This is a genomic window from Pseudomonas sp. 5P_3.1_Bac2 (assembly GCF_025465995.1).
In the GTDB taxonomy this organism is placed as follows: Bacteria; Pseudomonadota; Gammaproteobacteria; order Pseudomonadales; family Pseudomonadaceae; genus Aquipseudomonas.
Genome location: NZ_JANLNY010000027.1, coordinates 57672 through 114634, shown reverse-complemented (window position 1 = coordinate 114634; position 56963 = coordinate 57672). Strand labels below are relative to the sequence as shown.

Here is a 56963-nt window from a genome sequence, read left to right as displayed (position 1 = left end):
GATAATCGCATTCTGGCTTTGCCCCGCGCCGGTGAAGAGGACTTCGGCCTCAACGAGCTGACAGGCTACTCCTACGCTGAAGCGGTGCGCCGGGAAATTCTCAAGCCAGAAGACTTCAAACTGAGCAAACACCGGGAAATGCAGCCCGTGTTGCGTGCCATGGAGGAGGGCCGTGACAATGTGCAGGAAGTGCTGCTCGGTGGCCGTAAACAGCTGGTGGCCTGGAGTGAGATTCCACAAACCGGCTGGAAGCTGCTGCTGGTGGTGGATGAGCAAAACATCTTCCACGAGACCAATCGCCTGGCCAACCATTATCAGAAGATTGGTTACTGGTTGATTGCTGGCTTGCTGCTGTTTTACCTGCTGTTTTTCGCGTGGATGTGGCTGCGCTCAAGGCGCTTGAGCGAACAACTGGTGCAACCCATTGATGGCATCGTGGGCATGATGTGTGGCTTAGGCCGAGGCGAGTTTCAGCCAAATGCACCGGTAACCCCAATCAAAGAATTAGCCCACATGGCCGATGCCGTGCTGCACACCGGCGAGCAGTTGCAGGCCAGTGAGGCACAGCGTCTGGAGGCGCAGCGGATTCTCGATGTGGTGTTGCAAAGCACCACGGAGAGTTTGTGGACCATCGATATCGAGGCTGAGACCATCACCCTCAGTCAGCGCTTTATCGAGCGCTTTGGCCTGGCGGCCAGCACCTTGCCATTGCGTGAATACAACCAGCGCATGCACCCCAACGATCAGCAGCGGATTAGCCAGCTGCGCGGTTTGTTTGCCTACAGTGGCGAGGATCAGTTCGAGGCCGAGTACCGTTTTGCTGATGCCAACGGTGAGTATGTGTGGCTGCTCAGTCGCGGGCGGGTGCTGGAGCGCGACAGCGAAGGGCATCTCGTTAATATCGCTGGTACCTACGTCGATATTTCCCGACTCAAGCGGGTGCAGGACGAACTACGTCGCGCCACCCAGGATGCTCAGGCGGCGAGCCAGGCCAAGAGCCGTTTCCTGTCCAGCATGAGCCATGAACTGCGCACGCCGCTCAATGCTATTTACGGTTTTGGCCAGTTGATCGAGATGGAAGTGCAGGGCCGCCCTGAGGCCAAAGCCGAGGCGGATTACGCGCGGGAAATCATCAATGCCAGTCGCCATCTGACCTCGTTAGTCGACGAGATTCTCGACCTGTCGAGCATTGAAAACAGCCGTCAGCAAATCAACTTGCAACCCGTGGCAGTGGCCGACATGTTGCGCAGTTGCGGCGAATTGATCCAGCCGCAAGTGCAGCAACGCCAGCTGCAGCTTGAGGTGTTAGCTGAGCCCGATGTTGGCCTGTATGTACAGGCTGACTTGCGCCGCTTGCGTCAGGTGCTGCTCAACCTGCTGTCCAATGCGATCAAGTACAACGTCGCCAATGGCATGGTGCGGGTGGGCTACGAGGTGCGTCCTGATTGCGTCAGGCTGTGGGTTGAGGACAGCGGTACGGGCCTGAGCCGCGAGCAGCAGGGCAATCTGTTCCAGCCATTCCAGCGCTTGGGCCGGGAGAATTCGAGTATTCCTGGCACGGGTATCGGCTTGGTGCTCAGTCGTGAGTTAGCCCACTTGATGGGCGGTGAAATCGGCTTCACCAGCACCGTGGGCTTAGGCAGCCGGTTCTGGATCGATCTGCCTAGTGCGGCCGCGCCTGCCGGTGCTGATGAGACGCAGCCCAATGCGCCAGCGCTGCAGCCCAAGGTGTTGGCCAATGTGCTGTGTGTGGAGGATCACCCCGCCAGTCTGAAACTGGTGCAGGAAGCCTTGCGTGATATCGCCAACGTACGTGGCGTTGGCTCCTTACAGCTGGCGCTGGCTGAGCTTGAGCATTACACGCCGACGTTGGTGCTGCTGGATTTGGATTTGCCTGACGGCGACGGTTTGCAGGTACTGGATATGATGCGCAGCACGGCGCGCTTACAGACGGTGCCGGTCTTGGTCATCAGTGCCGCTGCGGATAAAACGCTGTTTGAGCAGGCTTGCGCTCGGGGTGCGCAAGCCTGCTTGGCCAAGCCAATTAACCTGGCACAAATTCGCAGCCAAGCTATTCATTTACTGAGTCATGCGCTATAGCTGCGTGTGCTGGGGCGCTGCTGGCTCAGGGCTAGCAGCGCTACTAGTCGCAAAGCTGATTTATTTATCGCGCCTTAGCCTATGGTTAAGGCTTTACACGCCACGGGCTCGGAGAGCGCTATGTCTACTTTAAATACTGAGCAACAGCTGGCGGCTCGTTTGGCCATTTTGCATAACCCCCAAGCGCAGAACTGCACGGTATATCGCGCCGATGAGCACGACCCCGAGGCAGAGGAACAGGATCTGGGGGATGCCAAAGTGCTGTTTCTTGGCGCCTTTGAGGCGCCGGCCGATTGGGATGCGCTGGAGCGCGAAGAGTACTTTGCCGACAGCGCGCCTGAGCTGTTCGTCAACGCCCGCATCGAGTGCGAGGCCAGCCCTGGCAGCAAGACCTATTTCAGTGCCGATATCGGTGACTATGTCGCCGCGCAGCCAAGCTTGGGTGAGGTGGTGATGTACTACGTGCACGATTATGTCGAAGACGACACGGGCCTGATCTACGTGTTGCAACGCGATGAGGAAGTGCTGGAGTAACCGGCAGGCCCGGCAGTGTCCTCTGTAGTACCGGGTTATTACCCGGTACTGCTGTTTTAGGCCGACACTTCGGGCTGGTTAACTCACTTTAGGGAGCGAGCACATGGCCGCGAAAAAGATTTTGATGCTGGTCGGCGACTACGTCGAAGACTACGAAGTAATGGTGCCTTTCCAGGCCCTGCAGATGGTCGGTCACCAGGTGCATGCCGTGTGCCCGGGCAAGCCCGCCGGCAGCAGCGTGCGCACCGCGATTCATGACTTTGAAGGCGAGCAAACCTACAGCGAGAAGCCGGGGCATAACTTCGCGCTGAACTTCGATTTCAGCCAAGTTAAGGCTGAGGCTTATGACGCTCTGGTGATTCCGGGTGGGCGCGCGCCTGAATACCTGCGCTTGAATGCTGAGGTGATTGCCCTGGTGCAAGCCTTCGATAAAGCCGCTAAGCCGATTGCGGCGGTGTGCCATGGTGCGCAGCTGCTGGCGGCGGCTGATGTGTTGCGTGATCGTGAGTGCAGCGCTTACCCGGCCTGTGCGCCGGAGGTGCGTTTAGCCGGTGGACGGTTTATCGATATCGGCGTCGATCAAGCCCATGTGCAGGGCAATTTGGTCACTGCCCCGGCGTGGCCGGCCCATCCCAACTGGTTGGCGGCCTTCTTGGGCGTGCTGGGTACGCAAATCAGCTTGTAAGGTGTAACCCCGCGCCGGGCTCAGTCTCGGCGCGGGTTATCGATCAGCAGAGGAGTGGCGCCGTGTGTGAGTTGTATGTAAAGGCCGATCCGATTCTCTATGAGTCCCGCGCCCGCTCGCTGCGTATTCGGGGCGTGGTGACCACCTTGCGCCTGGAGAACCAGTTTTGGGACATCCTGCGCGAGATTGCTGAAGTGGATGGCATGACCACCAACCAACTGATCAGCAAGCTCTACGACGAAGTCATGGACTATCGCGGTGAGGTGGTTAACTTTGCCTCTTTCCTGCGCGTCAGTTGTACTCGCTATCTAAGCCAGCGGCGGCCCAGTGTGGAACTGAGCCTGGTCCGCAGCGCCGCTCAGTAACTGTTATAGCTTGCTCGGCGGCGTGACGCGCAGTGCCGGGTTGCCCAGTGGGTGACTCAGGGCATTGTAAAAACGCAGGTTGATCGGTAACTCAGCAAACAAACTGGCGTAGTGCTGTTGCTGCTGAGTGATAAAACCGGCGTTGTGCGGGTAGATCGATATGGCCAGGGTTTGCGGCCGTGCCTGGCGAATCGCCTCGACTAAGTGCTGATCCTGCTGGCCCAAACTGTGGCCAAAAATCGCCATTGCCCTTTTGCTTTGCGCCAGTTGGTTGTAGGCAAACGACAGATAGTCCGAGCTGCGAATGGCGCGCAGTTTATTGGCCGCGCTGTCCTCGTTCACAAACAACGGAATATCGCCTAATTGGTTGATGGCGAAGCTGGCCAGCAGGGTGCTCTCCGAGGAGTGCAGTTGGCGGGCCGAGTTGTCGCTGTTTTTCACCAGGTGCATGCCGCCGTGTACGTACAGCACGCGGGTCAGCGCGGCTTTGCTTGGCGTGTCGGCGCTGCTAAAGCTGCTGTCGGCAGCGTTGAATATCGGATCGAATGCCTCCGGGCTTTGCAGCACGGCCCAGTAGGTGAGCAGGTCATAGTTGCTGCTGTACACCGTCTGGTACTGGCGCAGCTCTTGGTTGATCAATGCCAGGTGACCCTGCGGCATCTGGCTCCAGGGAATATGCACCGAGCGCACGGCGTGGATCAGCGCTTCTTTAATAGCGAAGTAGCGATGGCGCGGTGACGAGGAGTTAATCGTCAGCGCCGCATTGACCCGGATGCTGGCACGCAGGGCGGTTAGTGCCTGCTCGAAAATGCTGCTGTCCAGAGCGCGGAACACACTCAGTTCGGTGGGGCTTAAAGGGCGGTTACGGGTGGTTTGCGCTTCTTCAAACAAGGAAAAATAGGCAAACGGCCGCCACACCGCGAGGCTGGCGCCGTTGCCGATTAACAAGTCGGGAATCTCGATACTGGCGCGAAGGCTGCTCCAGTCTTCGAGTTGATCGGCAAATGCCAAGGTTTGCATGGGTAAAGTTCTTCGCCAGCGCTGAGACAGGTCGCGACTTTATCATGCGCCCGGCGTGTCTCGGCGCCACTTAGCAAGCTTCTTAGCACTTAGGGCGCCGGCCAATAACGACACTGTCTATGCTCTGAATAGCAGGACAAGATCTGTGCCTAGGCGGTGTTGCTGGGATCAACGATGGAGTAAAGACAAGATGAGCGACGAATTACGCATTGAAGATATTCAAGTAGGCGAGGGCAAAGCCGTGGTGAAAGGTGCCCTGATCACCACCCAGTACGATGGTTACTTAGAGGATGGTCGTAAATTTGATTCGTCCTACGAGCGCGGCAAACCCTTCCAATGCGTGATCGGCACGGGCCGCGTGATTAAAGGCTGGGATCAAGGCCTGATGGGGATGCGCGTGGGTGGCAAGCGCAAGTTGTATGTGCCTGCGCATCTGGCTTATGGCGAGCGCCAATTTGGTGCGTTAATTAAGCCACACTCCAATTTGATCTTCGAAGTAGAGCTGCTCGAAGTCCTGACGCGTGATGATTAACCAGTGAATCATGGGGTCAGAGGCTGATCGGCAGCGTAATTGCATGCTTTGCCAAGGTTTGTCATATCAAGAATCAAATTTTTAATTGATCTAAAATCATTCTTTAATATTCACTTACGATATTAATAACAGTGTCATCCTTCTGTTGCAGGCTTATGCCTGCGACAGCAAGGATCATTTAGTTCGGCTCAATGAGTTGGTCGTTGCGGGTTTGCCTTCTAGGTTGTGCACGTCATGTGCCTGCGCTTGCCAATACTTCGTTGAAAACCGATTCGCAGCGCTCATTTACCGTTCGTAAATGGCGTTTGCCCATCGCTTTTCGCCTCGTTTGACCTGCGCTCGCAGACTGTTTGTAACCTACCTGGCACTGCATTAACCCGATTTGCCCCTACCTGCCTGTTTGCCCGCGTATCAGTTAATTGAGGACTTTGGATGGAGCACAACATTTCCCTAATCACTACCCTAGCGGGTGGTTTTGGCTTGGCCTTGATCTTTGGCTTTATTGCCGAGAAGTTGAAGTTGCCAGCCTTAATTGGCTACCTCTGCGCCGGGATTTTGGCCGGGCCAGCCACGCCGGGATTTGTTGCGGATATGCACTTGGCCTCGCAGTTGTCCGAGATCGGCGTAATGCTGCTGATGTTCGGCGTGGGCCTGCATTTCTCGCTGGATGATCTGCTCTCCGTGAAGAAGATCGCCTTGCCTGGCGCGGTGGTGCAAATGGGCTTGGCCACGGCCTTGGGCTTTGGTATCGCGCATTATTGGTGGGAATGGAGCGTCGGCGCGGGCATTGTGTTTGGCTTGTCGCTGTCTTGTGCCAGTACCGTGGTACTGCTTAAAGCCTTGGAGTCGCGGGGCATTCTCGACTCCATGAACGGCCGCATCGCTGTGGGTTGGCTGGTGGTCGAAGACCTGGTTACCGTACTGGTGCTGGTCTTGCTGCCGCCCTTGGCTGGCGTGCTGGGCAGCACCACGGCGGTCGACACCAGCGGCGATCCGCTGTGGTACACCCTGGGCAAAACCCTGCTGCTGGTGGCTGTGTTCCTGGCCGTGATGCTGGTGGCCGGGCGGCGTATTCTGCCGTGGATGTTGATGCATGTGGCCAAGACCGGCTCCCGTGAGCTGTTCACCCTGTCGGTGGTGGCAGCGGCGATTGGGATCGCCTACGGCGCGGCCTATCTGTTCCATGTGTCCTTTGCCTTGGGCGCGTTCTTTGCCGGCATGGTGATGCGTGAGTCGGATCTGAGCCACCGGGCGGCGGAGGAGTCGTTGCCGCTGCGCGATGCCTTTGCGGTGTTGTTCTTCGTATCGGTGGGCATGCTGTTTGACCCCATGGTGCTGATCAACGAGCCGTTGCATGTGCTGTCGGTGGTGGCGGTGATCGTGATCGGTAAAACCCTGGCGGCGGCGGTGCTGGTTTTGGCCTTCCGCTATCCGCTGAACACCGCATTAACCGTGGCGGCCAGCTTGGCGCAGATCGGTGAGTTCTCCTTTATTCTCGCCGGCCTCGGCCTGACCTTAGGCTTGTTGCCGCAAGAGGGCATGAGCTTGGTGCTGGCCGGTGCCCTGATCTCCATTGCGCTTAACCCGGCGGTGTTTGCTTTGGTCAAACCGCTGAAAGAACTGGCTCTGCGTCGTTCGGCCTTTGCCCGTAAGCTCGAGCATCGCGAAGACCCCTTGGCCGTGCTGCCGATGACGACCGAGCGCAAGTACCTCAAAGGCCAGGTGGTGGTGGTCGGTTACGGCCGTGTCGGCCGGCGCATCACCCGTAGCTTGGGCGAGCGCAATATTCCCTTTGTGGTGGTGGAGCAGAAGCGCGAGCGCGTGGAGCAGATCCGTAATCAGGGCTTGGTCGCGGTCAGTGGTGACTCCGCTGAGCCGGGCACGCTGATTCAGGCCCACATCGCCGATGCGGCCATGCTGGTGATCGCCACGCCAGACCCCATGAATGTGCAGCGCATGGTGGAGACCGCGCGCATGCTCAATCCGAAGATCGAGGTGGTGATCCGTACCCATAGCCCGGATGCGGTGGAAATCTTCCGTAAGGACGGTTTGGGGCAGGTGTTCTTCGATGAAGAAGAGCTGGCGCGGGGGATGAAGGCGCATATCCTGGCGACCTTGCTGGATAAGTCGGCAGACGGGCACAAGGCCCACTAAAAGGCTTGAGGCATAAACAACAAACCCGGCACTTGGCCGGGTTTGTTGTAACTGGAGCAAGGCTTACTTAACTTCGACGGCCAGGCTGTCGTGGATCTTCTTGTTCCAGATCGCAGGGCCGGTGATGTGTACCGACTCACCTTTGGTGTCGACGGCCACGGTCACAGGCATGTCCTTAACATCAAACTCGTAGATCGCTTCCATCCCCAGTTCAGGGAAGGCTACTGTCTTCGAGGCTTTGATCGCTTGCGATACCAGGTACGCAGCGCCGCCTACAGCCATCAGGTACACCGCTTTGTTGTCCTTGATCGCTTCGATGGCAATCGGGCCACGCTCGGATTTACCGATCATGCCCAGCAGGCCAGTGCTTTCAAGGATTTGCCGGGTGAACTTGTCCATACGAGTGGCGGTAGTCGGACCCGCAGGGCCAACCACTTCGTCACGCACCGGATCAACCGGGCCGACGTAGTAAATGAAGCGACCTTTGAGGTCTACCGGCAGTTCTTCACCTTTGTTCAGCATGTCGACCATGCGCTTGTGCGCGGCGTCGCGGCCGGTGAGCATCTTGCCGTTGAGCAGGATGGTTTCGCCAGGCCGCCAGCTTTGCACTTCTTCTGGAGTCAGGGTGTCGAGGTTAACGCGACGGGCCGACGGGCCTGCTTCCCAAACGATTTCTGGGTAGGCATCCAGGTCAGGAGCTTCCAGCGCGGCTGGGCCGGAACCGTCGAGCACGAAGTGGGCGTGACGGGTGGCGGCGCAGTTAGGGATCATGCACACCGGCAGCGAGGCGGCGTGGGTTGGGTAATCCATGATCTTGATGTCGAGCACGGTGGTCAGACCGCCCAGGCCCTGGGCGCCGATGCCCAGTTGGTTGACCTTCTCGAACAGCTCCAGGCGCATTTCTTCAATACGGTTCTGTGGGCCGCGCGCTTTCAGCTCGTGAATGTCGATGGACTCCATCAACACTTCTTTGGCCATCACTGCGGCTTTCTCGGCGGTGCCGCCGATACCAATGCCGAGCATGCCCGGTGGGCACCAGCCCGCACCCATGGTGGGCACAGTTTTCAGGACCCAGTCGACGATCGAGTCGGACGGGTTGAGCATGGCCATCTTCGATTTGTTCTCGGAGCCGCCGCCTTTGGCTGCGACGTCCACCTCGACCTTGTCGCCAGGAACGATGGAGTAGTGGATCACCGCCGGGGTGTTGTCTTTGGTGTTCTTCCGCGCGCCGGCTGGGTCGGCGAGGATGGACGCACGCAGGACGTTTTCCGGCAGGTTGTAGGCGCGACGTACGCCCTCGTTGATCATGTCGTCGACGCTCATGGTAGCGCCGTCCCAACTGACGTTCATGCCTACGCGCACAAACACGGTAACGATGCCGGTGTCTTGGCAGATCGGGCGGTGGCCAGTGGCACACATGCGCGAGTTGATCAGGATTTGCGCGATGGAATCACGGGCCGCCGGCGACTCTTCACGCAGGTAGGCTTCGTGCATTGCCTGGATAAAGTCGGTGGGGTGGTAATAAGAAATGAACTGCAGGGCGTCGGCAACGCTCTGGATCAGATCGTCTTGCTTGATCACGGTCATGCTGGGCGCTCCTTTAATAGGGCAGGAACTTCGAAGAGCGCCGGGGCATGCCCGACGCAAACTAATCAGGGCCTAAGCACATGATAAAACGGCGCCGTAGTATACCGCGCAAGGCTCAGGGCGGACACCTGTAAGGGCGGCGGCTGGTCGCTGATCGCGCGCTGGATGAGTTTTTGTCCCTTTTTTGGTCAATCCGACAAGCGGGGAGGAGGCTGCTGTCGTTGCTCCTCAGGCGTCTGGCCGGTGCGCTAACCGCCCTGATGTGGGCCTATATAAGTGGGCTTTAGGGTTGGGGCTAGGTAAATTGGCTTGGTGTTATCGTCATGGGAGGGAGCCCGTGAAGTGATCAAGCCCATTGTTCGTCGTTCCCGTCAACAGTACTTATTGCTGAAGAAATTTGGCATGGCGTTGACGTCTTATTGTTTGCTTGGCGCCGTCACCAGTCTGGCGATTCAACTCAAACTACTCGCGCCGCCCAGTGCCGAATATCGTTGGGTCCTGGCGTTGATTGTGGTGAGCCAGGGGGTATTCGCCGGGCTGTTTTTATCCTCTGCCAATCTGCGTTTTCGCGATCCCAGCTTGCTGCAACCGCAGATGCTGGTGGCCATTATCAGCCTCACCGTGCTGTTGCCGTTTTTCGCCCAGTTGCGTGGCTGTTTGTTGGTGTTTTATGTGCCAATTATGTTGTTTGGTGTGTTCAAACTGTCGCTTAAAGTCCTGATGGGCTATGCCTTACTGGCGTTCGCCGGATACTTGATGGTGATGCTGCACCAGGCTCTAAATCATCGTTTGCACGACCCTGCTCTCGCTTTATTGCAACTCTTCGCGCTGGCCGCACTGCTGTTTTGGTTGTGCCTGTTTGCCAGCCACACACAGAAGATGCGTAAGCGTATGCATCAACGCCGCTATGCGATGCAGGCCCAGCAGCACACCTTGCGCGGCATGATGCGTGAGCTGGAAGACTTAGCCGCCACTGATGAACTCACAGGCCTGTACAATCGCCGGCACTTTTTGCATATCGCCAAGCGTGAACTCCATGGCATGACGGCCAACCAGCAACATGGCCTGGCCTTGCTGGATCTGGATTTGTTCAAAAGGATCAACGATGTGTACGGTCACGCGGCCGGTGATCAGGTCCTGCAAACCTTCGCCAATGTGGCTTTGGCCTGCCTGCGTGACGGCGATGTGGTGGCGCGCTACGGCGGTGAGGAATTTGTGCTGTTATTACCCAATGCCGATGCTGAACAATTGAGTAAGTGCTGTGAGCGTTTGCGTCTGGCGTTCAGTTGCAGTCAACCGTTGGAGTCCCAGGTAGTGAACTTGAGTGTATCGATTGGCATGACCTTGCTTGGCCAAGATGACGACCTTGAAGCGGCGCTGCACCGTGCTGATTTAGCTCTTTATCAGGCTAAGCGGGAAGGGCGTAATCGCTGCATCGCCACCTGGCAAGATGCCGATGCCTGAGGTCAGTGTCGCGCAGCAGCGCATCAGAGTCGCCCCCGCCAGTAACTTGCTCGATAGCCTGTTGGCGGCTGGCGTGCCGGTCGCCCATAGCTGTCGCGCCGGCAGTTGCCATGCGTGCATGGTGCGCTGCGTTGGCGGTGTGCTGGTCGATGCGCAGTCCCAGGCGTTAAGCCTGTCTCAGCGCGAGCAAGGCTGGCGCTTGGCATGCCAGTGTCAGGTGCAGGATGACGTCAGCATCGAACTGTTCGATCCCATTCGCGATGCCCAGTCGGCGCGGGTGCACAGCTGTGATTGGCTGAGTGAACAGGTGCTGCGCCTGCGTTTGCAACTGCAGCGCCCGCTGCGTTACAGCGCTGGGCAGTATGTGCAGTTATGGATTGCCGATGACATTGCCCGGCCGTACTCCTTAGCCAGCCTGGCGGGCGAAGATCCCTGGTTGGAGCTGCATATCGACTGCGCAGCCAATGGCGCTTTCACCAGCAGAGCGCGCCACTTGCAGGCCGGGGACAGTCTGGCGGTTGGTGAACTGCGCGGCGCGGCGCTGCACTACGACCCGCAGTGGCAGGCCTATCCCCTGTGGCTGCTGGCCGCCGGCACCGGCCTTGCGCCCTTGTACGCGGTGCTGCGCGAGGCTTTGCGGCAGGAACACAGCGCTCCCATTCACTTGCTGCATGTGGCGCGCAGTGCGGCTGAGCACTACCTACGTGAGGAGTTGGAGGAGCTGGCGCGGCAATATCCGCAGCTGCAACTGCAATATTGCCAAGCGACCGAGTTAGCGCCTGCTTTGGCGCAACTGCGGCTTGTCTCCAGACAAACCCGCGCCTTACTCTGCGGCGCACCTGAGCGCGTTGAGGAGTTTTCAAGGCGCCTTTATTTAGCGGGTTTGCCGCGTAACCAGATTTTCGCCGACCTGTATCTGCCCCGCGCCCGCTAGCTGCACATTCGGCGCTGCGCGTTAGCCCCGAGGATTGAGCATGAGTGAGCATATCCATCAGTTGTCTGCGCACGGTGTGCTGACCCTGCGCATGCAGCGTCCGGACAAGAAAAACGCCCTGACCCGGGCCATGTATCAGGCCTTGGCCGAGGCGCTCAAGCAGGCTGATGAAGACCGCGAGGTGCGGGCGATTGTACTCAGTGGCAGCGACGTCTGTTTTACCAGCGGCAACGACCTGAACGATTTTTTGCTGGCGCCACCGAGCGGGCTCAACAGCGAAGTCTTTGCCTTTATGCAGGCGCTGTTCGAGCTGCGCAAACCTGTAGTCGCCGCCGTGTGTGGTGCGGCGGTGGGCATTGGCACCACGCTGTTGCTGCACTGCGATTTGGTCTATGTGAGCCGCGATGCGCAACTGAAGATGCCCTTCGTGAATCTCGGTTTGTGTCCGGAGTACGGCTCCAGCCTGATCCTGCCGCGCTTACTCGGGCACGCTAAGGCCAGTGAGTTGTTGCTGTTGGGGCAGAGCTTTAGCGGTGAACAAGCAGCGGCCTGGGGCATCGCCAATGAGGCGTTGGCCGACGGCGCAGCGACCTTGGCCAAGGCCCATGAAATGGCGCTGCGCTTTACTCGCTTGGCACCCTCGGCGGTTATCGACAGCAAGCGCTTGATGCGCGCACCGGGGCGGGAAGAGCTGCGCCGGGTAATCGAGGAAGAGGGCGCCTTATTCGGCCAGCGCTTACGCTCCCCAGAGGCCATCGAGGCGTTAACCGCCTTTATGCAGCGGCGTGAGCCTGACTTCAGCCGCTTCTGATCCACCGTTTTGCTGGCACCAATAACGGCAAAGGCCGCTCATTTGAGCGGCCTTTGGTTGGGGCTTCGTGCGGGTTAAACCAGCGCTTCGCCGACGTGCAGCAGCTTCATGGTGTTGGTGCCGCCGATGGTGTGGTAGCTGTCGCCCTTGGTCAGGATGACCCAGTCGCCCGCCTGCACCACGCCACGCTTGAGCAGCTCATCCACGGCCGCCTGGCTGACCGCGCTCGGTTGTAGCGCAGCCGGATCAAACGGCACGGTGTACACGCCACGGAACATCGCAGCACGGGCTTGGGTTGCACGGTGCGGAGAGAAGGCGAAGATCGGCACCGAGGAGCGGATACGCGACATGATCAGCGGCGTGTAGCCACTTTCGGTGAGGGCAATGATCGCCTTAACCCCGGGGAAGTGGTTAGCCGTGTACATGGCCGCGAGGGCGATGCTTTCGTCGCAACGATCGAACTCGGTGCTCAGGCGGTGGCTGGATTTCTTGCTGGTCGGGTGTTTCTCCGCGCCCAGGCAAATCCGCGCCATGGCCTGTACCGCTTCCAGTGGATAGGCGCCGGCGGCGCTTTCTGCCGAGAGCATCACCGCATCGGTGTAGTCGAGCACGGCGTTGGCTACGTCAGACACTTCGGCGCGGGTCGGCATCGGGTTCTGGATCATCGACTCCATCATCTGCGTCGCGACGATCACCGCTTTGTTATGGCGACGGGCGTGCAGGATGATTTTCTTCTGGATGCCGACCAGCTCGGCGTCGCCGATTTCTACACCGAGGTCGCCACGGGCCACCATTACCGCGTCACTGGCTTGGATCAAGCCATCCAGCGCTTCGTCGTCGGCCACTGCTTCAGCGCGTTCGATCTTCGCCACCAGCCAGGCGCTGCCGCCGGCCTCGTCGCGCAGTTGACGGGCGTAGTGCATATCCGCTGCATCACGGGGGAAGGACACGGCCAGGTAGTCGAGGTCCATTTCCGCTGCCAGCTTGATGTCGGCTTTGTCTTTCTCGGTCAGCGCCGGCGCCGTCAGGCCACCACCACGGCGGTTGATGCCTTTGTGATCGGACAGTGGGCCGCCGATCAGCACCACGCAGTGCAGCTCGGTCGCGGTGGCGGTTTCCACACGCATCACCACGCGGCCGTCGTCCAGCAGCAATTCGTCACCGACGCCGCAATCTTTGACCAGATCCGGGTAGTCGATGCCAACGATTTGCTGATTGCCTTCGGTCAGCGGGTGGCTGATCGAGAAGGTGAATTTATCGCCGACTTTCAGCTCGATGCGCTTGTTGGCGAACTTGGCGATGCGAATTTTGGGGCCTTGCAGATCACCCAGCAGGGCCACGTGGCGGCCATGCTTGGCGGCCAGATCACGCACCAGTTGGGCGCGAGCTTTGTGCTCATCCGGGGTGCCGTGGGAGAAGTTCAGACGGGCGACATCGAGGCCCGCCAGAATCAGTTGTTCGAGAACTTCCGGCGAGTTACTGGCCGGGCCAAGGGTGGCGACGATTTTGGTGCGACGAACTGACATGCACAGGCTCCTGAGTTCAACTGAGCATGAGGCTACTATGCTGCGCTGCTGTAGTCATTGTTCCTCTGCACTACCTGTCTTAATAGTGGGCGGATTTGCGTCGATGAGGGTGGCGACGCTGGTTAATTGCCAGCGCAAGCGGATAAAGCGCGACGAGCCCTGCAGAATTTCCGCCTCGAGTCGATACACTGCACAGTGGAGGAGAGGCTTATGCGTATCGTGTTGATGGCAGTGTTGGTGGTGGGGCTGGTGGGCTGCAGCCGCTACTCGTTGGATAGCAATTTAAATGACGCCTATAAGGCCTACGACCGCGATGATTGCGCAGCAGCGATCTTGGCGTTGTCCAAGGCTGAGCGCAGCAGTCGCACGCGGCGTTATGTGCAACCGGAAATCTCCATGCTGCGCGGCCAATGTTTGGAGCGTCAGGCGCTGTATGTCGATGCGATCCAAACCTACCAATTTATCCTCAGCCAGTATCCGGCCAGTGAGTACGCCTACCGCGCCCGTGCGCGTATCGATACCTTGAGCCAGCTCGGCCATGCCGGGGCGGCGGTCAAGGTCATGCCGGCTAAGCCTTAATCCCATCGCGCCGCGGAGCGGTGAGCTAAGGAGGTGCTGTGGTAAAGCAAGGCGTGTGGTTGTTGTTGCTGCCCAGCTTGGCCTTTGGCGAAATTTATCGCTGGGTCGACAGCAGTGGCCAAGTGCATTTCGAGCAGCGTCCCAGTGCCGGTGCGCAAAAGGTTGAGGTTAAGCCGCAAGTAGTCGAGCGTGATGAGCTGACCATCGAGCGTGAGGCCCGCACTCAGCGCTTGTACGATGCGCGGCGGCAGGAGCAGGCGCAGGCCAATGCTGAGCTGCAAGCCCAGCAAGCCAAACAGCAGCAGGCGTGTCAGGAGTTGCGCCGGCGCTTGGCTAATCTGCCCGAGGGGGTGAGTTTCTACAAGGAACAAGCCGACGGCCAGCGCAGCTATTACAGTGATCAACAGGTCGACGCTGCGCGCGCGGATCTCAAGCAGCGCATCAGTGAGCAGTGCAGCTGAGCGGTTAAGCCGCGGACGACATAAAAAAACCGCCCCATGGGGCGGTTTTTTATTCAGCCAATTGCACTAAGGCTTAGTGCGTAATCTCAAGGATCGCGTGGCTACGCGCTTGTACTTCCTTGTAGCGCTCGGCGTCTTGCGCCAGCACCGGGCCTAGGGCCGGGAAGATTTCCTTGAGTTTGGTGCTCCACTGTTCAGTTTTCAGCTGTTCGGCGAAGCAGCGGCGGATCAGGTCGAGCATGATCGACACGGTTACCGAAGCGCCTGGGGACGCGCCCAGCAGGGCCGCCATGGAGCCGTCAGCCGCAGCCACCAACTCAGTACCGAACTGCAGCACGCCGCCTTTCTTCGCGTCTTTCTTGATGATCTGCACGCGCTGCCCGGCAATTTCCAGGCGCCAGTCGCTGGCTTTGGCTTCTGGGTAGAAGGCCCGCAGGCTTTCCAGGCGCTGGTCCTGGGACTGCAGCACTTCTTTGACCAGGTAACGGGTCAGGTCGAAGTTGTCGCGAGCCACCGCCAGCATCGGCGCGATGTTGTTGAAACGAATCGACAACGGCAGATCAAGGAACGAGCCACGCTTGAGGAACTTGGTGGTGAAGCCGGCGTAAGGGCCGAACAGCAGCGACTTGTTGCCGTCTACTACGCGGGTATCCAAGTGCGGCACCGACATAGGCGGCGAGCCCACGGCGGCCAGGCTGTAAACCTTGGCTTGGTGCTGTTTCACCACTTCTGGGTTATCGCAGCGCAGCCACTGGCCGCTTACTGGGAAACCGCCGAAGCCTTTGCCTTCCGGGATGCCGGACAGTTGCAGCAGCGGCAGGGCCGCGCCGCCGGCGCCTAAGAAGACGAACTTGGCTTGCAACTGACGGCTATTGCCGTTTTGCTGATCTTTAACCGTAACGCGCCAACCCTGGCCGTTACGCTCCAGGCCAACGACTTTCTGGCTGCAGCTGACTTTGGCGTTTTCTTGCTGGCCAAGGTGTTGCAGCAGGTTTTGCGTGAGGGCGCCGAAGTTGACGTCGGTGCCGCCCAGCACGCGGGTGGCGGCGATCGGCTCGTTAGGATCGCGGCCTGGCATCATCAGTGGCATCCACTGCTGCATGGTGGCGCGGTCCTCGATGTATTCCATCGAGGCGAAGGCGTGGTGCGGAGTCAGCGCGTCAAAGCGCTTTTTCAGGTAGCTGATACCTTTTTGTCCGCGGACAAAGCTCAGGTGTGGCACTGGGTTGATAAAGCTTTTCGGCGAGCCGAAACGGCCTTTCTCAACTAAGTAGGCCCAGAACTGTTTGGACTCTTCGAACTGAGTGTTGATGTGTACGGCTTTTTTGATATCGATAGAGCCGTCAGCCGATTCCGGCGTGTAGTTCAGCTCACACAGACCGGCATGGCCGGTGCCCGCGTTGTTCCACGGGTTAGAGCTTTCCAGTGCACCGGAGGCCATCATCTCGAGCACTTCCAGCTTGATAGCTGGATCGAGCTCTTTGAGCAGAGCGGCCAAAGTTGCACTCATAATGCCGGCACCAACCAGCACCACATCCACTGTTTCGTAATCGTTTTGCGCCATTGCCGCTTCTCCGCAAACCAGTACTCAAAAGGACCTTAACTAGCCTGTGTAAACACTGCCAATCAGCAGGCGCCGAGAGACTCAGGGTTGCAAGAAACAGGCTTCTGGGGGCAGATGCCAACCGTGAGATCGTTCATTTTCGCCACACTCTTGTGAAGTTTTTCCAACCGTTTTTTTCACGCTCTTTTGGAGTCGTGAAGCTCAAGTCGCGGCTATCCAAGGCTCACTACTAACTGTGCGCACGCTTTGATGCAGAACACCAAGGCAGAACAAAGGCAGTGGCGGCCAACGCTGGCAGCGCGAAATGGGTGACTCTCTGGGGGGGTAGTTGATGAAGGTGCATCAGTACTACGACAAGACCCTAACCAGGAGGTGCCCTTATAATTCGGGCGCGATTATAAGGGCAAAGCTAGAAAATTGATCGCCTGTACTGAGTTTTCTTGTCTAGTTGTGCACCTGCTGAGCCCGGCGAAAAGAGCGGGATTAGCGCCTGTTTGTGCTGTGTTTGAGCGCCCTAAAGCCGGTTCTAGAGGCTTCGGTCAATTTCGTCGAGGCCCCGTCAGCGTTGCTCTGGCGGCGAATAGGAGGGCTTGTGATGGCGCGCTAAGGTCTTTGCGGGACTGGCCAATGGCCTGCCAGTACCGGCTTGAGGCTTGGGCGACTAAAGTCTTACGCCTGCGTGGGCATGCGCGGCGGTGGAACCCCGAGGCGCTTCGGGCGTCCTAGCAAGCAGCGCTGTCAGGCAAGAGGTCGGCTGGGTATACTGCGCCACAATTCTGCCCCACCCCGTGTATGTATGGAGAAATGAGCATGCTGCATCGTCTTTTATTTACCGCCTTGGCTGTTGCCAGCCTCACTTTGGTGGGTTGTGCTCACAGTCCTCAGCAGCTTAGCCCAGAGCCAAAATTGACCAGCCAACTGGCGCCAGTCGGTCACGGTCAGCCTGTGGCTGTAAAAGTAGTCGACGGGCGTACCTCGCCAGTGCTGGGCACACGCGGTGGTCTGTACCCGGAAACCAGTTCGATCAGCGTTGCCGCCAACAATGTTCTGCCTAAGCTGCAAGCGCAGGCTGAAACCGCGTTGCGTCTGCTGGGCTTCACCCCAAGCGCCAATGCGTATAACGCGCCGCAACTGACCCTGACCCTGTCGCAGCTGAAGTACCAGTCGCCTAAAGATGACCTGTATGTCACTGAGGCCGACATGACCGCCAGCCTGCGCATTGACGTGCAAAACAGCGGCCGTCGTTACAGCGGCAACTACGGCGCCTCGCTGAGTCAGCGTTTTGGTATGGCGCCGAATCAGGACACCAACACCAAGTTGGTCAGCGATGTGCTCAGCGATGCGCTGACCCGCGCGTTTAAAGATCCGGCGGTGGCGCAACTGCTCGCGCAGTAACTGCCCAGCGCAAAAAAAGCCCGGCCTAGGTCGGGCTTTTTGTTGTCTGGATGATTGCTAGGCGCGCCGGTAAGACAGTGTTACAGGCCGTGCAAGGGGTGCGACGTATCGCCACGGCCCTTGGTCGTAAGGCAGTTCTTGGCCCTTGTCACGCCTCGTAAAATGGCGCCCGTACCGACCTGCTGTAGTACGCCTTGCAGGGCTGGACAGTCATTTTATTGGGTTGAGGTTGTTATGTCCGTTCAAGCGCTGGGTGCGCTCATCGGTGGTCGTTATGCCATTTACGCGGCGTGGATTAACGCACTGGCATTGTTCTTAGCCGTGGCCGGCTCTTGGTTGTTAGTGGCCACACGCATCCGGTATAGCCGCGCCATGGCGCGGGTCGCGGCCAAGGGTAAACAGGCCGGCGGTTATGGCATGGATGCCGCGACTGCGCGGATCAACCGCTTCTTTACCAGCTTCGGCGCCGCTTGCTTGGGTTTGGCCCTGGCCGTTTCTTGGTTCAGCACTCAGCTGTAGAGGTGGCCGGCAGTGGGCTGCCGGCCATGTGCCGGGGGTTATAGCGGCAGGCCGGCTTTGATGCGGTATTGATTACGCACGGGCGTGGCGTACTGCACGATCAGGTAGGGTTGTTGCTCTGCGGGGCAAGCCGCCAAGCGCCGTTGCCACTCGCTTTGCGCTTGGGCCAGTTCGGCGGCAGCGAACAGCTCTGCGGCGTCCGGGACGGCCAGCAACGGATCGCGCTCGCTCCACATGGCGTAGGCCAGATAATGCACTGGGAACAAGCGATAGCCGCTGAGGATCTGCTGGTCCACCTGCGCAGCCAGTTGTTTGCTGTCTTCCAGGCCCTGGCTGACTTGTTCACTGAAGTGGATGTGCACGCGGCCTTTATAGCCGGTGATGCCGAGGGCGATGCTCTTATCGTCCTCACCAGCCACTTTGTTGTAGCTGCCGGTGCTGGCGCGGATAAACATTTCCCGTGCTTTGGCCAGGTCACAGGGATCGTACTCGTAGCTGATCGCTACCGGAATCAGGTGCAGGCTGTTGATCACCTCGGCGAAGGGCTCATCCTTGCGGCTCATATGAAACATCTTGAGGATCGCTGAGTCGGTGCGGTCGTCACCGTCTTTGGCGCGGCCCTCAGCCTGAGCGATCCAGATCGATTCGACGTCATTGCGGATCGAGTGATTGATATAGGCCGACAGCAGTTGGTAGGCCGCCAGCTTTTCCCGGCGCCCGGTCAGGGAGCGGTGCACGATAAAGCTTTTGTTCAGGCGCATCAGGTCGCTGACAAAGGGCTTTTGCAGCAGGTTATCGCCAATGGCGATACGCGGCGTCGGCAGCCCTGCGTGATACACGGCGTAGTTGACGAACGCCGGGTCCATGACGATATCGCGGTGGTTAGCCAGCAGCAGGTAAGCCTTGCCGGCTTGCAGGTGTTCAATCCCGGAGTAGGTGATGCCATCGGTGGCGCGCTCGATGGTGTTATCTACATAGCCTTCGATGTGTTCTTGCAGATCAGCCACCGAGCGGACGTGGCGAAACTTGGCGCGCAGGCGCAATGCGACCAAAGGTTTGAGCAACCAGCCAAAGGGGCCGGCCAAGCGCGGGAAACCGAACTGGGTAATGATCTTGAGAAAGGCGTCGTCAGCCAACAGGCGGGCTAAAACAGCGGGGACCTCGGCGTCGGCGTAAGGTCGGATGGAATCGAATTCGCCCATCATGTTCTCTTGTTAGGGGTGATGGTAAACAGGTGCTTTCAGGCTGGGCCGGAGCCGCTGGCCGTCACGCGCAGTGACTAATAAAGTGGCGATTATACGCGCAACTGGCGTCTGTGCCGTGGCACAGGCCTCGCGCATTATAAGGCGGCCAGGCGCAGCGTGCAGTGTGTGCTGGGTCTAATCATGCACCGATAGGACAAGTTTTATTTAGCGCAGATGCTCCCCGCCCACCGTCTTATCCCAGCTGTGCGGCGGGCTCTGCTAAGGTAGGCGCTGTTTTGAGTTGAGTCATTGAGCCAAGCATGTGTGGACGTTTTGCCCTGTTCCGTTGGACCCCGGCCTTTGCCGCGCTGCCCGGTTTTCCCGCCGATCAGGCGCCGCACTGGAGCATTGCGCCGCACAGTCAGGTGTTGCTGCTGCGTGAGGTGGATGGCCAGCGCCAGTTAGCCCGGGCTCGTTGGGGCCTGACGCCGCCTTGGCTCACCGATATGACGAAAACTCCAGCCCACGCCCGGGCTGAAACCGTGGCTGAGCAGCCGATGTTTCGCGAAGCCTTTCGCCAGCGCCGTGGCTTAGTTGCCGCCAACGGGTTTTATGAGTGGCGCGGCACGGCGCGTAAACGGCCGTTTTGGCTCACCGCAGAGGCCAGCCCGCTGTATTTCGCGGCGATCTGGGAGGCTTACCCGGTGGCAGGGGCGAGCTATTTAAGCGTGGCCTTGGTGACCTTGCCGGTGGCGACCCAGCGCCGACCGCTGTTGCTGGACGAAGCGGGGCAGGCCGCGTGGTTGAATCCCGCCACGGACTTGGCCGATTTGCACGCCTTGCTCGGCAGTCCCCAGCCGCAGTTGCGCGAGCGGGTGCTGGCTAACTTCATCAATGACCCTAAGTTGGACGCACCAGAGTGTCTGACCCCGGGCTAGGCGCGCAGTAACCCAGGCATCAACATAAAAAAGGCGCGATCTGCTAACAGATCGCGCCTTTTGCTTGAGCCCTTGGGCTTAGACGCGGAACTGATTAATCAGCCGTCGTTGCTGCTCGGCCAAGCGGGTCAGCTGCGCGCTGGCCTGGCTGGCTTCGTCGGCGCCGGCGGCCACTTCGTTGGCGACTTGACCGATGTTGGTGACGTTGCGGTTGATGTCCTCCGCCACTGCGCTTTGCTCCTCGGCGGCGCTGGCGATTTGGGTGTTCATGTCGTTGATCACCGACACCGCCTGGGTGATGGCCTCCAGCGAGTTAGCCGCTTCGTTGGCGTGTTGCACGCTGTCGTTGGTTTTCGCTTGGCTCTGCTCCATCACTTGCACCACTTCACGGGTGCCGTTTTGCAGTTGCTGGATCATGCTCTGGATTTCTTCGGTGGCTTGCTGGGTTTTCTGTGCCAGGTTACGCACCTCATCGGCCACCACAGCAAAGCCGCGCCCTTGCTCGCCGGCGCGGGCCGCTTCAATCGCGGCGTTAAGCGCGAGCAGGTTGGTCTGCTCGGCAATGCCACGAATGGCTACCAGGATCGCGTTAATGTTTTCGCTGTCCTTGGCCAAGGTTTGCACCACGCCCACCGCACGGCCCATTTCCTGGGCCAGGGCGCTGATGGCTGAGGCGGTTTGTTGCACGGTGTGCTTGCCTTGGTTGGCGGCCAGGTCGGCATTGTTGGCGGACTCCGCAGCCAGGGTGGCGTTGCGCGCCACATCCTGAGCGGTGGCCGTCATCTCGTGCACGGCGGTGGCGACCAGCTCGATTTCGGCCAGCTGTTTCTGCATGCCTTGGTTGGTGCGGATGGCGATATCGGCAGTGTGCTCGGAGGAGTCGCTGACATGCTGCACCGAGGCCACTACATCGCGAATCATCAATTGCAGCTTACTTAAGAAGGCATTGAAGCCATTGGCGATTTGCCCCAGCTCGTCACTGCGCTGCACCTGCAAGCGGGCCGTGAGATCGCCATCACCTTTGGCGATGTCATCCAGCATGCTGACCATTTGCTTGAGCGGGCGGGCAATGCCGTAGCCGACAAACCAGATCACCAGCAGGCCGATGGCTGCAATCAGCAGACCGACTAAGGTCATGCCCAGGGTGTCGTTGTTGGCGCGCTCGCTGAGTTGTTGTTGCAGCGTTTGCAGTTCAGCAAACACGGCTGAGCTGGGCAGCACTACGGCGAGGGTCCACTGGGTGGCGGTACCTGAGACTTTAAACGGCAGCAGCACCTCGAAAACTTCGCGCTCTGGATTGAGGTTGATCAGCGCTTGATCGGCCTTGGCGCCGCTAATCCGGGCGAGTAGGGCGCTATCGAGGGTTTTGCTTGCGGGCTGGCCAATCAGACTGGCGTCTTTACTGGCGGCGATCAGGGTGCCATTGGCGGCAATCAGCGCCATTTCACCGGCGCCGTCATACAGGTTGCCGTTAGCTTTAACCAGCAGGCCCTGGATAAAGTCCAGGGGCAGGTCATTGCCTACGATGCCTTTGAATTGGCCGTTGACCAACACCGGGGCGTTGAACGATGCCACTAGGATTTGCTTGTCGCCGTACTCATAGGATGCAGGGTCGACCACACAGGGCTGTTTGCTTTGTTTCACGCACAGGTAGTACTCACCCTCACGCACCCCAGTGGGCAGCAGCTTTTCGCTTTCCATGGCTTGTGCTTCTAGGGCGAGCACTTTCAACTCGCTGCCGTCGCGGTACCACCAAGGCATAAAGCGCCCGGTCTGGTCGTAGCCTTGCTCAGTGAGGCCGGCATAGACGCTGTCTTGGTCGTCGAAGGCATTGGCTTCCCAGCCGATGTAGATATCCAGCAGGTGTGGATTATCTTGCAGATAGCGCCGCGCCAGCTGCGACAGCTCCTCGCGCGTCATATTGAGGGCCTTGCCGCTATCGGTTTGCGTCGCCATATGGCTATTGAGGGTGGCGATGGACTTGGCCAAGGTCATAGGCGCATCAAACTGATGCTCCAAACGCGCCACTTCGGCCTGGGCCAGCGAACTAAGACGCTGCTCGATAACCTGCTGGAGCAAGCCCTGAGTACTGTCGTGAACCAATTTCTGCGTGTGCGAGGCGGCAAACAGGGCATACAGCACCAATGCGGCGACCACCGCGAGCACACTGGCTCCGGCGAATACGAGAACAGAAAACTGAATGGACTTAAAGCGCATTTAGAACTCCATCTTGGCGACATCCTGTTCGCCTGTTATCGGCAGGGCGGGCAATGTATTAAGGCCTTTCGAACGACGCTGTGAGCGTGCCACACCCAGCATAGCTGGTTTGTCTGGATGCGCAGGCAAAATGCCATCTAGCGTCAAGTCTCGCCTAGGGATTGTTCCGCGTCGGACGGGCCACTAGGATGAGGCCAGTTTTTTTCAGGAGTTGGACGATGCGACATTTATCTGCGGCGGCTGTGCTGGGTACAGCCCTAACCTTGGCTGCTTGCCAGGCGGTCAACACCACCAGTGGCGGGGCCGTAGGGGTTGAGCGCAAGCAATATATGTTCAGTATGTTGTCGACCGATGAAGTCAATCAGATGTACGCCCAGTCTTACCAAGAGACGGTAAGTACCGCGTCTAATAAAGGTGAGTTGGATAATTCCAGCGCCAATGCCAAGCGTTTACAGGCCATTGCTGATCGCCTGATCAAGCAGGCCACGGTGTTCCGCCCGGATGCTGCGCAGTGGGATTGGCAGGTCAACCTGATTAAGAGCGATGAGCTCAACGCCAACTGTGGCCCCGGCGGCAAGATTATTTTCTATACCGGGATCATCGACAAACTCAACCTTAGCGATGATGAAATTGCGGCGGTGATGGGCCATGAGATCGCCCATGCCTTACGTGAGCATGGGCGTGAGGCGATGTCCAAGGCCTACGGCATTGAGCTGACGAAAAAAGGTGCCGGTGCGTTGCTCGGCTTGGGTGCCGACAGCATGGCCCTGGCTGACGCCGCGGTGCAGTACGGGATGACCTTGCCCAATAGCCGGGCCAATGAAAATGAGGCCGACTTGATCGGTCTGGAGCTGGCCGCGCGGGCGGGCTATGACCCCAATGCCGCGGTAACCCTGTGGCAAAAAATGGCTTCTGCCAGTGCCGGCTCCAGCCCGGAGTTTATGAGCACCCACCCGTCATCGAGCAATCGCATCAGCGCCTTGCAAGCGGCCATCCCCAAAGTCATGCCGTTGTACCAACAGGCGCGCTAAGTCAGGCACGTCGAGACTTAAGGCAGGGCTTTCGCCGCGTAGGTTTGTGCGCTGAGCCCTAGCTGCGCGCGCAGGCTTTCCATATCAAAGATGGTGCAGATTTCTTCGATCTGGTTGCTTGGGTTGAAGGTCCAGAAGGCCATGGCGGCGATACTCAGCACTTTGTCACTGGCCGGCAAGCCGAAAGCGGGCTTGCTGAGGGTGCCGATCATGGTGCTCCACGTCACCACTTTGGAGCCTTCGGCGATGCATTCCTCCACCACCACTTCGATGTCAGGCATGGCGTCACGCACTTCGCTGATTAACTTGGCAAAGCCGGTGCTGTTAAGGGGTTGGCTGACAAAGGCGCTTTTGTAGATGAAGTCCGGGCTGTGCAGATGCTCGGCTAGGGCTGTGCGGCCCTTATTCCAGCTTAGGGCGATGTGCTGCAGCACCAGCTTTTTGCGTTCTTGCAACGGCATGCAGTCTTCCTTGCGACAGATTGGCTGCATTAAGTAATACACCAATCTGCCGTAAGGGCCCGACCAAGGTTGGCAAAATGCCAGTCCCTTGGCATTTTTCGGCGTTTACAGCAGGCCGCTAAATTTTAGTGCTTGGTAGCCGGCGTATACCGCCAGGGCGGCAAAGGCGCAGGCGGCGAGGCGACGAATCAAGGTCAGCGGCAAGCGATCTGCGGCAAAGTTGCCGGCCAGAACCACCGGTACGTTGGCCAGCAACATGCCGAGAGTGGTGCCGATTACCACCAGAATGAAGTGCGGGTACTGCGCGGCCAGCATCACTGTCGCGACTTGGGTTTTGTCGCCCATCTCCGCGAGGAAGAACGCAATCAGGGTCGTGAGGAAGGGGCCATAGCGTTTAAAGCTGGAGCTTTCATCGTCGTCCAGTTTGTCCGGCACTAATGTCCACAGGGCGACGGCCACGAAGCTGGCGGCGAGAATCCAGCTAAGAGTGGCTGGCGAGAAGAAGCTCGCCACCCAGTTGCCTACAGCACCGGCGACAAAGTGGTTGGCAATGGTCGCCACGATGATGCCGAGAATGATCGGCAGGGGTTTGCGAAAACGCGCTGCCAGCAGTAACGCAAGCAGTTGTGTTTTGTCGCCAATCTCAGCGAGGGCGACGATACCTGTGGGTACAAATAGGGATTCAAACATCAAGCTTCCTATAGGGGCGGGTCAACACGGCTATGACACGTACAGCCTCCCCGCCCCGGGTAAGGTGTGCGTGTCATAGGTCTGGTCAAACCGCAGGCCCTTCGGTAAAGGCCTTGGTCGTATGCGCCATGCTCTGCGGAGCAAGTATGTTGACGCGTACCGGGCGAGCGGGCGCTCGCGGGAGACTACTCCCCTAGGACGGGGCCTATTCTGCCCGCGTGCAGGACTTAGGGCAAGCCCTCGGTTAGTTTTTCACCGCACGGTAAATGCTAAAGCCCTTGTCTTGCGCCAGGGTTTGGCAGGGGCCCAGATGCTCTTCGATCAGCGGCGGGTAACGCAGGAAACTGTTGGCCACCAGCCGTAGTTCACCTTTGCTGGCCAAGTGCAGGCGGGCCTGGCGCAGCAGTTGTTCGCAGGCCTGGTAGTGGGTGTGTACACCCTGATGAAAGGGTGGGTTGCTGAGAATCAAGCTAAGGCCGCTGGGGGCCGCGTTGATGCCATCCCCGGCCAGTACTTGCGCCTCTAAACCGTTAGCGGCCAAGGTCAGGCGGCTGCTGGCGATGGCGAAGGCATCGACATCCAGCATGCTGACTTGGCAGTGTGGATAGCGGCGTTTGAGCACCGCGCCGAGCACGCCTGCGCCGCAGCCGAAGTCGAGCAGATGGCCGCTGGGCAGGTTGTCTAAGTGTTGCAGCAGCAGAGCGCTGCCGACATCCAGGCGGCCATGGCTGAATACGCCGGGTAGGCTCATCACTGTTAGCGGGCCATCGGCCAGTGGCAGTTCGTAGCGCTGAGCCAGGCTATTCAGGTCGGGCTTGGCAGGGCAGTGCTCAACCCGTACTTGCCAGAGTTGGCAATGGCGCGCGCTATCAAGCTTGCGGGCACGCCCGTAGCTGCTCAGTTGCTTGGCGGCACGTTCGATGCCCGCACGTTTCTCACCGACTAAATAGAGCAAGCCCCCGGGTAACTGGGCGGCCAGGCAGGCGAGTAAATAGTCGGTGAGCTCGCGGGACTTGGGTAGAAACAACACGGCGCTGGCAAATTCTGCCGGCCCGGCCTCGGTGCCGTAATGGCAGCGCCCGCTAAAGCGCGCATTGAGTTGTGCGTGATCGCCGGCGTGCCAGCTCCAGCCATGGGCTTGCGGCAGTTCGCCGAGCAGATCATCCGCCGCCAGACCCGCGAGCAAGAGCGGGCCCTGGAATAATTCGGCCTGGCGTAGCAAGACTTCGCTGCGCGGGTCCATAAGCGTCCTCGAGAAAATCGCCTAGCTTAGCTGACTACGCGCTGCGGGTCGCCGGCAAAAAAGCTGCGGGCATTTTCAGTGAGTTGAGTGACGATGCGCTGCCGTGCTTCACGGCTGCCCCAGGCGCTGTGCGGAGTGATGATCAGCCGCGGAATATCGGCAGCCAGCAGGGGGTTGCCGTCACGCGGAGGTTCTTGGCTGAGCACGTCGGTGGCGGCGCCGCCGAGCAGGCCGGCGCGCAGGGCGTCGGCCAAGGCTTGCTCGTTGATTAGGCCGCCCCGGGCGGTGTTGATCAGCAGGGCTTGTGGCTTCATCAGGCGCAGTTCGCGGGCGCCGATCAGGTCGCGGGTGTGTTCATTCAACGGGCAGTGCAGGGTGAGGGCGTCAACCTGTGACAGCAACTCATCCAATGGCAAACGGTCAGGCCGCGCCGGCCGTCCTGGCAGTTGGCCGAGTACGACGCGCATACCAAAGGCTTCGGCCAGGCATGCCACCGCGCTGCCCAGCTCACCGTGGCCCAGCAGTCCTAAGGTCTTACCGTGCAGCTCGATGATCGGATGATCAAGCAAGCAGAATTGCTGAGCCTGTTGCCAGGCCCCGGCGCGAATATCGGTTTGGTAGTCGCTTAGACGGGTGGCTAGCGCGAGCAGCAGCATCAAGGTGTGCTGCGCCACCGACGGCGTGCCATAGCCCTGGCAATTGCACACGGTGACGCCGTGGGCACGGGCGGCTGGCAGGTCAATGAGATTGGTGCCTGTTGCAGTAATCAGTACCAGCTTAAGGTCGGGGCAGGCGGCAAACACTTCGGCCGTCATGGGCACCTTATTGGTGATCGCCACCTGAATGTCTTGCAGGCGTTCAATGACTTGTGCCGCGCTGGTTTGCGGGTAGCGTTTGAGCTGGCTAAAGCACTGCTCAAGGGCTTGTAAATCAAGATCGCCGAGGTCCAGCGATGCGTGGTCGAGAAATACGGCTTGAGTGGGCTGAGTCATTGCTGCTGTCTATCCTGCGGGTTGGCGCCTGAGGTATGTTTGTCAGCCTACCAGATTAATTTTGAGGTCGCGCAGAGCATGTACTGGAATGAGTTTTTCGCGGTGGCATTGATTCATCTGTTGGCGGTGGCCAGTCCGGGCCCGGACTTTGCCGTGGTGGTACGCGAAAGTGTTGGCTATGGACGGCGCTGCGGGATGTTCTGCGCTTTAGGGGTGGGCTGCGGCATTAGCATCCATGTTGCTTACTCGCTGCTGGGGATCGGCTTGATCGTGTCGCAGTCGATCGTGCTGTTTAACCTGCTCAAGTGGTTGGCTGCGGCCTACTTGGTTTACATCGGCATCAAGGCGCTGCGGGCTAAGCCGGCGAGCAATGATGGCGAGGAGATTGCCCGTGAAGTCGGTCAGCGCTCGCCCCGGGCGGCGTTTATCGCAGGCTTTGTGACCAACGGCTTGAACCCTAAAGCGACGCTGTTCTTCCTGTCGCTGTTCACTGTGGTGATTGATCCGCACACGCCGCTGCTGGTGCAGGGCGGCTACGGTCTGTATCTGGTTGCCGCCACGGCGCTGTGGTTTTGCATGGTCGCTCAAGTGTTCAGTCAGCAGCGCGTGCGCGCAGGCTTTGCCCGCTTGGGGCACTGGTTCGATCGTTTGATGGGCGTAGTGCTGGTGGGCTTGGGGATCAAGCTGGCGCTGACCAAACTCAACTAGCTCTAACGACAACGCCCCGCATCAGCGGGGCGTTGGGTATGGCGCAAGCGGGCGTTAGTCGTCCTTGCCTTTGTTGCGCATCACGCGCTGCACTTCGCGGTCGGCGTCGCGCTCTTTCAGGGTGTGGCGTTTATCGAAATCTTTTTTACCCTTAGCCAGGGCAATTTCGCATTTGACCAGGTGCGCCTTCCAATACAGCGACAGGGCCACGCAGGTGTAGCCCTTCTGCTGCACGGAGCCAAATAGCTTATTCAGCTCGCGCTTGTTCAGCAGCAGCTTGCGTGTGCGCGTAGGGTCGGCAATCACGTGGGTGCTGGCGGTTTTCAGCGGGGTGATGTGGCAGCCCATCAGCCAAGCTTCGTCGTCTTTGAGCAGCACGTAGCTGTCGACTAACTGAGCTTTGCCAGCGCGCAGACTCTTCACTTCCCAGCCAGACAGGACCAAGCCCGCCTCGAACTTGGATTCGACGAAATAGTCATGCATCGCCTTTTTGTTTTGAGCGATGTTGCCTTGCGGATGTTTCTTTTGTTTAGCCATAGGGCGCGCATTATAGGCAGTCATCGCGCCTAACGCTATGTGTGGCGAGTGGCAATGCACACGCCTAGGGCTTGCGTGAAAATGGTTAAGCGCGCCTTAGCTGGGTATTATTAGCGCCACTGCCGTTCCCTCGGCTGCTACTCGTGTGTAAGGGTGGCATTAAGCTTTGCTCGGCAGTGCCTGATTTCTCGTGGTTGGGCTAAGTGCTTCGACCCTGTCCGCAGTCTCGGCAGCTATGCTGATCTGCACCTGCTTAAGTGAAATGGTTGTTTATGAGTACCCATATCCAGCGTTCTGCGCTGCTGCCATACCCGGCCCAGGCGCTGTTTGATCTGGTCAATGATGTGGCCAGCTACCCGCAATTTCTTCCCTGGTGTTCGGCCAGTAGCGTGCTCGAAGCCAGTGAGACGCATATGCGCGCCAGTTTAGAGGTGGCCAAGGGCGGGCTTAGTTCGCGTTTTGTCACGGCCAATACCTTGGTGCCAGGTACCTCCATCCAGCTCAATCTGGAAGAGGGGCCGTTCACTCAGCTGTTCGGTCAGTGGGAATTTAAAGCGCTGGGCGATAAGGCCTGCAAGATCAGCCTGGATCTGACCTTTGACTATGCCGGGCCGCTGGTGCGCGCCACTCTGGGACCGTTGTTTAACCAGGCGGCCAATACCTTGGTCGATGCCTTTTGCCAGCGGGCTAAGCAGCTGTATGGCTGAGGCAGCTATTGTGATCGAGGTGGTGTATGCCTTGGCGCATAAGCAAAAGCTCGTCAGTCTGACGGTGGCGCCGGGGACTACGGCGCGTCAGGCGGTGTTGCAATCGGGCTTGGCTGCTGAGTTCGCGGGTTTGGATCTGCAGAACAGCCATCTTGGGATTTTCGGCAAGGTTTTGCCTAAGCCTGAGGAGCGGGTGTTGCAGGCGGGGGAGCGGGTGGAGATCTACCGGCCACTGTTGGCTGACCCCAAAGAGGTGCGCAAGCAGCGCGCCGCTAAAGCGGCCTTGGCTAAGGCGCAAGAAGCGGCCTCCTGAGAGAGTGGCATGGTGCATAAAAAAGCCCGGAGTCATCCGGGCTTTTTTTATTGCAGCTGGCGCGCAGCGCTTACTGCGGGCTTGGGTCCAGCGGCTCTGGTGTCGGTACTGGCACCACGTGCACGTCATCGACTTCTTGCTGAATTTGCTCAAGCAGCGAACCGGGTTCTGGGCGCTCTTCAGGCTTGGCGCTCTGGCCTTCACCAAGGATCGATTGATCGCGGCTCACACCTGGCATAAAGTCGCCAGACAGGCTGACCAGTTGGTCGTCTTGGTTGAAGTTGAGACTGACGCGCTCTTGCAGGCGTTGACCGCCGCCAGGCTGAATGCTGTACAGGTAGTCCCAGCGATCAGTGTGGAAGGTGTCAGTCAGTAGCGGGTTACCCATGATAAACCGTACTTGTTTACGGGTCATTCCTGGGCGCAACTGGTCTATCATGTCTTGCGTCACGACATTGCCCTGTTGAATGTCGATTTTATAAACCCCGGGGAATGAACAACCGGCGAGTGCGAAGAGCCCCGTAAGGGTGAGGCTGGTCAGCAGGAGCTTGGTTTTTTGCATCGGAGGGTGACTTCCACTATCTTGGCTGGGCAATTTTATTCCCGGATCATACCCGCAATATGGGAAGCTGCGAAGCCGCTTCCACGAGAAAGCAAACCATGGTTGAAAATAACGAATTACGCAAGGCTGGCCTCAAGGTAACTTTGCCACGGGTCAAGATACTGCAAATGCTTGACTCAGCCGGTCAGCGCCATATGAGCGCTGAGGACGTTTATAAGTCGCTGATGGAAGCAGGTGATGACGTTGGCTTGGCCACTGTTTATCGCGTATTGACCCAGTTTGAAGCGGCCGGCTTAGTTGTGCGGCATAACTTTGACGGCGGTCACGCGGTATTCGAGCTGGCTGATAGCGGCCACCATGACCATATGGTTTGTGTCGAAACCGGCGAAGTTATTGAGTTCTTTGATACCGAGATTGAGAAACGGCAAAAAGAAATTGTGCGCGAGCATGGTTTTGAATTGGTCGATCACAATCTGGTGCTGTACGTGCGCAAGAAGATTTAATTGCGACTCAACAATAAAGGCGACCTCGGTCGCCTTTATTGTTTTAGTGTGCTGGGTTGCCCCAGTTTCAGTCTTTAAGCCTGTGCACTGCTGACCATTTGCCGGGCATGGGCCAGTGATTCTTCGGTCAGGTCGACGCCGCCGAGCATCCGCGCGATTTCTTCGACACGTTGCTGCGCGCTGAGCTTGCTTACGGCTGTGCGGGTGGCGTCGCTGTCGCGCAGTTTGTGCACAAACAGATGCTGATGGCCTTGCGCGGCTACTTGCGGCAAGTGGGTGACCGTCAGCACTTGGCCGCGCTCGCCAAGGCGGCGCAGCAGTTGCCCGACCACTTCTGCGGTGGGCCCGCCAATCCCTACGTCGACTTCATCGAAGACTAAGGTTGGCACTCGCGAGGTCTGTGCGGTGATGACCTGAATCGCCAGGCTGATCCGCGACAGTTCGCCACCGGAGGCTACCTTGGCCAGTGGTTTGAGCGGCTGACCCGGGTTGGCGCTGACCAAAAACTCCAGTTGATCGAGGCCGTGCGGTTGCGGATCGGCCGTGCCGGTTGCTGTCAGGGCGATGGTGAAGCGCCCGCCGGGCATGCCCAGGCTCTGCATCTCGGCTTCCACCGCGCTGGCCAGTTGGCTGGCGGCATTGTGGCGCAGGGCGCTGAGTTCGCTGGCTTTCTCTTGGTAATGACGCTCGAAAGCGGCCAGCTCTTCGCTCAGGCGCTCGGCGGCCTGATCGTCAGCGTTAAGGCCCTCTAATTCCTCAAACAACTGTTGCTGCTTGCTGGCCAGCTCACTGGGGTGAATACGGTGTTTGCGTGCCAAGGTATAGATGGTGTCGAGGCGCTCTTCGAGGCGTTGCAGGCGCTCTGGGTCGGCCTCGAAGTGATCGAGGAAGCGATTCAGCTCGCCGACCGCTTCTTCTACTTGGATCTGCGCGCTCGCCAGTAGATTGGCGGCTTCACTCAGTGCGCCCGGCTGGCCTTGGAAGGCGCTCAGGCGATTGAGACTGCTGGTCAGCGCCGACAGCACATTGCCAGCGTCGCTCTCGCTGCACTGTTCAATCACCACGCGACAAGCAGCAAGCAGGCTTTCGGCGTTAGTCAGGTTTTTATGTTCCTGCTCCAGTTGCTCCAGCTCATCCTCGCCCAGGCCGAGGTTCTCCAATTCTTCGAGTTGATAGCTGAGCAGTTGGTGGCGGGCGCGTTGGTCATCGCCGAGGTTGGCGACGCGTTCCAGCTCATTGCGCGTCTGTTTCCAGCGCTGCGCGGCCAGTTGCACTTGGCGCGCCAGCTCTTGGCTGCCGGCATATTCATCGAGCAGGCGGCGATGGGTGTCGGCCTTGAGCAGGGATTGGTGTTCATGCTGGCTGTGGATATCGATGAGCAGCTCGCCCAAGGCTTTGAGATCGCCTTGAGGGCAGGGGGTGCCGTTGATATAGCCGCGCGAGCGACCTTCGGCGGTGATCACCCGGCGCAGGATGCACGGCCCGTCGTTATCCAGATCGCGCTCGGCCAGCCATTTGCGCGCCTCGGGAATGTCGATGAGGTCGAAGCTGGCGAGGATGTCGGCCTTGTCAGCGCCTGGACGCACCACGCCGCTGTCCGCCCGATCGCCCAAGGTTAGGCCCAGGGCATCAAGCATGATCGACTTGCCGGCGCCGGTCTCGCCGCTAATTACGCTCATGCCAGCGTCCAGCTCAAGATCAAGGTGTTCAACGATGGCGTAATTGTGTACGGACAGGTGCACCAGCATGGCGAGGCCTCCGGAATTTTTGGTCTGGTTATTTATACAGTGTTTTTTCGTTATCTGACAATCCCGTGGTAGGTCCTTGAAACTACAAAACTTGGCCCCATATAACGGTCAGGAACGCAGGTTGAGGCTTGCGTCGAATTATCAGAGGAGAAAGGCATGGCTGACGAACAGACCCTGGATACGCAGAACCCTGAACTGGAAGGCGCTGAGCAAGCGCAGCCTGGGGATGATCTGGCTGCTCGCGTACAGACGCTAGAAGAGCAACTGGCTGCGGCGCAGGATCAGTCGCTGCGCATGGCTGCCGACCTGCAAAACGTGCGCCGTCGCGCCGAGCAGGATGTTGAGAAGGCGCACAAGTTCGCCTTGGAAAAATTTGCCAACGACTTGCTGCCCGTAGTCGACAGCCTGGAGCGCGGCCTGGAACTTTCCAACCCTGATGACGAAGCCATTAAGGCCGTACGCGAGGGCATGGAGCTGACGTTCAAGTTGCTGTTGGACACGCTCAAGCGTTTCAATCTGGATCAAGTCGATCCCCATGGTGCGCCGTTTAACCCAGAGCATCACCAAGCCATGGCGCTGGAAGAAAGCACCAATGTTGAGCCTAACACCGTACTGAAAGTGTTCCAGAAGGGTTACCTGCTTAATGGTCGTTTGCTGCGCCCCGCGATGGTGGTGGTGAGCAAGGCGCCGGCACAAGTTCCACCTTCTATTGATGAGCAGGCTTGAAATATTTCTTGCTGACCCCATTTAACAGTCAAGCGTTTTAGTGCTGCCGTTGCCGCCAAGAGCTAGCGACGGAAATATCCAAGTTTCGGGAGAGTAATAATGGGCAAAATTATCGGTATCGACCTGGGGACTACTAACTCCTGCGTCTCCATTCTGGAAAACGGTACAGTCAAAGTTATTGAAAACGCCGAAGGCGCGCGTACTACCCCTTCGATCATTGCGTATGCCAACGATGGCGAAATTCTGGTGGGGCAGTCGGCTAAGCGCCAGGCTGTGACTAACCCGCACAACACTCTGTACGCCGTTAAGCGTCTGATCGGTCGTCGCTTCGACGAAAACGTTGTGCAAAAAGATATCCAAATGGTGCCGTACAAAATCGCCAAGGCTGACAACGGTGACGCCTGGGTTGAAGTGAACGGCCAGAAAATGGCACCGCCGCAAATCAGCGCCGAAGTGCTGAAAAAAATGAAGAAAACCGCCGAGGATTACCTGGGCGAGCCTGTGACCGAGGCGGTCATCACTGTTCCGGCTTACTTCAACGACAGCCAGCGTCAAGCGACTAAAGACGCCGGCCGTATTGCGGGTCTGGACGTTAAGCGCATCATCAACGAGCCAACTGCTGCGGCACTGGCTTACGGTATGGACAAAGCCAAAGGCGACCACACCGTTATCGTTTATGACCTGGGCGGCGGTACTTTCGACGTCTCCGTCATCGAAATCGCTGAAGTTGACGGTGAGCACCAGTTCGAAGTGTTGGCCACCAACGGTGACACCTTCCTGGGTGGTGAAGACTTCGATATCCGTCTGATCGACTACCTCGTGGACGAGTTCAAGAAAGAAAGCGGCATCAACCTCAAAGGTGATCCGCTGGCCATGCAGCGCCTGAAAGAATCCGCTGAGAAAGCCAAAATTGAGCTGTCCTCCAGCCAGCAGACCGACGTTAACCTGCCGTACATCACTGCCGATGCGTCGGGTCCTAAGCACTTGAACGTGAAGATCTCCCGCGCCAAGCTGGAATCGCTGGTGGAAGACCTGGTGCAACGCACCATCGAGCCTTGCCGTACTGCGTTGAAAGACGCCGGTATCGACGTGGGTGCGATCAACGACGTGATCCTGGTCGGTGGTCAGACTCGTATGCCGCTGGTACAGAAAGCGGTTAGCGATTTCTTCGGCAAAGAAGCCCGTAAAGACGTTAACCCGGACGAAGCTGTGGCCATGGGTGCTGCGATCCAAGGCGCGGTACTGTCGGGCGACGTTAAAGACGTACTGCTGCTGGACGTCAGCCCGCTGACCCTGGGTATCGAAACCATGGGCGGCGTGATGACTGCGCTGATCGAGAAGAACACCACTATCCCGACCAAAAAGTCGCAAGTGTTCTCCACCGCTGACGATAACCAGGGCGCGGTGACCATTCACGTGCTGCAAGGTGAGCGTAAGCAAGCGAGCAGCAACAAGTCGCTGGGTAAATTCGACCTGGCTGAGATTCCGCCAGCGCCACGTGGTGTGCCGCAAATTGAAGTGACTTTCGACATCGACGCTAACGGCATCCTGCATGTAAGCGCCAAAGACAAAGCCACTGGCAAGTCGCAGTCGATCGTGATCAAGGCCAACTCCGGTCTGTCTGAGGAAGAAATCCAACAGATGGTCCGTGATGCCGAGGCTAACGCTGAGGAAGATCGCAAGTTCGAAGAGCTGGCCGGTGCTCGTAACCAGGGCGACCAACTGGTTCACGCCACCCGTAAGATGGTCACCGAAGCAGGCGACAAAGTGACTGCTGACGAGAAAACTGCCATCGAAGCAGCTGTGGCAGCGCTGGAAGTGTCGATCAAAGGCGACGATAAAGCTGACATCGAAGCCAAGATGACCGCTCTGTCGGAAGTGACCGCACCGCTGGCGCAAAAGATGTACGCCGAGCAGCCACAGCCAGGTGCTCAGGCTGAGGCCGGTGAGCAAGCCAAGGACGCTGGCGACGACGTAGTCGACGCTGAGTTCGAAGAAGTCAAAGACAACAAGTAAGCGCAAGCTTATGCCGCTCTGCCCGGGTGCAATGCAGGTTGCATCCGGCGCGATCCGCCACGCGGGAGCTTGCTCCCGCGTTGGCGTGTCTGGAGTAGACGATTTTAAGGTGCTGAAGACTTATGGCTAAACGTGACTATTACGAGGTGCTCGGTGTCGAGCGCGGCGCCGGCGAAGCGGAGCTGAAAAAGGCTTACCGCCGCTTGGCGATGAAGTATCACCCGGACCGCAATCCGGACGATAAAGACGCCGAAGAGAAGTTCAAAGAGGCCAACGAGGCCTACGAAGTGCTGTCTGACGCGAGCAAGCGCTCGGCCTACGACCAATACGGCCACGCCGGCGTTGATCCAAGCGCTGGTGGCGGCGGCTTTGGCGGTGGCGGCGGGGCGAACTTCTCCGATATTTTCGGCGATGTATTCAGTGACTTCTTTGGTGGTGGCGGTGGCCGCGGCGGCCAGCGTGGCGGTCCGCAGCGCGGCAGCGATCTGCGTTACACCCTGGAACTGGATCTGGAAGAAGCGGTACGCGGCACCACGGTCACCATTCGTGTGCCGACTTTGGTCAATTGCAAAACCTGCGATGGCTCGGGCGCGAAAAAGGGCACCAGTCCAGTGACCTGTACCACCTGCGCCGGTATGGGCCAGGTGCGCATGCAGCAAGGCTTCTTCTCGGTACAGCAAACCTGCCCGCGTTGCCACGGCAGCGGCAAGATGATCACCGACCCATGTGGCACGTGCCACGGCCAGGGCCGCGTCGAAGAGCACAAAACCTTGTCGGTGAAAGTCCCGGCTGGGGTGGATACTGGTGACCGTATCCGTCTGTCCGGTGAAGGTGAGGCCGGTGCCCAAGGCGGGCCTTCGGGTGATCTGTACGTGGTGGTGAACGTGCGTGAGCACGCGATCTTCCAGCGCGACGGCAAGCACCTGTACTGTGAAGTGCCGATCAGCTTCGCTGACGCTGCCCTGGGTGGTGAGCTGGAAGTGCCAACCCTGGATGGGCGGGTTAAGCTGAAGATTCCGGAAGGCACCCAGACTGGCAAAATGTTCCGCCTGCGTGGCAAGGGCGTAGCGCCAGTGCGTGGGGGTGGTGCTGGCGATCTGATGTGCCGCGTGGCGGTAGAAACGCCGGTGAATCTGGATCGTCGTCAGCGTGAGCTGCTGGAAGAGTTCCGCAACTCGCTGGACAGCGACAGTTCCCACTCGCCGAAGGCTAATGGTTGGTTTGAAGGCGTTAAGCGCTTCTTCGGCGACCTGTAAGTCAGAGGCCCACGCCGCGTGAGCGTTGGTTCACGGCGGCGTGCCTGGGTCATGTGAATTTAACCGCGTGGATCAAAGAGTTATGCAACGTATTGCTGTGATGGGCGCCGCTGGGCGTATGGGCAAAACCCTGATCGAGGCTGTGCAGGTGGTTGATGGTGCGCGCTTAAGTGCGGCCATTGATCGGGCAGACAGCAGCTTGGTGGGCGTCGATGTCGGCGAGCTGGTTGCCCAAGGTAAGGCGGGCGTGAGCCTGGTCGGCGATCTGGCGGCGGTGCTCGATCAGTTCGATGTATTGATCGACTTTACCCATCCCTCGGTGACGCTGAAAAACCTGCAGATCTGCCGTGATGCCGGCAAGGCCATGGTGATCGGCACGACAGGTTTCTCGGCAGAGGAAAAGCAGCAACTGGCGGACGCGGCTAAGCACATCCCGATTGTCTTTGCGGCCAACTTCAGTGTCGGCGTTAACCTCTGCCTCAAACTGCTGGATACCGCCGCGCGAGTGCTGGGTGATGACGTGGATATCGAGATTATCGAGGCCCACCACCGGCATAAAGTCGATGCACCGTCTGGCACGGCGCTGCGTATGGGCGAAGTGGTGGCTAATGCCTTGGGACGCGATCTGCAGAAAGTCGCGGTCTATGGCCGTGAAGGCCAAACCGGCGCCCGTGAGCGCGAAACCATCGGTTTTGCCACCGTGCGTGCGGGTGATGTGGTCGGTGATCACACCGTATTGTTCGCTGCTGAGGGCGAGCGCGTGGAGATCACGCATAAGGCTTCGAGCCGTATGACCTTCGCTAAAGGTGCGGTGCGCGCGGCCCTGTGGCTGCAAGAGCGCCCGGCAGGCTTGTACGACATGCAGGACGTTCTCGGTCTTAACTGAGGCATTGTGTCGCACTTTGCGGGTTTGTTGCTGACTTTGTCCCATCAGGCGGTGGACCAAAATGGCACTTTCCTGTAAGCTTTCTGCTTTAGTGTGTCCACTAAAGTTGCGCAGAATGAATCAGATAAAAGAGCGGGGTGACGGTTGTAACGTCATCCCGCTTTTTTACAATCTGCGTTTGCTTCACGATTTGATCTTCGGAGGTTTTCTTGAGTAAGCCAGCCCTAAAACCTGCCATATTGGCTCTTGCTGATGGCAGTATTTTTCGCGGCGAGGCCATCGGTGCTGATGGCCAAACTATTGGAGAGGTGGTTTTTAACACCGCCATGACCGGCTATCAGGAAATCCTCACCGATCCTTCCTATGCCCAGCAAATCGTAACCCTGACCTATCCGCACATCGGCAACACGGGCACCACACCGGAAGACGCCGAGTCCAACCAAGTGTGGGCCGCCGGCCTGATCATTCGTGACCTGCCGCTGCTGTCGAGCAACTGGCGTAACAAGCAGCCACTGGATGAGTACCTTAAAGAAAACGGTACTGTGGCCATCGCCGGGATCGATACCCGCCGCCTGACCCGCATCCTGCGCGAAAAAGGCTCGCAAAACGGCTGCATCCTGGTCGGCGACGACGCCACCGATGCTAAAGCGCTTGAGCTGGCGCGCAGTTTCCCAGGCCTCAAAGGCATGGATCTGGCCAAAGAAGTGACCTGCAGCGAGCGTTACGAGTGGCGCTCCAGTGTGTGGAACCTGAAAAACGACAGCCATCCAGAGATCTCCGCTGCCGAGCTGCCTTACCACGTCGTGGCCTACGACTACGGGGTGAAGCTGAACATCCTGCGTATGCTGGTTGAACGCGGCTGCAAGCTGACCGTAGTGCCGGCGCAAACACCAGCCAGTGAAGTGCTGGCGCTGAATCCCGATGGCGTGTTCCTGTCCAACGGCCCTGGCGACCCCGAGCCTTGCGATTACGCGATCACGGCGATCAAGGAAATTCTGCAAACCGAGATTCCCGTCTTCGGTATCTGCCTGGGTCACCAGCTGTTGGCCCTGGCTTCTGGTGCTAAAACCGTGAAAATGGCCACCGGCCATCATGGTGCTAACCACCCGGTACAAGATTTGGACACGGGTGTGGTGATGATCACCAGCCAGAACCACGGTTTCGCCGTGGATGAGCCAAGCCTGCCGGCCAACCTGCGCGCCACTCACAAGTCGCTGTTCGACGGTACTCTGCAAGGCATCGAGCGCACCGACAAGGCTGCGTTCAGCTTCCAGGGTCACCCAGAAGCGAGCCCCGGCCCGCACGATGTTGCGCCACTGTTTGATCGTTTTATCGAAGCCATGGCCAAGCGCCGTTAAGCCCGCCGACTGACCCAAGGATTCGAGAGAGAGAAAATGCCAAAACGTACAGACATAAAAAGCGTCCTGATCCTCGGTGCCGGCCCGATCGTTATCGGCCAGGCTTGCGAGTTCGACTACTCCGGTGCCCAGGCCTGTAAAGCCCTGAAAGAAGAGGGCTACCGCGTCATTCTGGTGAACTCCAACCCCGCCACCATCATGACCGACCCGGCCATGGCTGATGCCACTTACATCGAACCGATCAAGTGGGCCACCGTGGCCAAGATCATCGAGAAGGAGCGTCCGGATGCGCTGCTGCCGACCATGGGCGGCCAGACTGCACTGAACTGCGCCCTGGACTTGGAAAAACACGGCGTCCTGGAGAAGTTCGGCGTCGAGATGATCGGGGCTAACGCCGACACCATCGACAAGGCTGAAGACCGCTCACGTTTCGACAAGGCGATGAAGGACATTGGCCTCGCGTGCCCGGTTTCCGGCATCGCGCACAACATGGAAGAAGCCTACGGCGTATTGGACAAGGTGGGTTTCCCTTGCATCATTCGTCCGTCCTTCACCATGGGCGGCACCGGTGGTGGTATCGCTTACAACCGCGAAGAGTTCGAAGAAATCTGTGCCCGCGGTCTGGACCTGTCGCCGACCAGCGAACTGCTGATCGACGAATCCCTGATCGGCTGGAAAGAGTACGAGATGGAAGTGGTCCGCGACAAAAAGGACAACTGCATCATCGTCTGCTCGATCGAAAACTTCGATCCGATGGGTGTGCACACCGGCGACTCGATCACCGTAGCGCCTGCACAGACCCTGACCGACAAGGAATATCAGATCCTGCGAAACGCCTCCTTGGCGGTACTGCGTGAGATCGGCGTGGAAACTGGCGGCTCCAACGTGCAGTTCGGTATCTGCCCGAACACTGGCCGTATGGTCGTGATCGAGATGAACCCGCGCGTATCCCGCTCCTCGGCGTTGGCCTCGAAAGCCACTGGCTTCCCGATTGCCAAGATCGCCGCCAAGCTGGCCATCGGTTACACCCTTGATGAGCTGCAGAACGACATCACCGGCGGTCGTACCCCGGCGTCCTTCGAGCCAGCCATCGACTACGTCGTCACCAAGATCCCGCGTTTTGCTTTCGAGAAATTCCCGAAAGCCGATGCTCGTCTGACTACTCAGATGAAGTCGGTGGGTGAAGTCATGGCCATCGGCCGGACCTTCCAAGAGTCGCTGCAAAAAGCTTTGCGTGGCCTGGAAGTGGGCGTGGCAGGCTTTGATCCGAAGCTCGACCTGAACGATCCGGAAGCTGAAAGCACTCTGCGCCGTGAACTGACGGTACCGAGCGCCGACCGTATCTGGTACGTGGCTGACGCCTTCCGCGCCGGCAAGAGCGTGGCTGAAGTCTTCGACCTGACGCGCATTGACGAGTGGTTCCTGGTGCAGATCGAAGATCTGATCAAGGACGAAGAGCGCGTTAAGACTCTGGGTCTGTCGAGCATTGACCGCGACCTGATGTACAAGCTCAAGCGCAAAGGGTTCTCCGACTCGCGTCTGGCTAAGCTGCTGGGTGTGACCGAGAAGAACCTGCGTAGCCATCGGCACAAGCTGAAAGTCCTGCCGGTGTACAAGCGCGTTGACACCTGCGCTGCTGAGTTCGCTACCGATACCGCCTACATGTACTCCACCTATGAGGAAGAGTGCGAGGCCAATCCATCGAGCCGCGACAAGATCATGATCTTGGGTGGTGGCCCGAACCGTATTGGCCAAGGTATCGAGTTTGACTACTGCTGCGTACACGCGGCGCTGGCGATGCGTGAAGACGGTTACGAGACCATCATGGTCAACTGCAACCCGGAAACCGTATCCACCGACTACGACACCTCGGATCGTCTGTACTTTGAGCCAGTCACCCTGGAAGACGTGCTGGAAATCGTCCGTGTCGAGCAGCCGAAGGGCGTCATCGTCCAGTACGGCGGCCAGACTCCGCTGAAGATCTGCCGTGCGCTGGAAGAAGCCGGTGTGCCGATTATCGGTACTTCGCCTGATGCCATCGACCGCGCCGAAGACCGTGAGCGCTTCCAGCAGATGGTGCAGCGTCTGGGCTTGCGTCAGCCAGCCAACGCCACTGCGCGCAGCGAAGACGAAGCCCTGGCGCACTCGAAAACCATCGGTTACCCGCTGGTGGTGCGTCCGTCCTACGTACTTGGCGGCCGCGCCATGGAGATCGTCTACCAAGAAGACGAGCTCAAGCGTTATATGCGCGAAGCGGTAAAAGTTTCCAACGACAGCCCGGTGCTGCTCGACCACTTCCTGAACTGCGCCATCGAAGTCGACGTGGACGCGGTGTGTGACGGTGAGTCTGTGGTGATCGGGGCGATCATGCAGCACATCGAGCAAGCCGGTGTGCACTCCGGCGACTCGGCGTGCTCGCTGCCGCCGTACTCGCTGCCAATGCATATCCAGGATGAGATCCGCGACCAGGTCAAGAAAATGGCCCTGGAGCTGGGTGTGGTCGGTCTGATGAACGTGCAGATGGCCGTGCAGGGCGAGGATATCTTCGTAATCGAAGTGAACCCGCGTGCCTCGCGTACCGTGCCGTTCGTGTCCAAGTGCGTGGGCGTGTCCCTGGCCAAAGTGGCTGCGCGCGTCATGGCTGGCAAGTCGCTGGCTGAGGCCGGCTACAACAAGGAAATCATCCCGCCGTACTTCAGTGTTAAAGAGGCCGTGTTCCCCTTCGCTAAGTTCCCAGGCGTTGACCCCATCCTCGGCCCAGAGATGAAGTCCACGGGTGAGGTGATGGGCGTGGGCGACACCTTCGGTGAAGCCTTCGCTAAAGCTCAAGTCGGTGCCAGTGAAATTCTGCCGAACAGCGGTTGTGCCTTTATCAGTGTGCGTGAAGATGACAAGCCGTTGGTGGCGCAAGTCGCTCGTGACCTGATTGGTCTGGGTTTTGAAGTCGTGGCCACCGCCGGTACTGCACGGGTCATCGAAGAAGCTGGCTTGCCCGTGCGCCGGGTGAACAAGGTGACTGAAGGCCGTCCGCACGTGGTTGATATGATCAAGAATGACGAAGTCACCCTGATCATCAACACCACCGAGGGCCGTCAGTCGATTGCTGACTCGTACTCCATTCGTCGAAACGCTCTGCAGCACAAGATCTACTGCACCACCACCATCGCGGCGGGGCAGGCAATCTGTGAGGCGCTCAAGTTTGGTCCTGAGAAAACTGTGCGCCGGCTGCAGGATCTGCATGCAGGAATTAAGGCATGAATAAATACCCTATGACTGTCCAGGGCGCCCGCGCCCTGGAGGAAGAGTTGGCGCACCTGACCAAAGTGGTGCGTCCTAAACTCAGTCAAGACATCGGTGAAGCCCGCGAGCTGGGCGACCTCAAGGAAAACGCCGAATACCATGCTGCTCGTGAGCAGCAAGGTATGGTGGAAGCGCGTATCCGCGACATTGAAGGGCGTCTGCAAAATGCCGTGGTCATTGATGTGACTAGCATCGAGCACACCGGCAAAGTGATCTTTGGCAGTACCGTTGAAATCGCTAACTGCGAGACCGACGAAAGCGTGACCTACCAGATCGTTGGTGAAGATGAAGCCGATATCAAGCAGCGCAAGCTGTCGGTGGGCTCGCCCATCGCCCGTGCGCTGATTGGTAAGAACGAAGGCGACGTCGTGTTGGTGCAAACGCCTAGCGGCGCGATTGAGTACGAGATCGTCGAGGTTCGTCATCTCTAAGCCTGCACACTTAGATGCTGGTGCAATCAGTTGGCTGCTGGCCCAGGCGCTCTGGGTGGGTGGCCTCTTGTTGTTGCACTTTTTGCTGCTACCAGCCATCAGTCACAGCGGTTTGGCGTCACTGCTGGTTGAGGACTTAGGCAATAGTCTGCGGCCATTAGTGGTTGGGCTGGCAGCAGTGTGTGCGGCCTTGCAAGTGTGTGTGTTGCTGCGCGCCGAGGGCTTGCGCGGCTTGTGGCGCGACACGCGAGGCCAGCTATTGTTAGTGGTATTGCTGATGGCGGGAGGTTTTCTGCTGCTGCATCGGTGGTTGCCTGATGCTATGCAGTTGCGCTTATTCAGCTATTTGATCATGGCCTTTGCCGGCATGCTGTTGTTGCTGCAGCCAGTGCCTAAGCGGCAAGTGCGTTAGACGTGACCAAGGTTTGCTTAGGCGCTGATGCGCCTAGCAAGCTCGGCGGGATCAACCCTGGAAGCGGTGAACGTTGGACAGGTTCTTGTTCACTTTCGGGTTTTTGCGGTAAATCAGCGCCATTTTGCCGATGACCTGAACCAGGTCAGCGCTGCCGGCTTTGCACAGCTCGTTGATCGTGCTGAGACGGTCTTCGCGTTCAATGATGCGCAGTTGAACTTTAATCAGTTCGTGATCGCCTAAGGCGCGTTCCAGCTCAGCCAGGACGCCTTCGGTCAAACCATTGTCCGCCACGATCAATACAGGTTTTAGGTGGTGGCCGATAGATTTGAATTGTTTCTTCTGCTCTTGAGTGAGCGGCATAATCTGTTTCCTGCGTTTAATCTGTAAAAACGGCGGCTAGTTTACCCGAGCACCTTCGGAGTCGCCCAGCTATTCATGCGTTACATAGTCCGAGGTATTGCGTGGCCCGTTCCAAGACCAGCCAGCGTTGGCTAAAAGAGCACTTCGATGATCCTTACGTCAAAATGGCGCAAAAGGATGGTTATCGTTCGCGGGCCAGCTATAAGCTGCTGGAAATTCAGGAGAAAGACCGCATCCTGCGTCCCGGTATGACGGTGGTTGACTTAGGCGCTGCGCCAGGCGGCTGGTCGCAGGTAACGAGTCGGGTGATCGGCGATAAAGGCCGTTTGATCGCCTCGGACATTCTGGAGATGGACAGCATCCCGGATGTCACCTTTATTCAAGGTGACTTTACCGATGATGGCGTCTTCGCTCAGATCCTCGACGCTATCGGTGAAAACCCGGTAGACCTTGTGATTTCCGATATGGCCCCCAATATGAGTGGGGTAAGGGAGTCCGATCAGCCACGCGCTATGTATCTGTGCGAATTGGCTTTGGATCTCTCGGCTCGGGTGTTGCGCCCGGGTGGCGATTTCTTAATCAAAATCTTCCAAGGTGAAGGTTTCGATCAGTATCACAAGCAAGTGCGGCAGATGTTTGAAAAGGTGCAGATGCGCAAACCGCTGTCCTCCCGTGACCGCTCCCGCGAGCAATACCTGCTGGCACGTGGCTTTCGCGGCGAGTAACTCTTAGGGATATCTGCGGTCTGTTACTGATGCGCTAAATATAGGGTTACAGACGGCGTCTGCCAGGGGTAGGCGTTGTGTAGTAAGTTAGACTGGTACATAACTGGTCGTCATGCGAAGCACGCTTCGGCACGGGGCCTGCTTCAGAGGGTAGCTAATTGAACGACATGGCAAAGAATCTGGTCCTGTGGCTGATCATCGCCGCCGTTTTGGTCACGGTGATGAACAATTTTTCCAGCCCGAGTGAGTCCGGCAAACTCAATTATTCTGAGTTTATCCAGCAGGTGCAGTCCGGCGGCGTTAAGAAGGTGACCGTTGACGGTTACGTCATCAGCGGCACCCGCGTCGATGGCTCGTCCTTTGAGACGGTGCGTCCGGCCATCCAGGATAACGGCCTGATTAAGGACTTGATGGACAACAACGTCGAGATCGTCGGCAAACAGCCTGAGCAACAAAGCATCTGGACTCAGTTGCTGGTGGCGAGCTTCCCGATTCTGGTGATCATTGCCGTTTTCATGTTCTTTATGCGTCAAATGCAAGGTGGTGCCGGCGGTAAGGGCGGGCCGATGAGCTTTGGCAAGAGCAAGGCGCGCTTGCTGTCCGAAGATCAAGTGAAAACCACCTTTGCTGACGTCGCGGGTTGCGACGAGGCCAAGGAAGAGGTGGGTGAGCTGGTCGAGTTCCTCCGCGACCCTGGTAAGTTCCAGCGTTTAGGTGGGCGTATCCCCCGTGGTGTGCTGATGGTGGGTTCGCCAGGTACCGGTAAAACCCTGCTGGCCAAAGCCGTGGCAGGTGAGGCTAAGGTGCCGTTCTTCACCATCTCGGGTTCTGATTTCGTAGAAATGTTTGTCGGCGTCGGCGCCTCCCGGGTGCGCGATATGTTCGACCAGGCCAAGAAGCACGCGCCGTGCATCATCTTTATTGACGAAATCGACGCGGTCGGTCGCCATCGTGGTGCCGGCATGGGCGGCGGTCACGACGAGCGTGAGCAGACCCTCAACCAGTTGCTGGTGGAGATGGACGGCTTTGAAATGAATGACGGCATTATTGTTATTGCCGCCACCAACCGTCCTGACGTACTGGACCCGGCGCTGCTGCGTCCCGGTCGTTTCGACCGCCAAGTGGTGGTCGGTTTGCCGGATATCCGCGGCCGTGAGCAAATCCTCAATGTGCACATTCGCAAGGTGCCGGTTGGTGAAGACGTGGCCCCAGCGGTGATTGCCCGTGGTACCCCAGGCTTCTCCGGTGCGGATCTGGCCAACTTGGTCAACGAGGCCTCGTTGTTTGCTGCGCGTGCAGGCAAGCGCTTGGTTGAGATGAAAGAATTTGAGCTGGCTAAAGACAAAATCATGATGGGCGCTGAGCGCAAAACCATGGTGATGTCTGATAAAGAGAAGCTCAACACCGCGTACCACGAAGCCGGTCACGCCATCGTCGGGCGCTTGGTGCCTGAGCATGATCCGGTTTACAAAGTGTCGATCATTCCCCGTGGCCGCGCCTTGGGTGTGACCATGTTCCTGCCTGAGGAAGATCGTTACAGCCTGAGCAAGCGTGCGCTGAACAGCCAGATCTGCTCGCTGTTTGGTGGCCGGATCGCCGAAGAAATGACCCTCGGCTTTGATGGCGTCACCACTGGTGCTTCCAACGACATCATGCGCGCCACCCAGTTGGCCAAGAACATGGTGACCAAGTGGGGCTTGTCGGAAAAACTCGGCCCGCTGATGTATGCCGAAGAAGAGGGTGAAGTGTTCCTCGGTCGCAGCATGGGTAGTCAGCACAGCAATGTCTCGGCGGAAACTGCTCGGCAGATCGACGAAGAAGTGCGCAGCATCATTGATCAGTGCTATGCCACTGCCAAGCGCATGCTGGAAGAGAATCGCGACAAGCTCGATGCCATGGCTGAAGCTTTGATGAAGTACGAGACCATCGATGTCGAGCAAATTGATGACATCATGAATGGCATCACCCCGCGCGAGCCAAAAGGTTGGGGCGATGGTGGTGGTAACGGCACGCCGAGCGCGCCGGTCGAAGTTGTCGAGACTCCGCAAAAACCCATTGGTGGCCCAGCCGCTGAACACTAAGGTTCTTCATGTCTGTTGTACCAACCTTTGACCGGCTGCCCTGTGGCAGCCGGTTTCTTGATTTAAGCCGCCCGCAAGTTATGGGCATCCTCAATACCACCCCTGATTCTTTTTCAGACGGCGGGCGCTTTGCTCAGCATGATGCGGCTTTGCGCCATGCTGAAGCCATGCTGGCTGCCGGGGCCACGTTGATTGATGTCGGTGGAGAGTCGACGCGTCCAGGGGCGCGAGCGGTGTCGGTGGTGGAGGAGTTAGAGCGGGTCGCGCCCATCGTTGAGGCGATTGCTGCGCGGCTGGATGTGATCATCTCGGTGGATACCTCGACCCCAGCGGTTATTCGCGAAACGGCGCGCCTAGGCGCTGGGCTGATCAATGACGTGCGTTCGCTGCAGCGTGACGGGGCTTTAGATGCTGCCTTGGATAGCGGCTTGCCGGTGTGCTTGATGCACATGCGCGGCGAGCCGACGACTATGCAGCAGGATCCACAATATGCGGATGTCGTCACAGAAGTCCGGGGCTTCCTGCGTGAGCGTATGGAGGCGTGCGTTGCGGCGGGCATTGCGCCTGAGCGTCTAATTCTCGATCCAGGGTTTGGCTTTGCCAAAACCTTGGAGCACAACCTGTCGCTGTTTAAGCATATGCAGGTTTTGCATGAGCTGGGCCGGCCTCTGCTGGTTGGTGTCTCGCGCAAGAGCATGATTGGCAAGGTATTGGGGCGTGAAGTGGATGAGCGTCTGTTTGGTGGCTTGGCCTTAGCGGCATTGGCCGTGACTAAAGGTGCGCAAATTTTGCGTGTGCATGATGTTGCCCAAACCGTTGATGTGGTGCGCATGCTCGCTGCAGTAGAAGCAGCGCAATAACAAGAGGGATTGAGGTAATGGCTAGGAAGTATTTCGGCACTGACGGTATTCGTGGGCGGGTGGGCGACTTCCCCATCACCCCAGATTTCATGCTCAAGCTCGGTTGGGCTGCAGGTGTGGCCTTTCGTAAACAAGGTCGCTGCCGCATTCTGATCGGCAAGGACACGCGTATTTCCGGTTATATGTTTGAGTCGGCGCTGGAGGCGGGCTTATCCGCCGCCGGTGCGGATGTGATGCTGCTGGGGCCGATGCCTACGCCGGCCATCGCTTACCTCACGCGTACCTTCCATGCTGAGGCCGGGATTGTGATCAGTGCTTCGCACAACCCGCATCATGACAACGGCATCAAGTTTTTCTCCGGTCAGGGCACCAAGTTGCCCGATGAAATCGAGTTAATGATCGAAGAGTTGCTGGATGCGCCGATGACGGTGGTCGAGTCCGATCAACTGGGCAAGGTGTCGCGGATCAATGACGCGGCCGGCCGCTATATCGAGTTTTGTAAGAGTAGTGTGCCAACTGGCACTAGCTTCGCCGGCCTTAAAGTGGTGCTCGATTGTGCCCATGGTGCCGCCTACAAGGTGGCGCCCAGTGTGTTCACCGAGCTAGGTGCGACGGTGACCACGCTGTCTGCGCAACCCAATGGCCTAAACATCAACGATGGCTGTGGTTCCACCCATATCGAAGCATTGCAGGCAGAAGTGCTGGCGCGTCATGCTGACCTGGGTATCGCTTTTGATGGTGACGCTGACCGGGTATTGATGGTCGATCACTCTGGGGCGTTGGTCGATGGCGATGAGTTGTTATTTATCATTGCCCGCGACATGCAAGAGCGCGGTCGCCTGCAAGGTGGTGTGGTCGGCACTCTGATGAGTAACCTGGGCTTGGAACTGGCCCTGGCGGAGCTCAATATCCCCTTCGTGCGTGCCAAGGTCGGTGACCGCTATGTGATCGCCGAGTTGCTAGAGCGTAACTGGCAGTTGGGTGGCGAGAACTCAGGGCATTTGGTGTGCTTCCAGCACACCACCACCGGCGATGCGATTATTGCTGCGCTGCAGGTGCTGATGGCGCTTAAGCGTCGCGGGCAAACGCTGGGTGAGGCGCGTCTGGGCATGCGCAAGTGCCCGCAGGTGCTGGTCAATGTGCGTTTGGCGGGCCAGGTCGATCCTCTGCAGCACCCGCAAGTGCAGGCGGCGCAAGCGCGCGTGACCGAACAGATGGCTGGGCGCGGGCGCGTGCTGTTGCGTAAGTCGGGCACTGAGCCGCTGCTGCGAGTGATGGTTGAAGGTGATGATGAAGACCTCGTGCGCGGCTATGCCAATGAATTAGCTAAAATTATTACTGATGTATGTGCTTGATTTAGCTTGCTATCTAAAAACTGCTTGGGTAATATCTGCGCCCTCTTTGACCGACGAGGTAAAGCATGCGTCGCCCCATGGTTGCTGGTAACTGGAAGATGCACGGTACCCGCGCCAGCGTCGTAACGCTGATCGAAGGTCTCACTCAGCAGGTGCTGCCTGCTGATGTGGATGTAGCGGTTTTTCCTTCTGCGCTTCACTTGGCTCAGGTTGTTGATGGGTTGGTGGGCAAGGCTGTGGCGGTAGGTGCGCAAGATTGCGCCACGCAGGCTGAGCAGGGGGCGTTGACGGGTGAGGTGGCGGCGAGCCAATTGCAGGATCTGCAGTGTTCGCTGGTGCTGGTAGGTCACTCTGAGCGTCGATCGCTGCTGGGGGAGGGCGATGAGGTGGTGGTGCGCAAGTTTGCTGCGGCCCAGTCCTCAGGTTTGCAGCCGGTGCTGTGTGTGGGGGAGACCCTGGGGCAGCGTCAGGCGGGCCAGACTTTGTCGGTGGTCGCTGGGCAAGTTGCAGCGGTTATTGATGCTTTGGGTGTAGCGGTATTTGCCCGGGCGGTTATTGCTTATGAGCCTGTTTGGGCCATTGGCACTGGATTGACGGCGACCCCTGAGCAGGCTCAGGAAGTGCACGCGGCAATTCGCGCTCAGCTGGCGGCTAAAGATGCGCAGCTGGCGAATGAGGTTAGGATTCTTTACGGCGGCAGTGTTAAGGCCGTCAGTGCAGCCGAGTTATTCGGCATGCCGGATATCGATGGAGGGCTTGTGGGTGGAGCCTCTCTGAATGCGGATGAATTCGGTGCGATCTGTCGCGCTGCAGGAAACTAGAAAATGCTGGAAACAGTTATTGTTGTTCTCCATCTGCTGGCTGCCATCGGTGTTGTGACGCTGGTTTTGTTGCAGCAGGGTAAAGGCGCGGATGCAGGTGCATCGTTTGGTGCTGGCGCTTCGGGTACTGTGTTTGGTGGGCAAGGTTCCTCTACCTTTTTGAGTCGAGTTACTGCTATACTTGCCGCCGCTTTTTTCATTACTAGCTTGGGTTTAGCGTTCTTTGCTAAAGACAAAGCTAGCAGCATGGGTCAGGTTGGTTTGCCAGATCCGGCAGTGTTGGAAGTGCAACAGGCTGAGCCAGCTGTTGGTGATGTACCGGTTCTGGAAGCAGCTAAGCCGGCTGATAAAGCGGCTGACGTACCTCAGGCTCCAGAGCAGCAGTAAAAACGCAGTAAGCTTCACGAGTAACGATTTTGCCGAGGTGGTGGAATTGGTAGACACGCTACCTTGAGGTGGTAGTGGCCATAGGCTGTAGGGGTTCGAGTCCCCTTCTCGGTACCAATTTTCAAGAAGGCCCGCTAGATGCGGGTCTTTTTGTTGCTGGAGCGTCGATTGACCGTTGTTTGGGTTCAGTCGTATAATCCGGCCCCAGCTTTGATGTGGGATTGAGCAGTAAAGTCGCTCCTCGGGTCTTTGATCCGATGTTGGCCGGGTTAGCCTGGTCTCCGCATTGAGTTGCAGAGGAGCCCCTTTTAAGGGGCTTTTTGCTAGCTGGGTGATAGCTTTGCCGGCCTTTAGAGGGCGGTTTGATGATGGGCGTTAGGCCCATTTTTTATTTCTATAGCATGCGCGAGGGGTTCAGGTGTCGAGCAAGCTAGAACAGTTGCAGGCCTTGGTGGCCCCGGTAGTCGAGGCTCTGGGCTACCAATGTTGGGGTGTCGAGTTCCTGTCACAAGGGCGGCATTCTCTGCTGCGAATTTATATCGATAAACAGCCCGATGGGGTGGTGATCGAAGACTGCGAAATCGTCAGTCGGCAGATCAGTGGTGTTCTCGATGTGGAAGATCCTATTAGCGCGGAATACACCCTTGAGGTGTCTTCACCTGGTATGGACCGACCGCTGTTCACTCTTGAGCAGTACGCCAGCCACGTCGGCGAGCAAGTGAAGATCAAGCTGCGCTCCCCCTATGAAGGGCGGCGTAACTTCCAAGGCCTTCTGCGCGGTGTAGAAGAGCAGGACGTGGTGGTGCTGGTGGATGACCATGAGTTCCTGTTGCCGATCGAGATGATCGACAAGGCCAACATTATCCCTAGGTTTGACTGAGACGCGGATCCCGCGGATCCAACGGATTGCGAAAGGCGAGGCGTACGATGAGCAAAGAAGTACTGCTGGTTGTTGAGTCGGTGTCCAACGAAAAGGGCGTGCCGGCGGGTGTGATTTTCGAAGCGCTGGAGCTGGCCCTGGCCACTGCCACGAAAAAGCGTTTTGAAGATGAAGTTGAGCTGCGTGTGGTGATCAATCGCCAAACGGGCAGCTATGAAACCTTCCGCTGCTGGACAGTGGTTGAAGAAAGCGACTTCGACGATCCTGCACACCAAGTCACCATCGACATGCCGCGTGCAGTCGAAGCCAACGCTAAAGTCGGTGACGTGCTGGAGGAAATGATCGAGTCCATCGAATTCGGTCGTATCGCGGCACAAACCGCTAAACAAGTGATTGTGCAAAAGGTTCGCGAAGCTGAGCGTGCTCAGGTCGTGGATGCTTATCGCGAGCGTCTGGGTGAAATCATCTCGGGCACGGTGAAGAAAGTCACCCGTGACAGCGTCATCGTTGATCTGGGCAACAATGCCGAGGCGATGCTGGCCCGTGAGGACATCATCTCGCGCGAAACTTTCCGTGTCGGTGTGCGCCTGCGTGCGCTGCTGAAGGAAATTCGTACTGAAAATCGTGGTCCACAGCTGATCCTGTCGCGTACCGCGCCGGAAATGCTGATTGAGCTGTTCCGCATCGAAGTGCCGGAAATTGCTGAAGGCCTGATTGAAGTCATGGGTGCGTCCCGTGATCCAGGTTCGCGCGCCAAGTTGGCGGTGCGTTCCAAAGATAAACGTATCGATCCGCAAGGTGCCTGTATCGGCATGCGCGGTTCCCGTGTGCAAGCCGTTTCCGGCGAGCTCTCGGGCGAGCGTGTAGACATTGTGCTGTGGGATGAAAACCCAGCGCAGTTCGTGATCAACGCTATGTCGCCGGCTGAAGTAGCCGCCATCATCGTCGATGAAGATGCCCATGCCATGGACATCGCTGTAGGCGCTGACAACCTCGCTCAGGCCATTGGCCGCGGCGGTCAGAACGTACGTTTGGCCAGTCAGTTGACCGGCTGGACACTTAACGTCATGACCGAGGCGGATATTCAGGCTAAGCAGCAGGCAGAGACTGGTGACATTCTGCAGTGCTTTATCGACGAGCTGGAAGTCGATGAAGAACTGGCTCAGGTGTTGGTCGAAGAGGGCTTCACCAGCCTGGAAGAAATTGCCTACGTGCCGATGGAAGAGATGCTCAGCATCGATGGTTTTGACGAGGATATCGTCACTGAGCTGCGTGCTCGCGCCAAAGATCGTTTGCTGACCAAAGCCATCGCTAACGAGGAAAAGCTGGCAGATGCCCACCCAGCCGAAGACTTGCTCTCGCTTGAGGGGATGGATAAGGCGCTTGCGCATGAACTGGCAGTGCGCGGCGTTATTAACCGCGAAGACCTGGCCGAGCAGTCGATTGATGACCTGCTCGACATCGACGGTATCGACGCTGAGCGAGCCGGCAAGTTGATCATGGCCGCTCGAGCCCATTGGTTCGAGTAAGCAGTAGCGGCCTGAGGAGAGGAATGCATGACGCAAGTCACGGTTAAAGAACTGGCCCAAGTGGTCAATACACCGGTTGAACGTCTGCTCCAGCAAATGCGTGAGGCGGGTCTACCGCACACCAGTGCTGAGCAGGGCGTGACCGATAGTGAAAAACAGGCGCTACTGGCTCACCTGAAAAGCAGTCACGGGGACAACAAGGCGGAAGAGCCGCGCAAGATTACCTTGCAGCGCAAAACCACCAGCACCCTGCGTGTGGCCGGCAGCAAAACCATCAGCGTTGAAGTGCGCAAGAAGAAAACCTTCGTTAAGCGCAGCGCTGAAGAAATCGAAGCTGAGAAGCAGCGTGAGCTAGCTGAGCAGCGTGCAGTTGCTGAAGCGGCGCGGGCCAAAGCGCAAGAGCAAGCTGAGCAAGAAGCTAAGCTGCGTGCTGCGCAGGAAGCGGCCCGTGCTCCAGCAGAGCCAGTCGCGGCCCCAGTGGTTGAGGCAGAAGTTGCCCCGGCACGCGTTGAGCCGCCAGTCGTGGCTGCTGAACCGGTCGTTGAAGAGCGCAAGAAAGAAGAACCGCGCCGTACTGACAAGGCCCGTAACGATGACGCCGATCGTCGTGGTGGTGAGCGTAAAGCGACCCAACACCGCCCGAGCGTTAAAGAGAAGGCTCCAGCACCGCGCGTCGCGCCACGCACTATCGACGAAGAAAGCGATGGCTTCCGTCGTGGCGGTCGTGGCAAAGCCAAGATGAAGAAGCGCAATCAGCACGGCTTCCAGAGCCCAACTGGGCCGATCGTGCGTGATGTGGTGATTGGCGAAACCATCACCGTTTCGGAACTGGCTAACCAGATGTCCGTGAAGGGCGCTGAAGTCGTCAAGTTCATGTTCAAGCTGGGCACTCCGGTGACCATCAACCAGGTGCTGGATCAGGAAACTGCCCAGTTGATCGCGGAAGAGTTGGGCCACAAGGTCAAACTGGTCAGCGACAACGCCCTGGAAGAGCAACTGGCGGAATCCCTGAAGTTTGAAGGTGAGGCGATTTCCCGTGCACCGGTGGTGACCGTAATGGGTCACGTTGACCACGGTAAGACCTCGCTGCTCGACTATATCCGTCGTGCCAAAGTGGCGGCCGGTGAAGCCGGTGGTATCACCCAGCACATCGGTGCCTACCACGTAGAAACCGAGCGGGGCATGGTGACCTTCCTCGACACCCCGGGTCACGCCGCGTTTACCGCAATGCGTGCACGTGGTGCCAAGGCCACTGACATCGTGATTCTGGTCGTTGCCGCCGACGACGGCGTGATGCCGCAAACCATCGAAGCCGTACAGCACGCTCAAGCCGCTGGCGTACCGTTGGTGGTGGCCGTGAACAAAATCGACAAGCCAGGTGCTGATCTTGATCGCATCCGTAGTGAGCTGTCGGTGCACGGCGTAACGTCCGAAGATTGGGGTGGCGACACGCCGTTCGTACCGGTGTCGGCGAAAGTCGGTACAGGTGTCGACGAGCTGCTCGAAGCCGTACTGCTGCAAGCTGAAATCCTTGAGCTTAAAGCCACGCCTTCGGCCCCTGGTCGCGGTGTGGTGGTCGAGTCGCGCTTGGACAAAGGCCGTGGCCCAGTGGCTACCGTGCTGGTGCAAGACGGTACGCTGCGTCAAGGCGACATGGTCCTGATCGGTTCTAACTATGGCCGTATCCGCGCCATGCTGGACGAGAACGGCAAGTCGATCAAAGAAGCTGGCCCATCGATCCCGGTTGAGATTCTCGGCCTCGACGGTACGCCAGATGCTGGTGACGACATGAGCGTGCTGGCTGACGAGAAGAAAGCCCGTGAAGTGGCGCTGTTCCGTCAAGGTAAGTTCCGCGAAGTGAAACTGGCTCGTGCCCACGCTGGCAAGCTGGAAAACATCTTCGAGAGCATGGGCCAGGAAGAGAAGAAGACGCTTAACATCGTCCTCAAATCTGACGTTCGTGGCTCCCTGGAAGCGCTGCAAGGTTCCTTGAGCGGTCTGGGCAACGACGAAGTGCAAGTGCGCGTAGTCGGTGGCGGTGTCGGTGGTATCACCGAGTCCGACGCTAACTTGGCTCTGGCTTCTAACGCGGTGCTGTTCGGCTTCAACGTGCGTGCTGATGCCGGCGCGCGCAAGATCGTCGAGCAGGAAGGTCTGGATATGCGTTATTACAACGTGATCTACGACATCATCGAAGACGTCAAGAAAGCCCTGACCGGTATGCTCGGCAGCGATGTGCGCGAGAACATCCTCGGTATCGCTGAAGTACGTGACGTGTTCCGTTCGCCGAAGTTTGGTGCAATCGCCGGTTGTATGGTGGTTGAAGGGACTGTTTACCGTAACCGTCCGATCCGCGTACTGCGTGACGACGTGGTGATCTTCGAAGGCGAGCTGGAATCCCTGCGCCGCTTTAAAGACGATGCTTCCGAAGTGCGTAACGGCATGGAGTGCGGTATCGGCGTGAAGAGCTACAACGACGTCAAAGTCGGTGACAAGATCGAAGTGTTCGAGAAAGTCCAAGTGGCTCGTAGCCTCTAAGCTCGAGTTGCTCTATGCAGCGCCCGGCCCCGCTTTTGCGCGGCCGGGCGTTTGCCGCTTTTAGGTCCGCTGCTTGTGTTGGCGGCGTGACGAGTGAAGGTAAGTCAAAATGGCCAAAGAATTCAGCCGGGCGCAGCGCATCGGCGACCAGATACAGCGCGAACTGGCGCAGTTGATCCGGATGGAAGTCAAAGATCCGCGTCTCGGTGGCTTGGTCACTGTGACGGCGGTGGATGTCAGTCGCGATTCCAGCCACGCCAAGGTGTTCGTCACCTTTATGGGCGCTGAGCCCGAAGAGGGCGTGGACAGCGTGGCGCAGAGCCTCAAAGTGCTTAACGATGCCTCCGGCTTCTTGCGTATGCAGTTGGGCCGCGCGATGAAACTGCGTAGTGTGCCGAACCTGCGCTTCCACTACGACGAGAGCGTGGTGCGCGGTGCGCAGCTGTCGGCATTGATCGAGCGGGCGGTCAGCCAAGACCGTCAGCACGAAGCACCTGCCGATAAAACCGAGGGCGAGGAGTAAGCGCGTGGCCCAGGTTAAACGTATTCGTCGCAGCGTCGATGGCATCATCCTGCTGGATAAGCCCCGGGGCTTTAGCTCCAACGCGGCGTTGCAGAAAGTCCGCTGGTTGCTCAATGCGGAAAAGGCCGGCCACACCGGCAGCCTTGATCCCCTGGCCACTGGCGTACTGCCATTGTGTTTCGGTGAAGCCACCAAGTTTTCCCAGTACCTGCTCGATGCCGACAAGGGCTACGAAACCCTGATGCAGCTGGGGGTGACTACCACCACCGCGGATGCCGAAGGGGAGGTGCTGCAAGAGCGCCCGGTGCAGGTTGGCGCGGCTGATATTGAGGCGGTATTGCCGCAGTTTCGCGGTGCTATCAGCCAGGTGCCGCCGATGTACTCGGCGCTGAAACGTGACGGGCAACCGCTTTATAAGCTGGCCCGTGCCGGTGAAGTAGTGGAGCGCGAGCCGCGTTCTGTTACTATTGCGCGCCTAGAACTGTTAGACAGCTCGGCTGATCAAGCACGTTTGGCGGTAGATTGCAGTAAAGGCACCTATATCCGCACTCTGGTTGAGGATATTGGCGAGTTGTTAGGCTGCGGCGCCCATGTGGCAGAGCTGCGCCGAACTAAAGCCGGGCCTTTTGATCTAAGCCGCACGGTAACGCTTGAAGAGCTTGAGCGAGTGCACGCTGAGGGCGGTAACGAAGCCGTTGATCAGTTTTTGCAGCCGGTCGACAGCGGTCTGCTGCATTGGCCCCTGCTACAGTTCTCCGAGCACAGTGCGTTCTATTGGTTGCAAGGCCAACCAGTACGCGCCGCGGATGCGCCGAAGTTCGGCATGGTCCGGGTGCAAGATCACAATGGTCGCTTTATCGGTATCGGTGAAGTGAGCGACGATGGGCGAATTGCTCCACGTCGGTTGATTCGGTCAGCATGACCGTAACGCAGCAATGGGGTTTCGGCTCCTGCCTGCGGGTAACGAGGGTGGCTGTTAATAGGCACGGTCATTCCTCACTTTTAAACACGGGAAGTTATTCCCGGCCTATTGCGACTGCCTCGGCGGTTGCGTAACTGAGAGGATTGCCCCATGGCACTCAGCGTTGAAGAAAAAGCCCAGATCGTTAACGACTACAAGCAAGCTGAAGGCGACACTGGTAGCCCAGAAGTGCAAATCGCACTGCTGTCCGCCAACATCAACAAGCTGCAAGGTCACTTCAAGGCCAACGGTAAAGATCACCACAGCCGTCGTGGTCTGATCCGTATGGTTAACCAGCGTCGTAAGCTGCTGGATTACCTGAAGGGTAAGGACGCTAGCCGTTACAGCGCCCTGATCGGTCGCCTGGGTCTGCGTCGCTAAGCAATGCTTAAGCGTAGCTGACTGCCGAAGCTGGAAGTGGGCTTGCCCTGCTTCCAGCTTTTGCTTTTCTGCTTTTGCTGTTTTGGACGACAACGGGTCCGATTCCTGTAAGCGCCCACACATTCTGTAGTACCCCGTCGCCCGCTCTAGCGCTAGCTGACGGAGCAAGACTCGCTTTCCCCAAGGGCAACAAAGAGAAGGAAAACACCGTGAACCCGGTAATCAAGAAGTTTCAATTCGGTCAATCGACCGTCACCCTCGAGACAGGCCGTATCGCCCGTCAAGCCAGCGGCGCTGTTCTGGTAAGCGTTGACGATGACGTCACCGTACTGGTTGCTGTCACCGGCGCGAAAACCGCTGACCCAAGCAAAGGTTTCTTCCCGCTGTCGGTGCACTACCAAGAGAAGACCTACGCCGCTGGTAAAATTCCAGGTGGTTTCTTCAAGCGTGAAGCCCGTCCTTCCGAGAAAGAAACCCTGACTTCGCGTCTGATCGACCGTCCGATCCGTCCGCTGTTCCCAGAAGGCTTCCAGAACGAAGTGCAGGTCATCTGCACCGTGATCTCGACCAGCAAGAAAACCGATCCGGACATCGCGGCGATGATCGGTACTTCGGCTGCCCTGGCGATCTCCGGCATCCCGTTCAATGGCCCAATCGGTGCTGCGCGCGTAGCCTTCCACCCGGAAACTGGCTACCTGCTCAACCCAACTTACGAGCAACTGCAAGCGTCCAGCCTGGACATGGTGGTTGCCGGTACTAAAGACGCCGTACTGATGGTTGAGTCGGAAGCTAAAGAGCTGACCGAAGACCAGATGCTGGGCGCGGTACTGTTCGCTCACGACGAATTCCAAGCTGTGATCCAAGCGGTGACTGAGCTGGCTGCTGAAGCCGCTAAGCCAACTTGGGACTGGCAGCCAAAAGCCGAGAACACTGCACTGCTGAACGCTATCCGTAGCGAATTCGGCGAGGCGATCTCCCAGGCTTACACCATCACCATCAAGCAAGACCGCTACGCGCGTCTGGGCGAGCTGAAAGAGCAAGTCGTCGCCAAGCTGTCCGGTGAAGAAGGCCAACCAACGGCTTCTGAAGTCAAAGAAGCCTTCGGCGAAA

The 56963-nt window shown here is 58.3% G+C and carries 53 protein-coding genes, 1 tRNA gene and 2 pseudogenes (2 of these 56 cut by a window edge); 41 read left to right on the top strand and 15 right to left on the bottom strand.

Going from position 1 to position 56963, the window contains the following annotated elements; translation table 11 throughout:
• The 4 genes from NTD81_RS17150 to NTD81_RS17135 all read left to right on the top strand — a co-directional run.
• Positions 1–2100 carry the 3' portion of an ATP-binding protein gene (locus tag NTD81_RS17150; protein ID WP_262183886.1) on the top strand. Its footprint begins 816 nt before the window's first position, so the window shows 2100 of its 2916 coding nt (coding positions 817–2916); its start codon lies off the left edge, out of view; the stop codon is at positions 2098–2100.
• Positions 2101–2220: 120 nt separating this feature from the next.
• Complete coding sequence (locus tag NTD81_RS17145) at positions 2221–2634, top strand: hypothetical protein (protein ID WP_262183885.1); 414 nt, start codon at positions 2221–2223, stop codon at positions 2632–2634.
• A gap of 103 nt (positions 2635–2737) precedes the next feature.
• Entirely contained in the window at positions 2738–3319 is a 582-nt protein-coding gene (locus tag NTD81_RS17140) for a DJ-1/PfpI family protein (RefSeq protein ID WP_262183884.1), read from the top strand.
• A 62-nt stretch (positions 3320–3381) separates the two neighbouring features.
• Positions 3382–3684: a ribbon-helix-helix domain-containing protein gene (locus NTD81_RS17135; RefSeq protein WP_262183882.1), complete on the top strand. Its 303-nt coding sequence runs from the start codon at positions 3382–3384 to the stop codon at positions 3682–3684.
• Between the two features lie 3 nt (positions 3685–3687).
• Here NTD81_RS17135 and NTD81_RS17130 read toward each other — a convergent pair whose 3' ends face one another.
• Positions 3688–4704 carry a DUF4917 family protein gene (locus NTD81_RS17130; protein WP_262183880.1) on the bottom strand — a complete coding sequence of 339 codons (1017 nt, stop codon included), beginning with the start codon at positions 4702–4704 and terminating at the stop codon, positions 3688–3690.
• Positions 4705–4894: 190 nt separating this feature from the next.
• On the opposite strand from NTD81_RS17130, the gene NTD81_RS17125 reads away from it, so the two are divergent.
• Entirely contained in the window at positions 4895–5236 is a 342-nt protein-coding gene (locus NTD81_RS17125; RefSeq protein WP_262183878.1) for an FKBP-type peptidyl-prolyl cis-trans isomerase, read from the top strand.
• A 432-nt stretch (positions 5237–5668) separates the two neighbouring features.
• A complete protein-coding gene (gene ybaL, locus NTD81_RS17120) occupies positions 5669–7390 on the top strand; it encodes a YbaL family putative K(+) efflux transporter (protein WP_262183877.1) in 1722 nt (573 codons plus the stop codon).
• A gap of 63 nt (positions 7391–7453) precedes the next feature.
• Here the strand turns inward: ybaL and NTD81_RS17115 are convergent, their stop codons facing one another.
• Positions 7454–8977 carry a fumarate hydratase gene (locus NTD81_RS17115; RefSeq protein WP_262183876.1) on the bottom strand — a complete coding sequence of 508 codons (1524 nt, stop codon included), beginning with the start codon at positions 8975–8977 and terminating at the stop codon, positions 7454–7456.
• Positions 8978–9322: 345 nt separating this feature from the next.
• Between NTD81_RS17115 and NTD81_RS17110 the strand changes: the two genes are divergently transcribed.
• The 3 genes from NTD81_RS17110 to NTD81_RS17100 are packed head-to-tail and all read left to right on the top strand — an operon-like array spanning position 9323 to position 12186.
• A complete protein-coding gene (locus tag NTD81_RS17110) occupies positions 9323–10441 on the top strand; it encodes a diguanylate cyclase (protein WP_410017176.1) in 1119 nt (372 codons plus the stop codon).
• Positions 10434–11375, top strand: a complete 942-nt coding sequence (locus NTD81_RS17105; protein WP_262183874.1) for an iron-sulfur-binding ferredoxin reductase — start codon at positions 10434–10436, stop codon at positions 11373–11375. Before NTD81_RS17110 ends, NTD81_RS17105 begins: the two co-directional genes overlap by 8 nt.
• A 40-nt stretch (positions 11376–11415) precedes the next feature.
• Positions 11416–12186: an enoyl-CoA hydratase gene (locus NTD81_RS17100; RefSeq protein WP_262183873.1), complete on the top strand. Its 771-nt coding sequence runs from the start codon at positions 11416–11418 to the stop codon at positions 12184–12186.
• Positions 12187–12260: 74 nt separating this feature from the next.
• Here NTD81_RS17100 and pyk read toward each other — a convergent pair whose 3' ends face one another.
• Positions 12261–13712, bottom strand: coding sequence for a pyruvate kinase (gene pyk, locus NTD81_RS17095; RefSeq protein WP_262183872.1), 1452 nt, complete (start codon positions 13710–13712; stop codon positions 12261–12263).
• Between the two features lie 210 nt (positions 13713–13922).
• Here pyk and NTD81_RS17090 point away from each other — a divergent pair, with 210 nt between their 5' ends.
• Together NTD81_RS17090 and NTD81_RS17085 are read left to right on the top strand one after the other, a co-directional pair.
• A complete protein-coding gene (locus tag NTD81_RS17090) occupies positions 13923–14291 on the top strand; it encodes a tetratricopeptide repeat protein (RefSeq protein ID WP_262183870.1) in 369 nt (122 codons plus the stop codon).
• A 38-nt stretch (positions 14292–14329) separates the two neighbouring features.
• The gene (locus tag NTD81_RS17085) at positions 14330–14752 is read left to right on the top strand and encodes a DUF4124 domain-containing protein (RefSeq protein ID WP_262183869.1); all 423 of its coding nucleotides are present in this window, start codon (positions 14330–14332) and stop codon (positions 14750–14752) included.
• A 73-nt stretch (positions 14753–14825) separates the two neighbouring features.
• Here NTD81_RS17085 and mqo read toward each other — a convergent pair whose 3' ends face one another.
• Positions 14826–16316, bottom strand: a complete 1491-nt coding sequence (gene mqo, locus NTD81_RS17080) for a malate dehydrogenase (quinone) (protein ID WP_262183868.1) — start codon at positions 16314–16316, stop codon at positions 14826–14828.
• A gap of 810 nt (positions 16317–17126) precedes the next feature.
• Here mqo and NTD81_RS17075 point away from each other — a divergent pair.
• Together NTD81_RS17075 and NTD81_RS17070 are read left to right on the top strand one after the other, a co-directional pair.
• Positions 17127–17711 (top strand): YajG family lipoprotein, encoded by a 585-nt coding sequence (locus tag NTD81_RS17075; RefSeq protein WP_262183867.1) that lies wholly within the window; start codon positions 17127–17129, stop codon positions 17709–17711.
• Between the two features lie 234 nt (positions 17712–17945).
• Complete coding sequence (locus tag NTD81_RS17070; RefSeq protein WP_262183866.1) at positions 17946–18230, top strand: hypothetical protein; 285 nt, start codon at positions 17946–17948, stop codon at positions 18228–18230.
• 38 nt (positions 18231–18268) lie between these two features.
• On the opposite strand, the gene NTD81_RS17065 is transcribed toward NTD81_RS17070, so the two are convergent.
• A complete protein-coding gene (locus tag NTD81_RS17065) occupies positions 18269–19432 on the bottom strand; it encodes a 1-acyl-sn-glycerol-3-phosphate acyltransferase (RefSeq protein ID WP_262183865.1) in 1164 nt (387 codons plus the stop codon).
• A gap of 302 nt (positions 19433–19734) precedes the next feature.
• Here NTD81_RS17065 and NTD81_RS17060 point away from each other — a divergent pair, with 302 nt between their 5' ends.
• Positions 19735–20352, top strand: a complete 618-nt coding sequence (locus NTD81_RS17060; protein WP_262183864.1) for an SOS response-associated peptidase — start codon at positions 19735–19737, stop codon at positions 20350–20352.
• A gap of 78 nt (positions 20353–20430) precedes the next feature.
• Here NTD81_RS17060 and NTD81_RS21500 read toward each other — a convergent pair whose 3' ends face one another.
• Together NTD81_RS21500 and NTD81_RS21495 are read right to left on the bottom strand one after the other, a co-directional pair.
• Positions 20431–21186 carry a methyl-accepting chemotaxis protein gene (locus NTD81_RS21500; RefSeq protein ID WP_410017175.1) on the bottom strand — a complete coding sequence of 252 codons (756 nt, stop codon included), beginning with the start codon at positions 21184–21186 and terminating at the stop codon, positions 20431–20433.
• A gap of 102 nt (positions 21187–21288) precedes the next feature.
• A pseudogene (locus NTD81_RS21495) lies at positions 21289–21489 on the bottom strand (HAMP domain-containing protein); the annotation flags it as partial.
• Positions 21490–22787: 1298 nt separating this feature from the next.
• Between NTD81_RS21495 and NTD81_RS17050 the strand changes: the two are divergent.
• Entirely contained in the window at positions 22788–23600 is an 813-nt protein-coding gene (locus tag NTD81_RS17050) for a M48 family metallopeptidase (RefSeq protein ID WP_262183862.1), read from the top strand.
• Between the two features lie 17 nt (positions 23601–23617).
• On the opposite strand, the gene NTD81_RS17045 is transcribed toward NTD81_RS17050, so the two are convergent.
• The 4 genes from NTD81_RS17045 to NTD81_RS17030 form a co-directional block, all read right to left on the bottom strand.
• The gene (locus NTD81_RS17045; RefSeq protein ID WP_262183861.1) at positions 23618–24061 is read right to left on the bottom strand and encodes a ketosteroid isomerase-related protein; all 444 of its coding nucleotides are present in this window, start codon (positions 24059–24061) and stop codon (positions 23618–23620) included.
• A gap of 105 nt (positions 24062–24166) precedes the next feature.
• Positions 24167–24751 carry a TMEM165/GDT1 family protein gene (locus NTD81_RS17040; protein ID WP_262183860.1) on the bottom strand — a complete coding sequence of 195 codons (585 nt, stop codon included), beginning with the start codon at positions 24749–24751 and terminating at the stop codon, positions 24167–24169.
• A 244-nt stretch (positions 24752–24995) separates the two neighbouring features.
• A complete protein-coding gene (locus tag NTD81_RS17035) occupies positions 24996–25994 on the bottom strand; it encodes a class I SAM-dependent methyltransferase (RefSeq protein WP_262183859.1) in 999 nt (332 codons plus the stop codon).
• A gap of 26 nt (positions 25995–26020) precedes the next feature.
• Positions 26021–26986, bottom strand: a complete 966-nt coding sequence (locus tag NTD81_RS17030) for a 2-hydroxyacid dehydrogenase (protein ID WP_262183858.1) — start codon at positions 26984–26986, stop codon at positions 26021–26023.
• 78 nt (positions 26987–27064) lie between these two features.
• Between NTD81_RS17030 and NTD81_RS17025 the strand changes: the two genes are divergently transcribed.
• Complete coding sequence (locus tag NTD81_RS17025; RefSeq protein WP_262183919.1) at positions 27065–27694, top strand: LysE family translocator; 630 nt, start codon at positions 27065–27067, stop codon at positions 27692–27694.
• 54 nt (positions 27695–27748) lie between these two features.
• On the opposite strand, the gene smpB is transcribed toward NTD81_RS17025, so the two are convergent.
• Positions 27749–28231, bottom strand: a complete 483-nt coding sequence (gene smpB, locus NTD81_RS17020) for an SsrA-binding protein SmpB (protein WP_262183856.1) — start codon at positions 28229–28231, stop codon at positions 27749–27751.
• A gap of 272 nt (positions 28232–28503) precedes the next feature.
• Between smpB and NTD81_RS17015 the strand changes: the two genes are divergently transcribed.
• Together NTD81_RS17015 and NTD81_RS17010 are read left to right on the top strand one after the other, a co-directional pair.
• Entirely contained in the window at positions 28504–28938 is a 435-nt protein-coding gene (locus NTD81_RS17015) for a type II toxin-antitoxin system RatA family toxin (protein ID WP_262183855.1), read from the top strand.
• Positions 28931–29251 carry an RnfH family protein gene (locus tag NTD81_RS17010; RefSeq protein ID WP_262183854.1) on the top strand — a complete coding sequence of 107 codons (321 nt, stop codon included), beginning with the start codon at positions 28931–28933 and terminating at the stop codon, positions 29249–29251. The genes NTD81_RS17015 and NTD81_RS17010 overlap by 8 nt, the downstream gene beginning before the upstream one ends.
• 70 nt (positions 29252–29321) lie before the next feature.
• On the opposite strand, the gene NTD81_RS17005 is transcribed toward NTD81_RS17010, so the two are convergent.
• Positions 29322–29813, bottom strand: coding sequence for an outer membrane protein assembly factor BamE (locus NTD81_RS17005; RefSeq protein ID WP_262183853.1), 492 nt, complete (start codon positions 29811–29813; stop codon positions 29322–29324).
• Positions 29814–29911: 98 nt separating this feature from the next.
• Between NTD81_RS17005 and fur the strand changes: the two genes are divergently transcribed.
• Positions 29912–30316, top strand: a complete 405-nt coding sequence (gene fur / locus NTD81_RS17000) for a ferric iron uptake transcriptional regulator (RefSeq protein ID WP_262183917.1) — start codon at positions 29912–29914, stop codon at positions 30314–30316.
• 74 nt (positions 30317–30390) lie between these two features.
• On the opposite strand, the gene recN is transcribed toward fur, so the two are convergent.
• Positions 30391–32064 (bottom strand): DNA repair protein RecN, encoded by a 1674-nt coding sequence (recN, locus tag NTD81_RS16995; protein ID WP_262183852.1) that lies wholly within the window; start codon positions 32062–32064, stop codon positions 30391–30393.
• Positions 32065–32211: 147 nt separating this feature from the next.
• On the opposite strand from recN, the pseudogene grpE reads away from it, so the two are divergent.
• The 8 genes and pseudogenes from grpE to NTD81_RS16955 form a co-directional block, all read left to right on the top strand.
• Positions 32212–32790 (top strand): annotated as a pseudogene (gene grpE, locus NTD81_RS16990) (nucleotide exchange factor GrpE); the annotation flags it as partial.
• A 99-nt stretch (positions 32791–32889) separates the two neighbouring features.
• Positions 32890–34806, top strand: coding sequence for a molecular chaperone DnaK (dnaK, locus tag NTD81_RS16985; RefSeq protein WP_262183850.1), 1917 nt, complete (start codon positions 32890–32892; stop codon positions 34804–34806).
• 122 nt (positions 34807–34928) lie between these two features.
• Positions 34929–36062 (top strand): molecular chaperone DnaJ, encoded by a 1134-nt coding sequence (dnaJ, locus tag NTD81_RS16980; RefSeq protein ID WP_262183849.1) that lies wholly within the window; start codon positions 34929–34931, stop codon positions 36060–36062.
• Between the two features lie 82 nt (positions 36063–36144).
• The gene (gene dapB / locus NTD81_RS16975) at positions 36145–36948 is read left to right on the top strand and encodes a 4-hydroxy-tetrahydrodipicolinate reductase (RefSeq protein ID WP_262183848.1); all 804 of its coding nucleotides are present in this window, start codon (positions 36145–36147) and stop codon (positions 36946–36948) included.
• Positions 36949–37157: 209 nt separating this feature from the next.
• Positions 37158–38306 carry a glutamine-hydrolyzing carbamoyl-phosphate synthase small subunit gene (gene carA / locus NTD81_RS16970; protein WP_262183846.1) on the top strand — a complete coding sequence of 383 codons (1149 nt, stop codon included), beginning with the start codon at positions 37158–37160 and terminating at the stop codon, positions 38304–38306.
• 36 nt (positions 38307–38342) lie between these two features.
• The gene (gene carB, locus NTD81_RS16965) at positions 38343–41564 is read left to right on the top strand and encodes a carbamoyl-phosphate synthase large subunit (RefSeq protein WP_262183844.1); all 3222 of its coding nucleotides are present in this window, start codon (positions 38343–38345) and stop codon (positions 41562–41564) included.
• Positions 41561–42037: a transcription elongation factor GreA gene (gene greA / locus NTD81_RS16960; RefSeq protein WP_262183843.1), complete on the top strand. Its 477-nt coding sequence runs from the start codon at positions 41561–41563 to the stop codon at positions 42035–42037. The genes carB and greA overlap by 4 nt, the downstream gene beginning before the upstream one ends.
• Before the next feature lie 55 nt (positions 42038–42092).
• Entirely contained in the window at positions 42093–42449 is a 357-nt protein-coding gene (locus tag NTD81_RS16955) for a DUF4149 domain-containing protein (protein WP_315974701.1), read from the top strand.
• A gap of 51 nt (positions 42450–42500) precedes the next feature.
• On the opposite strand, the gene yhbY is transcribed toward NTD81_RS16955, so the two are convergent.
• Positions 42501–42812, bottom strand: a complete 312-nt coding sequence (gene yhbY, locus NTD81_RS16950) for a ribosome assembly RNA-binding protein YhbY (RefSeq protein ID WP_262183842.1) — start codon at positions 42810–42812, stop codon at positions 42501–42503.
• A 101-nt stretch (positions 42813–42913) separates the two neighbouring features.
• Here yhbY and rlmE point away from each other — a divergent pair, with 101 nt between their 5' ends.
• The 14 genes from rlmE to pnp all read left to right on the top strand — a co-directional run.
• Positions 42914–43537, top strand: coding sequence for a 23S rRNA (uridine(2552)-2'-O)-methyltransferase RlmE (rlmE, locus tag NTD81_RS16945; RefSeq protein WP_262183841.1), 624 nt, complete (start codon positions 42914–42916; stop codon positions 43535–43537).
• A 167-nt stretch (positions 43538–43704) separates the two neighbouring features.
• Complete coding sequence (gene ftsH / locus NTD81_RS16940) at positions 43705–45618, top strand: ATP-dependent zinc metalloprotease FtsH (protein ID WP_262183840.1); 1914 nt, start codon at positions 43705–43707, stop codon at positions 45616–45618.
• Between the two features lie 8 nt (positions 45619–45626).
• Positions 45627–46478, top strand: a complete 852-nt coding sequence (gene folP / locus NTD81_RS16935) for a dihydropteroate synthase (RefSeq protein WP_262183838.1) — start codon at positions 45627–45629, stop codon at positions 46476–46478.
• Between the two features lie 17 nt (positions 46479–46495).
• Positions 46496–47833 carry a phosphoglucosamine mutase gene (gene glmM, locus NTD81_RS16930; RefSeq protein WP_262183837.1) on the top strand — a complete coding sequence of 446 codons (1338 nt, stop codon included), beginning with the start codon at positions 46496–46498 and terminating at the stop codon, positions 47831–47833.
• Between the two features lie 65 nt (positions 47834–47898).
• On the top strand, positions 47899–48654 hold the full coding sequence (gene tpiA / locus NTD81_RS16925) for a triose-phosphate isomerase (protein WP_262183836.1): 756 nt from the start codon (positions 47899–47901) through the stop codon (positions 48652–48654).
• A 3-nt stretch (positions 48655–48657) separates the two neighbouring features.
• Positions 48658–49041: a preprotein translocase subunit SecG gene (secG, locus tag NTD81_RS16920; RefSeq protein ID WP_262183835.1), complete on the top strand. Its 384-nt coding sequence runs from the start codon at positions 48658–48660 to the stop codon at positions 49039–49041.
• A 31-nt stretch (positions 49042–49072) separates the two neighbouring features.
• A tRNA-Leu gene (locus NTD81_RS16915) sits at positions 49073–49158 on the top strand.
• A gap of 301 nt (positions 49159–49459) precedes the next feature.
• A complete protein-coding gene (gene rimP, locus NTD81_RS16910) occupies positions 49460–49921 on the top strand; it encodes a ribosome maturation factor RimP (protein WP_262183834.1) in 462 nt (153 codons plus the stop codon).
• Between the two features lie 47 nt (positions 49922–49968).
• A complete protein-coding gene (nusA, locus tag NTD81_RS16905; RefSeq protein ID WP_262183833.1) occupies positions 49969–51450 on the top strand; it encodes a transcription termination factor NusA in 1482 nt (493 codons plus the stop codon).
• Between the two features lie 27 nt (positions 51451–51477).
• The gene (infB, locus tag NTD81_RS16900; RefSeq protein WP_262183832.1) at positions 51478–53988 is read left to right on the top strand and encodes a translation initiation factor IF-2; all 2511 of its coding nucleotides are present in this window, start codon (positions 51478–51480) and stop codon (positions 53986–53988) included.
• A gap of 109 nt (positions 53989–54097) precedes the next feature.
• Complete coding sequence (gene rbfA, locus NTD81_RS16895; RefSeq protein ID WP_262183831.1) at positions 54098–54511, top strand: 30S ribosome-binding factor RbfA; 414 nt, start codon at positions 54098–54100, stop codon at positions 54509–54511.
• A 4-nt stretch (positions 54512–54515) separates the two neighbouring features.
• A complete protein-coding gene (gene truB, locus NTD81_RS16890) occupies positions 54516–55433 on the top strand; it encodes a tRNA pseudouridine(55) synthase TruB (protein WP_262183830.1) in 918 nt (305 codons plus the stop codon).
• 150 nt (positions 55434–55583) lie between these two features.
• Entirely contained in the window at positions 55584–55853 is a 270-nt protein-coding gene (gene rpsO / locus NTD81_RS16885) for a 30S ribosomal protein S15 (RefSeq protein WP_262183829.1), read from the top strand.
• A 209-nt stretch (positions 55854–56062) separates the two neighbouring features.
• On the top strand, positions 56063–56963 hold the 5' portion of the coding sequence (gene pnp, locus NTD81_RS16880) for a polyribonucleotide nucleotidyltransferase (protein ID WP_262183828.1). It continues 1205 nt past the right edge of the window; the window shows 901 of its 2106 coding nt (coding positions 1–901); the start codon lies at positions 56063–56065; its stop codon lies off the right edge, out of view.

Coding starts and splice junctions, on each gene's coding strand:
- NTD81_RS17145 (WP_262183885.1), top strand. CDS start 2,221: ATGTCTACTTTAAATACTGAGCAACAGCTGGCGGCTCGTTTGGCCATT.
- NTD81_RS17140 (WP_262183884.1), top strand. CDS start 2,738: ATGGCCGCGAAAAAGATTTTGATGCTGGTCGGCGACTACGTCGAAGAC.
- NTD81_RS17130 (WP_262183880.1), bottom strand. CDS start 4,704: ATGCAAACCTTGGCATTTGCCGATCAACTCGAAGACTGGAGCAGCCTT.
- NTD81_RS17125 (WP_262183878.1), top strand. CDS start 4,895: ATGAGCGACGAATTACGCATTGAAGATATTCAAGTAGGCGAGGGCAAA.
- ybaL (WP_262183877.1), top strand. CDS start 5,669: ATGGAGCACAACATTTCCCTAATCACTACCCTAGCGGGTGGTTTTGGC.
- NTD81_RS17115 (WP_262183876.1), bottom strand. CDS start 8,977: ATGACCGTGATCAAGCAAGACGATCTGATCCAGAGCGTTGCCGACGCC.
- NTD81_RS17105 (WP_262183874.1), top strand. CDS start 10,434: ATGCCTGAGGTCAGTGTCGCGCAGCAGCGCATCAGAGTCGCCCCCGCC.
- NTD81_RS17100 (WP_262183873.1), top strand. CDS start 11,416: ATGAGTGAGCATATCCATCAGTTGTCTGCGCACGGTGTGCTGACCCTG.
- pyk (WP_262183872.1), bottom strand. CDS start 13,712: ATGTCAGTTCGTCGCACCAAAATCGTCGCCACCCTTGGCCCGGCCAGT.
- NTD81_RS17090 (WP_262183870.1), top strand. CDS start 13,923: ATGCGTATCGTGTTGATGGCAGTGTTGGTGGTGGGGCTGGTGGGCTGC.
- mqo (WP_262183868.1), bottom strand. CDS start 16,316: ATGGCGCAAAACGATTACGAAACAGTGGATGTGGTGCTGGTTGGTGCC.
- NTD81_RS17075 (WP_262183867.1), top strand. CDS start 17,127: ATGCTGCATCGTCTTTTATTTACCGCCTTGGCTGTTGCCAGCCTCACT.
- NTD81_RS17070 (WP_262183866.1), top strand. CDS start 17,946: ATGTCCGTTCAAGCGCTGGGTGCGCTCATCGGTGGTCGTTATGCCATT.
- NTD81_RS17065 (WP_262183865.1), bottom strand. CDS start 19,432: ATGGGCGAATTCGATTCCATCCGACCTTACGCCGACGCCGAGGTCCCC.
- NTD81_RS17060 (WP_262183864.1), top strand. CDS start 19,735: ATGTGTGGACGTTTTGCCCTGTTCCGTTGGACCCCGGCCTTTGCCGCG.
- NTD81_RS21500 (WP_410017175.1), bottom strand. CDS start 21,186: ATGCAGAAACAGCTGGCCGAAATCGAGCTGGTCGCCACCGCCGTGCAC.
- NTD81_RS17050 (WP_262183862.1), top strand. CDS start 22,788: ATGCGACATTTATCTGCGGCGGCTGTGCTGGGTACAGCCCTAACCTTG.
- NTD81_RS17045 (WP_262183861.1), bottom strand. CDS start 24,061: ATGCCGTTGCAAGAACGCAAAAAGCTGGTGCTGCAGCACATCGCCCTA.
- NTD81_RS17040 (WP_262183860.1), bottom strand. CDS start 24,751: ATGTTTGAATCCCTATTTGTACCCACAGGTATCGTCGCCCTCGCTGAG.
- NTD81_RS17035 (WP_262183859.1), bottom strand. CDS start 25,994: ATGGACCCGCGCAGCGAAGTCTTGCTACGCCAGGCCGAATTATTCCAG.
- NTD81_RS17030 (WP_262183858.1), bottom strand. CDS start 26,986: ATGACTCAGCCCACTCAAGCCGTATTTCTCGACCACGCATCGCTGGAC.
- NTD81_RS17025 (WP_262183919.1), top strand. CDS start 27,065: ATGTACTGGAATGAGTTTTTCGCGGTGGCATTGATTCATCTGTTGGCG.
- smpB (WP_262183856.1), bottom strand. CDS start 28,231: ATGGCTAAACAAAAGAAACATCCGCAAGGCAACATCGCTCAAAACAAA.
- NTD81_RS17015 (WP_262183855.1), top strand. CDS start 28,504: ATGAGTACCCATATCCAGCGTTCTGCGCTGCTGCCATACCCGGCCCAG.
- NTD81_RS17010 (WP_262183854.1), top strand. CDS start 28,931: ATGGCTGAGGCAGCTATTGTGATCGAGGTGGTGTATGCCTTGGCGCAT.
- NTD81_RS17005 (WP_262183853.1), bottom strand. CDS start 29,813: ATGCAAAAAACCAAGCTCCTGCTGACCAGCCTCACCCTTACGGGGCTC.
- fur (WP_262183917.1), top strand. CDS start 29,912: ATGGTTGAAAATAACGAATTACGCAAGGCTGGCCTCAAGGTAACTTTG.
- recN (WP_262183852.1), bottom strand. CDS start 32,064: ATGCTGGTGCACCTGTCCGTACACAATTACGCCATCGTTGAACACCTT.
- dnaK (WP_262183850.1), top strand. CDS start 32,890: ATGGGCAAAATTATCGGTATCGACCTGGGGACTACTAACTCCTGCGTC.
- dnaJ (WP_262183849.1), top strand. CDS start 34,929: ATGGCTAAACGTGACTATTACGAGGTGCTCGGTGTCGAGCGCGGCGCC.
- dapB (WP_262183848.1), top strand. CDS start 36,145: ATGCAACGTATTGCTGTGATGGGCGCCGCTGGGCGTATGGGCAAAACC.
- carB (WP_262183844.1), top strand. CDS start 38,343: ATGCCAAAACGTACAGACATAAAAAGCGTCCTGATCCTCGGTGCCGGC.
- greA (WP_262183843.1), top strand. CDS start 41,561: ATGAATAAATACCCTATGACTGTCCAGGGCGCCCGCGCCCTGGAGGAA.
- yhbY (WP_262183842.1), bottom strand. CDS start 42,812: ATGCCGCTCACTCAAGAGCAGAAGAAACAATTCAAATCTATCGGCCAC.
- ftsH (WP_262183840.1), top strand. CDS start 43,705: ATGGCAAAGAATCTGGTCCTGTGGCTGATCATCGCCGCCGTTTTGGTC.
- folP (WP_262183838.1), top strand. CDS start 45,627: ATGTCTGTTGTACCAACCTTTGACCGGCTGCCCTGTGGCAGCCGGTTT.
- glmM (WP_262183837.1), top strand. CDS start 46,496: ATGGCTAGGAAGTATTTCGGCACTGACGGTATTCGTGGGCGGGTGGGC.
- tpiA (WP_262183836.1), top strand. CDS start 47,899: ATGCGTCGCCCCATGGTTGCTGGTAACTGGAAGATGCACGGTACCCGC.
- secG (WP_262183835.1), top strand. CDS start 48,658: ATGCTGGAAACAGTTATTGTTGTTCTCCATCTGCTGGCTGCCATCGGT.
- nusA (WP_262183833.1), top strand. CDS start 49,969: ATGAGCAAAGAAGTACTGCTGGTTGTTGAGTCGGTGTCCAACGAAAAG.
- infB (WP_262183832.1), top strand. CDS start 51,478: ATGACGCAAGTCACGGTTAAAGAACTGGCCCAAGTGGTCAATACACCG.
- rbfA (WP_262183831.1), top strand. CDS start 54,098: ATGGCCAAAGAATTCAGCCGGGCGCAGCGCATCGGCGACCAGATACAG.
- rpsO (WP_262183829.1), top strand. CDS start 55,584: ATGGCACTCAGCGTTGAAGAAAAAGCCCAGATCGTTAACGACTACAAG.